The sequence below is a fragment of the Streptomyces sp. NPDC002564 genome (genome assembly GCF_042889645.1).
Classification (GTDB): domain Bacteria; phylum Actinomycetota; class Actinomycetes; order Streptomycetales; family Streptomycetaceae; genus Streptomyces.
Genome location: NZ_JBIARE010000003.1, coordinates 1 through 57,671, shown reverse-complemented (window position 1 = coordinate 57,671; position 57,671 = coordinate 1). Strand labels below are relative to the sequence as shown.

The following is a 57,671-nucleotide window of genomic DNA, read 5'->3' as shown; positions in this document are numbered from 1 at the left end:
GGGCGTACGCCTTCGGCACGGTCAGCCGCAGCACCTGCCCCTTCACCGGGCGTACCGGCGGCAGGACGTCGGCGGGGACGCCGGCCAGCCGCCCGCTGAGGCTGCCCGCCGCGAGCAGGGTCTGCCCCGCGCCGAGCGCGGTGCCGTCCGCGAGGACGACGCCGTGCGCCCGGTCGCCGGAGACCGTCAGGCGCTCCGCCCACGCGCGGTGGAAGGCGACGCCGGCCCGCTCGCAGGCCACCACGAGGGCCGCCGCGAGCCTGCGCGGGTCGACCTGGTGGTCGCCGTCGACCCGCAGCCCGCCGCGCACGCCCGGCGCGAGCATCGGCTCCAGGCGACGGCACTCGCGGCCGCTCAGCCACTCGGACTCGAGCCCCGAACGGCGCTGCAGGGCGTGCAGTTCGCGCAGATGCGCGCGGTCGTCGGAGTCGAGCGCCACGGCGAGGGTGCCGCAGGCGCGATGGCCGAGGTCGTGGCCGCTCGCCCCGGTCAGCTCGGCGACGAAGTCGGGATAGCGGCGGGCGGACGCCAGGTTGAGGCCCAGCAACGTCTCCTCGCCGTAGTGCAGTTCGGTGACGGCGGCCAGCATGCCCGCCGCGACTTGGGCGGCCCCGCCGCCCGGTTCGGGGTCCACGACCGCGACGGAGAGTCCGCGCTGGGCGGCCCGCCAGGCCGAGACCAGGCCGATGATGCCGCCCCCGACGACGAGGACGTCGGTCGTGGCGGCGGATGTCGTCCGTGAATGCATGGGCGTCCAGCCCCTCCCTTCGCCGGCATGACCCGGATCAGGTTCGTACGGTCGGAGGCCGTCCCAGCCTCCCTCTCAGCCCGGTGCGTCCGGGCTCCCGCGAGTGCTCTGCAGCGGCCACCCTAGCCCGTCGCTTCGCGTGGCAGTAGGGGAGCTGTCCGGGTATGAGCAGTGACGGTGTGTCAGAGATCTCCTCGTCCCCATCGGGGACCGCCCCGGCCCGCCGCCCTAGAGTGATCGGGTGAGCGAGCAGCGGAAGCAGACCGGAAAGCCGCCGCAGGCGGAACGGCACGTCGTCATCGTCGGTGCGGGGATGGCCGGGGTGCAGACCGCGGTGGCCCTGCGCGAACAGGGGTTCGCGGGGACGGTCACCCTCGTCGGCGCGGAGCCGCACCAGCCCTACGACAGGCCGCCGCTGTCCAAGGCGGTGCTGCTCGGCAAGGCGGAAGGATCCGCCTTCGACATCGACTTCGCGGCGCTCGGCATCGACCTCGACCTGGGCCGCGAGGTCACCGGAGTGCGCCCCGCCGACCACGAACTGGACACCGCCGCGGGCCCCCTGGCCTACGACGTCCTGGTCCTGGCGACCGGCGCCGAGCCGGTCCGGCTGCCCGGCACCGAGGGCGTGCCCGGCGTCCACCTCCTGCGCACCCTGGACGACGCCGAGCGGCTGCGCCCGGTCCTCGCCGAACAGCGGGACGTGGTGGTCGTGGGGGCGGGCTGGATCGGCGCGGAGTTCGCGACCGCCGCACGGGAGGCGGGCTGTTCCGTCACCGTGGTCGAGGCCGCCGCGCGACCGCTCGCCGGGGCGCTGCCCGAGGAGGTCGCGGCGCCCATGGCCGACTGGTACGCGGACTCCGGGGCGGTGCTGCGCACCCACGCGCGCGTGGAGCGCGTCGAGCCGGGCGCGGTGCTCCTCACCGACGGGAGCAGGCTGCCCGCGGACGCGGTGCTCGTCGGCATCGGGGCGCGGCCCGCGACGGCCTGGCTGACCGGCTCCGGCATCGAGCTCGGCGCCCACCGCGAGGTCGTCACCGACGAGGGCCTGCGCACCTCGGCCCCCGACGTCTACGCGGTCGGCGACTGCTCCTCCTTCCCGTCCGGGCGGTACGGGGAGCGCCTGCTCGTCCACCACTGGGACAACGCCCTCCAGGGCCCGCGCACGGTCGCGGCGAACGTCATCGGCGAGACCCCGGCGGCGTACGACCCCGTGCCCTACTTCTGGTCGGAGCAGTTCGGCCGCTTCGTGCAGTACGCGGGCCATCACGCCGGGGCCGACGCGACGGTGTGGCGCGGCGACCCCACGGGAATGGCCTGGTCGGTGTGCTGGCTGCGGGAGGGCGCGCTGGTCGCGGTCCTCGCGGTGGGCCGGCCCCGGGACCTGGCCCAGGGGCGCAAGCTGATCGAGGCGGGCGCCCGCCTCGATCCGGCCCTGGCGGCGGACGCCTCGGTTCCGCTGAAGAAGGCGTCCCTGTAGCGGGTCGGTGCGGAGGGTGGCCCTCACCGCCCGGCACGGTCCCCCCGGCCGGGGATACGCTGGAGCGCGTGACCGAGATTGACGCAAAGACTGATGCTCTCGTACCCGACTGGCTGCACCTCCCCGACATCGCGGACATGCTCGATGTCGAGGTGACCCGTGTGCGCCAGCTGGTCAAGGAGGGCCAGCTGATCGCCGTGCGCCGGGGTGAGAACCGGGCGCTCCAGGTGCCGGCCGCCTTCATCGACGGCGACAAGGTCGTCAAGGGCCTGGTCGGCACCTTGACGCTCCTGAGGGACGACGGCTTCTCCGACGAGGAGATGCTGGAGTGGCTCTTCACCCCCGACTCGACCCTGCCCGGCACCCCCGCGCAGGCGCTGAGCGAGAATCGCGGCACGGAGGTGAAGCGCCGCGCCCAGGCGCTCGCCGTCTGAGCAGGCGCTCGACCGTCTGAACCGAACGACACCGTCCGGCGTACGGGCGCGCACGCGTGCCCGTACGCCACCGACAACGGGGGGACTTCTCCATGGCTGCCGCTGCCGCCGATCACCGTGACCGGCTCGCCGACGCCCGGCTCTATCTGTGCACGGACGCCCGCAAGCGCCAGGGGGACCTCCCGGAATTCCTCGACGCCGTCCTCGCGGGCGGTGTCGACATCGTGCAGCTGCGCGACAAGGGCATGGAGGCCGGTGAGGAGGTCGAGCACCTCCAGGTCTTCGCGGACGCCGCCCGGCGGCACGGCAAGCTGTTCGCGGTGAACGACCGCGCGGACGTCGCGCACGCCGTCGGCGCCGACGTGCTGCACCTGGGCCAGGGCGACCTGCCGGTCCCCGCGGCCCGCGCCGTCCTCGGCCCCGAGGTGCTGATCGGCCGCTCCACGCACGCCGAGTCCGAGGTCGCGGCGGCCGCCGCCCAGGACGGCGTGGACTACTTCTGCACGGGCCCGTGCTGGCCCACGCCCACCAAGCCGGGCCGGCACGCCCCGGGCCTCGACCTGGTGCGGTACACCGCCTCGCTCGGCACGGACCGCCCCTGGTTCGCCATCGGCGGCATCGACGCGGGCAACCTCGACGAGGTCCTGGCGGCCGGCGCGCGCCGCGTCGTCGTCGTGCGGGCGATCACCGAGGCCGACGACCCGGGCGCCGCGGCGGCGGACCTCGCCAAGCGGCTGCGTACCGCCGTCTGAGCAGGGAGCACGCCGGGGCGGGCGCCGGTCCGGGAGTGTCCGATCCGTGGACAACAAACCGGCAAACCGGCCAATTCTCCGCGGTCTGGTTGGGCGACCGCCACGGCCTGGCTAACCTGCCGGTATGGCCCTAGGCACAGCTTCGACCAGGTCCGACCGTGCGCGCACGGTACGAGACATGCTCGCGACCGGCAAAACGACATTTTCGTTCGAGTTCTCCGCCCCGAAGACCCCGAAGGGCGAGCGGAACCTCTGGAACGCGCTGCGCCGGGTCGAGGCGGTGGCCCCGGACTTCGTCTCCGTGACCTACGGCGCGGGCGGCTCGACGCGCACCGGCACGGTCAAGGAGACCCAGCAGATCGTCGCCGACACGACGCTGACGCCGGTCGCCCACCTGACCGCGGTCGACCACTCCGTGGCCGAGCTGCGCAACATCATCGGGCAGTACGCGGACGCGGGCATCAGGAACATGCTCGCGGTCCGCGGCGACCCGCCCGGCGACCCGCTCGGCGACTGGATCGCGCACCCCGAGGGCCTGACCTACGCCGCCGAACTGGTCGAGCTCATCAAGGAGTCCGGCGACTTCTGCGTGGGCGTCGCCGCCTTCCCCGCGATGCACCCGCGCTCGGCCGACTGGGACTCCGACACCCGGTACTTCATCGACAAGTGCCGGGCCGGCGCGGACTACGCGATCACACAGATGTTCTTCGACCCCGAGGAGTACCTGCGGCTGCGCGACCGCGTCGCGGCGGCGGGCTGCGACACGCCGATCATCCCCGAGATGATGCCGGTCACCAACGTCCGCCAGCTCGACCGACTGCCCCAGCTCAGCAACGCCGTGTTCCCGGCCGAGCTGAAAGAGCGGATCCTCTCGGTCAAAGACGATCCCGCCGCTGTACGCTCCATTGGCATCGAGTTCGCGACGGAGTTCTGCGCGCGGTTGCTGGCCGAAGGTGTGCCGGGACTGCACTTCATCACGCTGAACAACTCCACGGCGACACTGGAGATCTACGAAAATCTGGGCCTGCACCACCAGGCCTGACCCGGTCGTACCCGCACGGGCGGCGGCCGCAGGGGAGAGGGGCGTACATGGGCTGGGCGGTCCTCTACATCGCGTTCGGATGCGTCGCGCTGTGGCTGCTGGGCGAGGTCCTGCTGCAGTACAAGGCGCGGCTGCGCTGGCGGCTGCTCGCGTTCGGCGGCTTCCTCGGGGTGGTCGTCGGCGTGCTGATCCCCTCGGTGTGGATCATCGGTCTCGGCGCGGTCGCCTTCGCGACGGGCCAGACCTACGTGACGCTGTCGTTCCGCCGGGGCTTCTCCACCGGCTGGGCGCTCGGCGGGCAGCCGGGCCTGAGCAAGCGCCGCAAGCAGCCGCGCCGGGACACCGCCGTGCAGGAGCCGACGCTGCAGGTCTCCGACCTGGAGTACGAGCAGGTCCCGCCGCCGCCCGGGCACGACCCCGGGGTCTACGAGCCCGAGCCGATGCCCGACGACACCGGGCAGTACGGCGTGTACGACGAGGCCGCATACGCCCCGCCGTCGGCCGGCGACGCGCACCGCGGCCAGGGCGACGCCTACGGCTACGAGGCCGCGGCCTACGGCGGCTACGACCAGCAGCACTACGGGTACGACGCGACGGGCGGGCAGCAGTACGCCGCGTACTCCGACCCGTACATCGGCACCCAGACCTACGGCGCCCGGCAGGACTACGACGGCTACGGCGACCAGCAGCGGTACGCGCCGTACGGCGGCGCCTACGACGACGGCGGGGCCGGCCGGCCCGGCGAGAGCTACCAGGACACCCCGCCCGGCGGCGTCTGGGTGCCGCACCAGCGCTCCACCGACGAGCAGTACGGGGGCGGCGAGCAGTACGGCGGTGAACTGCCGCCCGAGCAGCCCTACCCGTACCAGGACCAGGGCGGCCACTCCGGCGGGTACGACGGCTCGGGCTACAACGAGCAGCAGTACCGCTACTGACCTGCCGTCGCCGGGTCCGTCGCGGCCCGGCGGATCAGACGGTCACTGGGAGCCGCGGAACTCCGGGCCCTCCACGATCAGTCCCGCGGCCAGCGTGCCCGACATGCCCGCGTGCGGGAGGCCGCCGCCGGGGTGCGCCCAGCCGCCGACCGCGAGCAGCCCCGGCAGCCGGGTGCTGTTCGACGGGTGGAGCAGCAGGCCGTCCGCCGCGGCGAGCGAGGGGGCAGGGACCGCGCCGCCCTCGGCGCCGGTGGCCTCCGCGACGTCGGCCGGGGTGCGGGCCTCGTGCCACAGCAGGCGCTCGCGCAGCCCGGGGAGCACCCCCTCGGCCCGGGAGATCACCCGCTGGACCTCCTGCTCGCCGACCGGCAGGTGCGCGGGCACCGTCACGGTGAGCGTCACCGCCTCGTGCGCGTCGTCCGGCGTCCCCTCCGGGTCGCCGGGGCGGAGCACCGCGAGGGTGGGCGAGGCGGGCAGGCCGGGCCGCTCGCCGAAGACCCGGTCGAGCTCGTCCTGCCTGGCGGCCGAGTGCAGCACCGTCCGCAGCGGGGTGCCCGCGGGGCGTGCGCCGGAGAGCGCCAGGAGCACGGTGAGGCGGCTGGGCATCCCCGAGCGGGCCGGGACGTCACCCCCCGACCGTATGTCCACTCCCGGCAGCATTCCGGCCAGGGCGGTGGGCGCGACGCCCGCGACCACGAAGTCGGCCTCCGCCGCCGTGCCGTCGGCGAGCTCCACGCCCGCCGCGCGGCCGTCCTTCTCGACGATCCGCGTCACCGCGGCGCCGAACACGAATTCGACGCGCCGGGCCAGGCACCGCTCGTACACCGCGCGGGCCAGGGCGCGCAGGCCGCCGCGCACCGACCAGGTGCCGAACGTCTGCTCCAGATAGGGCAGGACGGCGGCGCTCGCCGGGGTGGTGCGCGGGTCCAGGCCGTGCGCCAGGGCGAACTGTTCGAGCAGCGCGACCAGGCGCGGGTCGCCGCCCAGTTCGAGCTCGCCGACCTCGGCGAGGGTGGTGGCGCGGCGCTCGCGGCGCAGCAGGCGCTTGTGCGGCACCGCGGGGTAGGGCTCGCGGTCGGCGAGCACCTGCCAGTTCGGCCACAGGGGCTCTTCCAGGAGGGGGCGCCGGGTGCGGTCCCAGGCCTCCCTGGCCCGGTTCATGAACGCCGCCCAGCGGGCGCCCGCGCCCTCGCCGAGGGCCGCGTCCAGGGCTTCGCCGACGCCCGCGCGCGACGCGTTCGGCAGGTCGGCCGTGCTGCCGTCCGCGAAGACGTGCCGCACGGCGGGCTCCACCTGGGCGAGCTCGACGCACTTCTCCAGGGGCTCCTTGCCCGTCTTGAGGAACAGGTCGCGGTAGACCGCGGGGAGCTGGAGCAGTCCGGGCCCGGTGTCGAAGGCGAAGCCGTCCCGCTCGACGCGGCCGAGCGCGCCGCCGTACGACTCCGTGCGTTCGTACACCACCACCCGGTGGCCCGCGACGGCCAGCCGGGCGGCCGCCGTCATCGCGCCCATCCCGGCGCCGATCACCACAATCCGTGCCATGCCAGGGACTGTATCGGCAGCCACTGACAGCGCCGCCGCGGCCCCGGCCCCGCCGGTGCCTCAGGGCGGGGGCGCCCCGGCGCGGCCCGCGAGGCGCTTCTCCTCGCGGCGCTGTGCCCGGCGGCGCAGGAACCGCCGGATCCGCGAGACGAGGAAGAACAGCAGGAACAGACCGAGCAGCAGGAGCACCGCGGCGATGATCGCGGCGGCCTCCGGGTAGAACATCGCGAAGCTGATCAGACCGCCGACCCCGAGGTCCTCGGCCGTGCTCAGGACGAAGTTGCTGAACGGCTCGGGCGAGGTGTTGACCGCCATCCGCGTCCCGGACTTCACCGCGTGGCTGGCCAGCGCCGTCGATCCGCCCACGGCGCCGGCGGCGAGGTCGGAGAGCGACCCGCTCTGTCCCGCGAGGAGCGCGCCCACCACGGCCCCGGACACCGGCCGGATCACGGTGTGCACGGTGTCCCAGACGGAGTCGACGTAGGGGATCTTGTCGGCGACGGCCTCGCACAGGAAGAGCACCCCGGCGGCGATCAGCACGTCGGGCCGCTGGAGCGCCTCGGGGATCTCGTCGCTGACCCCGGTCGCCCCGAAGACGCCGAGCAGCAGGACCACGGCGTACGCGTTGATCCCGCTGGCCCAGCCGCTGGTGAACACGAGGGGGAGTACGGACACGGACGTGATCGTAACCAGTCGGAGACCCATCGGCCCGGGGATGAGCACGTCCGTCTGAGTATCCGTACCTAGAGGAGGAGATGAGTAGCTGCGCGGATGGGCCCCGACCTGGGAAGACGGAAGAGTGTGGGGCACGGAGAAGGGCGTGGCGCCGGTACCGCCGACACGGGGCGGCGGAACCTCGCGCCGCGCCCTCGACCGCTCCTCCCGCCGCGCGGCGCGAGCGGGACACGGGGGAACGACCGCACGGGGTCGCACGGGGGAACACGAGAAGGGCACCGGTCCGGTGCCGCCTGGGGGGAACAGGCGGCACCGGACCGGTGCCCTTCGTGCGTGCGGGTGCCGCCGTGGGCTACGCGCGCGTGCCGCTGACCCGGCCCTGCAGCAGCCGCGACAGCGCCGCGTGCACGTCGTCGAGCGAGCGCTCCGGCTGGAAGGCCTGCCAGTCCAGGGCGGCCACCAGGACCATGCCGACCAGCGCGGCGGCCGTCAGCGGGATGTCGATCTCCTCGCTGAGCTCACCGCCGGCGACGCCCGCCCGCAGCACGTCCTCGACCACCGCGACGGCCTGCTGGCGGACCACGAGCAGCGTGGACTGCCAGGCCCGGTTGGTCCGCCACAGCTCGGCGACGTACAGCTGGGTGAAGGCCGGGTAGCGGTTGATGAAGACGAGACCGGCCCGGATCATCGCGTCGAGGGCGTCGACCTTGCTGCCCCCGCTGCGGTCCGCCGTGTCGGCGGCCTCTTTCAGGGAGGCGGTGAGCAGGCCGACGCCGTGCCGCAGCAGCTCTTCGAAGAGGACCGACTTGCTCGCGAAGTTGTAGTAGACGGTGCCCTTCGCGACCCCGGCCCGTTCGGCGATCTCGTCGACCGTGGTGGCCGAGAAGCCCTGTTCCGCGATGAGGGTGACGGCGGCCTCGTAGAGCTTCTGCCGGGTGGCTTCGCGGCGGGTGCTGCCTGCACTGCTGTCCATGGTCCTGATTCTCACAGGTCGCGCGGACCGGCCCGCCTTCGCCGTGCTCACAGCGTCAGCTCCGGGTGCAGCCGGTCCAGGGTCCACACCTGCTTGCGGCGCGCGGAGAGCGCGGTGAGGGCGAGCGCGCCCACGGTGAAGGCCGTCAGGACCGCACAGCCCTGCCAGACGGGACCGAGACCGCCGCCGGTGATGAGCCTGCGCAGCGCCTCGACGACGTAACTCATCGGCAGGAAGGGGTGGATCGCGCTGAAGAAGCCGGGGCTCGTCTGGACCGGGTAGGTGCCGCCCGCCGACGTCAGCTGCAGCATCAGCGCGGCGAGGACGAGGATCCGGCCGGCCGCTCCGAAGCGGGCGTTCAGCCACTGCACGATCGCCGCGAAGCACGCCGTCACCAGGCAGAGGAAGCCCACCGTGCCCGCCGCCCTGGCCATCTGCAGGCCGAGTCCCCAGTGCAGGACCGAGAGCAGGGCCGCCGTCTGCAGCACGCCGAGCGCGGCCACCGGGAGCCAGCCCGCGAGCGCGATGCGCCAGGCGGAGGCGCCCGCGGCGAGCGCGCGCCGGTTGAGCGGCTGGATCAGCATGTACGCCACCATCGCGCCCACCCACAGGGACAGCGGGATGAAGTACGGCGCGAAGCCCGTCCCGTAGTTGGGCGCCTTGTGCATCGACTGGGAGGCGAGCTGCACGGGGTCGGCCATGACGTCGGTCCGCTCGTCGCGGTCCTTCTTGTCGTAGTCCGGGATCTTCTTGACGCCGTCGTGCAGCCCGCCGGACAGCTTCGCGGAACCGTCGGCCAGCTTGAACAGGCCGTCCTGGAGGTCGTGCGCGCCCGTCCTCAGCTTGCCGATGCCGGTGTCGAGGTCGTTCGCCCCCGTCTTGGCGGTGCCGAGCCCCGTGTGCAGCTTCTTGGCGCCCTTGGCGACCTTGCCCGCGCCCTTGTCGAGCTCGTTGATCCTGGCGACCGCGTTGTCCAGGTCCTCGTCGAGGTGCGGGGCGCGGTCCGCCAGCGCCTGGGACTTCTTCTGCAGGGTCGCCAGGTGCTTGTCCAGCGCCTTGACGTCGCTGTTCTGGTCCTTGATCACGGCGTTCATGTCGTCCGCGATGGTCGACACGTTCTCCGCGGCCTTCTTGGCCTCCTTGAACTGCGGGCAGAGCGGGTCGGGCACCGGGGCCTTCTCGCACCGCTCCGTGTAGAAGTCGCCGATGATCCGGGAGGAGTCCTTGGCCCCCTCGGCCGCGCCGGGCGCGAGCCTGACCCAGGTGCCGAGGTTGCGGCGCATCGCCTTGGAGGAGTCCGCGACGAGCTGCGCGGTGTCCCCGATGGTCTTGCCGTTGTCCTGCAGGAACGGGCGCACCTGGTCCGCGGTGCCGTTGACCTTGTCGGCCAGCTTCCCGGTGCCCTCCGCGACCCGCTTCGAGCCGTCCTGGAGGGCGCCGGCGCCCCGGTGCAGGCGCTCGACGCCGTCGGCGAGGTCCGCGCTGCCGTCCTTGGCGTCCCCGAGGCCCTTGGCGAGGTCCTTCGAGCCCTTCTTCGCCTTGCCGATGCCGGTGTCCAGCCGGTCGGCGCCGTCGGCCGCCTTCTGGGTCGCCCCGTGGATGTCGGAGAACGAGATGAAGATCTTGTCGAGGAACGACCGGGAGGCCTTCGTGGACGCGGCGGAGCGCACCTCGGAGAAGACCGTCCGCGATATCTGCCCGACGATGTAGTTGTTGGCGTCGTTGGTCCGCACCCGCAGCGCGCCCGTCTCGGGGGAGTCCCCCGAGCTCGACGCGATCCGCTTGCTGAAGTCCGTGGGCATCGTCAGCGACAGGTAGTACGTCCCGTCCTCGACGCCCTTGCGCGCCGCGGTGTCGTCGACCTCGTGCCACTCGAAGGTCTTGCTGTCGCGCAGCCCCTCGACGATGTTGTCGCCCGCCGTGAGCTTCTTGCCCTGCGCGGTGGCTCCCTTGTCGTCGTTGACGAGCGCCACGGGGATGCGGTCCAGACGGCCGTACGGGTCCCAGAAGGACCACAGGTACAGCGCGCCGTAGAGCAGGGGCAGCAGCAGGAGCGCGACGAGCGCGGCGCGCGGCAGCTTCCCCCTGCCGAACCGCCTGAGCTCAAGCGCGGCGAGCTTCGGCGAGCGCATCCGCCGTCTCCTTGTCGTCGTCGGTGCGATCGGCGGTGTGTTCGGCGGTGTGTTCGTCGGTGCGCCGTCCGGCGGGATCGGCGGTGCCGTGCGGGTCGGCCGCGGCGTCCACGGCGTCCGGCGTGGTGTCGGTGCGGACCACGACCGCGCCCTCGGGCGCCTCGCTGCACACCGCCACGACGGTCGTCCCGCGCTCGGTGAGGGACGTCAGCATCGCCCAGGCCTCGGCGCGTTCGGCGGCCGAGAGCTTCAGGTCGGTGTCGTCGACGCCGAGCACGCGGGGCCGGCCGATCAGCGCCAGGGCGACGGAGAGCCGCAGGGCCTCCAGCCGCTCCAGGTCGCGCACCGAGGTCCGCCGCCCCTTGGGCAGCGCCTCCAGGTCGAGGCCCGCGGCGGCCAGCGCGGTGTCGACGCGCAGGCTGGTCTCGGTGCGCCGCTCGCCGCGCGGCCGCAGCAGGCCGCGCAGCGAACCGCCGAACCGCCGCTCCAGGAGCGCCCGTTCGTGCAGATGCTCGGCGACGGTCAGGGCCGGGTCGAGATCGGTGACGCCGGGCACCGGGCCGAGCCCGCTGATCCGGCGGACCGCCGCGAGCTGCCCCGGCAGCCGCAGCCGGCCCACGGACGCGTGGCCCTCGGTGGCGCGCATACGGCCGGTCAGGGCGAGCAGCAGGCAGGTGCGGCCCGAGCCCGACGGCCCCTCCAACGCGATCAGCGACCCGGGCCCGGCGTCGATCCGGATGCCGCGGAACGCCCAGCCCCGCGGCCCCTTGAGCCCGAAGTCCTCGGCGGTGACGGCGGCTCCGCGCACGCCGTCGTTCGGACCGTCCACAGTCCCCCCTGCCCCTCCTTTTGAACTGACTGGTCAGTTCAAAAATAAGCCCGAACCCGCGATCCAGGCAAAGTCGCAGGTCAGAGCCGATTGTCAGTGGCGTGCTCCACGATGTGCACATACGGCCACTGCGCCGTCACACGACGACAGGAGGTTCGTCATGGCCAGCACTTCCGCAGCAGCCGCCCGTCGGCACCGCGCCGTCGGCCCTGCTTCCGCGCTGACCGGCCCGGCGAGCGATGTCCACCCCGTCCTGCGCCGCGCCACGGCCCCGCCGGCCGCACTCGAACTGCTCGCCCAGGCCCACGCCGGCATCGACGAGGCCGCCCGCCTGGACACTCCGAACGAGCGCTATGCCACCGCCCACCTCGCCGCCCTGCGCACCGCCGCCGCCGTGCTGGCCGCGCGCGGCCGCCCCGAGACCACACCGCGCCGCAGGCAGCGCATCCGCAGCGCCTGGGAGGTCCTGCCCGAGATAGCGCCCGAACTGACCGAGTGGAGCGCCCTGTTCGCCTCCGGTGCCGCCCGCAGGGCCCGTGCCGAGGCCGGCATCGAGGGTGCCGCCACCACCCGCGCCGCCGACGACCTGCTGCGCGACGTCGCGATGTTCCTCCGTATCGTCGAGCGGATGCTGGTGCTCCAGCCCGTCCTGCCGCAGCCCCGGCAGGAGTCCGACGACGCGGGCGGGGAGCCGCCGGACGCGGGCTGACCGGCGCGTCCGCGCCTCGGGACGGGTGACCGGGGCACGGTGCGCCAGGCAATAGGGTGGGGGTATTCGCACCCCACGCGCCGAGGAGTCAACTGCCGTGTCGGACCCGATGCGCCCGCCCTCCCACCAGCACGCTCAGCAGGCGTCGCAGCGGTCCGACCCCCCTCGTCCGCGCGCCGCCCTGCGGACCGCCGTGGTCTGGGACGTCCTCAAGGACGCCCTCGACCGCCGCGTCCAGGACGCCGGCCGCGAGGCACGCACCGGGCTCGACGTGCTCGACACCGGAGGCGGCAGCGGCAACTTCGCGGTGCCCGTCGCCCGCCTCGGCCACCGCGTCACCGTCGTCGACCCCAGCCCGAACGCGCTCTTCGCGCTGGAGCGCCGGGCCGCCGAGGCCGGTGTCGAGGACCGGGTGCGCGGTGTCCAGGGCGACGTGCTCGGCCTCTTCGACGTCGTCGAGCGCGGCGGCTTCGACGCGGTCCTGTGCCACGGCGTCCTGGAGTACGTGGACGACCCGGCCCAGGGCGTGCGCCAGGCCGTCGAGGCACTGCGCCCCGCCGGCATCCTCAGCCTGCTCGGCGCGGGCCTGGGCGGCGCGGTGCTCGCGCGCGCCCTCGCCGGACACTTCACGGAGGCGCAGACCGCGCTCACCGACCCGGCGGGCCGCTGGGGCGCGGGCGACCCCGTGCCGCGCCGCTTCACCGCAGAGCAGCTCACCGAGCTGGTCGAGGCCGCGGGCGTGCGGGTCGACGCCGTGCACGGCGTCCGGGTCTTCGCCGACCTGGTCCCCGGCGTCCTGGTGGACACCGAGCCGGGTGCCCTGGAAGCCCTCCTCAAGCTGGAGGCCGCCGCCGCCGAGCTGCCCGCCTTCCACTCCGTGGCGACCCAGCTGCACGTGCTCGGCGAGGCCCGGGGGACCACCGGGGCCTGAGGTGCCGGTGCGGCTGAGCTGCTGATCAGGCGCGCAGCCGCACATGGAGTACGCCACAGGCCCCCCGAACGGGCTATGGGCGCCGTATGATCGAGGCACACCGTTCTGCATGACGGTTCGGCCGCTGGGGAATGCACGCTTCAGCGAGCCGGAGCGGCTGAAGGTCCGGTTTGGCGAAGTTGGCGTAGAGGGGCGGGTTTCACGGGGGCGATTCCCTGCCTATCCTGAAGGGGACCCCCGGTCGCCCCGGCGACTGCACGATGAGGAGGACTCCGTGCCGCTCTCGGAGCACGAGCAGCGCATGCTCGAGCAGATGGAGCGAGCGCTGTACGCCGAAGATCCCAAGTTCGCGACAGCGCTTGAGGGAAGCGGGCTGCGTACGTACACCCGGAAGCGGGTCTACCAAGCGGTCGCGGGCTTCCTGGTGGGTATCGCCCTTCTCATGGCCGGAATGGTCGCCCAGCAGATCTGGATCAGCGTGGTGGGCTTCCTCGTCATGCTGGGCTGCGCGGTGCTCGCCGTCACCGGTTGGCGCAAGGCGCCGAAGCCGGGCGAACAGGCCTCGGGCGCGGCCGCCGCGCCAGGTGGGGCCACGGCCCGTCGGCAGACAAGGCAGCGCCGCTCCGTCATGGACCGCATCGAGCAGCGGTGGCAGCGCCGCCGCGACGAACAGCAGGGCGGTCAGTGAGCGCGTCGGTCCACGACTGACCGAACAAACGTATGCATGTGTGAGGGGTGACCACCCAAGGGGCGGTCACCCCTCAGACGTATCGGTGGAGGGCCAGTAGAGGCGACGGACCGACGCGCTGTGGCTCGGCCCCGGACAACCGGACGGCCCCCGGGGCTCGGCCCCGGACGACTGGATGGCACCGGTGGCTCGGCCCCGGACAACCGGACCGCCCCCGGGGCTCGGCCCCGGACGACTGGATGGCACCGGTGGCTCGGCCCCGGACAACCGGGCCGCCCCGGGGCGCGGCCCCGCACAAACCGGGACCGCCCAGCCCCCGTGGCAGCCCGCTCAGCCCTGCTGCCCGGCCCGCCGCGGCAGCTTCCGCGTCAGTGCCGACCACCGCGCGCCCACCCACGCGCCGCAGCGGGCGCCGAGGGCCGACCAGCGGTCCGAGACCGCCCACACCACCCGCGCGGCCGAACGCGGCGCGAGGAGCACCCGCAGCCGTGCGGCCTGCCCCAGCGGGGCGCCGAGACCGTCCCTGATCCGCCGCACGTCCTCGGCCAGACCCGTCGCGGGCTGCGGGCGCGGGGCGTACAGCACCTGCTCCACCGCGGCCGCCACCCGGTGGACGGCCTCCGCGGGCCCCCCGGTCAGCCGGCCGGCGCGGACGATCCGCGCGGCCGCCTTCCGCGGGGTCTGTGACTCGTCCGGCGCAATGCCGTGGTCCCAGGCCGTATCCGTCACCTCGAGCCATGCGGCCAGCGTCCGCGTGGCCGCGTCCGCCCCGGTCCTGCCGCCCGCGCCCAGCCGGGCCGCCCGCACCCTGGTCCGCCACAGCAGCGGCAGCAGGGGCAGCGCGAGGACGGCCAGCGCCGCGAGCGAGATTCCCGCGATCGTCCCGATGGGCGGTCCCGTACCGCCGGAACCGGTCGCGACCTGCGGGGCCGCGCTCTGGCAGCCGCCCTGCTTGCGCACGTCGGGCGGGCAGGAGTCCGACGCGGAGGGCGCCGTGGACGGCTCGGAGGAGGTCGCGGGCTCCGGGGTGTCCGGGTCGCTCACGCCACCGGAGGGGACGTCGGAGCGGGTGTAGTCGGGCGGGGTGCCGCGGCTGGGCGTCGGCTCGAAGCGGGTCCAGCCCACGCCCTCGAAGTACAGCTCGGGCCAGGCGTGCGCGTCGCGCAGGCCCACCGACATCGTGCCGTCGCCCTGCGCGGTGCCCGGGGTGAAGCCCACCGCGACGCGGGCGGGAATCCCCAGCGTGCGCGCCATGGAGGCCATCGCGAAGGAGAAGTGGACGCAGAAGCCCTCCTTCTGCTTCAGGAACCGCTCGATCGCCGAGGGCCCGCTGCCCGCCCGCACCTGGGTGTTGTAGGTGAAGCCGCCGTCCGAGGCGAAGTAGTCCTGGAGCTTGACCGCCTGCTCGTAGGCGTTCGCGGAGCCCTTGGTGACCTGGCGTGCGGTGTCGGCGACCATCCCGGGCAGGGAGTCCGGCACCTTGGTGAACTCGCGCCGCAGATCGTCGGGCGGGGCGGGCGCGGCCGCGAGCTGCTGCGCGGTGGGCTCCACGACCAGGCTCTTGACCTGGTACATCGAGCCCCGGGTGGTCTGGCCCCGGTCGCCGACGAGGGCGCGCCCCACCGGTTCGAACCGCCAGCGGCCGCCGATCTTCACCTGGCTGGCGGGGAACGGCATGGGCAGCCAGTTCTGCGCGTAGCTGTCGGAGGCCGAGAGGTTCGTCTGGATCTCGGTCCTGCGGACGTCGTCCCGCAGGCCCTCGGGATTCGGCAGCGGCGAGGGCACGTCCTGGATGCGCCGCACGGTCGTCTTCCACGTCGTGCCGTCGAACTTGTCCAGGGAGACGATCCGCAGATACAGGTCGTCGGTGCCCTCGGCGTTCGTGCGGTACGAGATGACCTCGCGGTCGTCCGGCTGGTTCAGGCTGTCCTGGAGCGCGACCAGCGGATTCACCGCGGAGATCGTCCCGCCGTTGCCCGAGCCGTCGCCGCCGGGGCCGCCGGAGCCGTCCAGGAGGCCGCCGTCCAGAGCGGGCAGGGCGAGCGGCACCACCAGGGCGATGCCCAGGGCGACGGCGCCGATGCGCCGCCCGGTGCGGATCGGGGCCAGCGCCCCGCTGTTGCTCTCCAGGCCGCCGGTGACCCGGCCCGGCGCGCGCGCCGCGCCGCCGAACACCCGGCCCCACTGCGAGAGCCGGTCCCGGCCCTCCGCCAGGAGCAGCAGCAGATACCCGGCGGCGGCCAGCAGGAACCACAGCCAGCCCGCGCCGCCCTCGGAGAGCCCGGCGGCGACGGAGTACAGGGCCAGCAGCGGAAGGCCCGCGGGCGCCGCCGTGCGGAAGGTGACCGCCAGCGCGTCCACCGCGAGGCCGATCACCAGGACGCCGCCGACCAGCATCAGCCGGATGCCGTCGCTGAGCGGCGCCGGGATCATGTACTGGCCGACGTCGTTGCCGCCGGCCTCCAGGAGGAGGCCGAAGCGGCGGAACACCTCGGGGCCCGGCACGATCCCCGCGAGCGCCTGCTCGCGGGCGAAGACCAGCGTCAGCAGGAGCAGTGACACCAGCGCCTGCACCGCCACGGTGAGCAGCCGGGCCAGCGGCACCCGCCGGGTGAGCGCGCCCACGCCGCTCTGCAGCACGAGCAGGATCGCCGCCTGCAGGAACCACGTGGCGGGCTCCACGAGGGGCAGCAGCGCGCCGGAAGCCATCAGGGTGGCGGCGGTGGCACATACCGCGAGCCGTGCGCGTCCGCTCATGCCCAACCCCCGGTCGTCGTGCCCGCGGCGGGCGCCGGGCCCGCGCTGGTGCGGGCGTGGTCCGCCTGGCGCCACAGATCCGTCAGACTCGCCCCCGGCGGCACCGCCAGGGCCGTCCAGCCCGCCTCGCGGAGCATCCGCACCCGCTCCTCGCCGGCGGCGGACGGCACCGCGCCCGGGCCCTGCGCCCAGGCCGTGCCGTCGAGGACAAAGGCGACCGCGGAGCCGCTGCGCTGCCGCATCTTGGCGACCACCGCCGCCTGCTCCTCCTCCAGGTCGCCGAGGAAGGCGACGAGGAGCCCCTCATTGCCGCCGCGCAGCACGTCGTAGGCCAGGGAGAGACCGGCGCCGTCCGAGTGGTCGATCACCGCGAGGGTGTCCATCATCAGCCCGGCCGCGTCCGCCGACTCCTGGCTCGCGCCCGCGAAGCCGTCCGACCCCTCGCCCGGCACGGAGGTGCCCGTGTCGGTCAACAGCCGCACCGAGAAGCCCCGTTCGAGCATGTGGACCAGGGCGGACGCGGTGCCCGACACCGCCCACTCGAAGGCCGAGTCCGGGCCCGCGCCCCGGAAGCCGACGCCCCGGGTGTCCAGGAGCACCGTGCAGCGGGCCCGCTGCGGCTGCTCCTCGCGGCGCACCATCAGCTCGCCGTAGCGCGCGGTGGAGCGCCAGTGCACCCGGCGCAGGTCGTCGCCGTGGCGGTAGCCGCGCGGGATGACGTCGTCCTCGCCGGCCAGTGCGAGCGAGCGGTTGCGCCCGTCGCCGTACCCCTTGGCCTCGCCCGTGAGCCGCACCGGGGGCAGCGCCTCCACGCGCGGGATGACCGTCAGGGTGTCGTACGTCGAGAAGGAGCGCGTCAGCTCGCACATCCCGAACGGGTCCGTCAGGCGCAGCTGCAGGGGGCCCAGCGGATAGCGGCCGCGCAGGTCGGAGCGGACCCGGTAGGACACCTCGCGCCGCCCGCCCGCCTCGACGCGGTCCAGCACGAAGCGGGGCCGCGGCCCGAGCACGTAGGGCACCCGGTCCTGGAGCATCAGCAGGCCGGTGGGCAGCCGCGAGACGTTGTCCATGCGCAGGTGGACGCGGGCCTCGGAACCGGCGGGCACGCGCGCGGGGGAGAGCCTGCGGCTGCCCGCGACGCGGTAGCGCGTGCGGAACAGCACGACGGCGCACACCAGCGGCAGCACGGCGAGCAGCAGCCCGACGCGCAGCAGGTCGCTCTGGCCCAGGACGTAGGCGCAGATGGCGGCGGCGACACCGGCCGCCAGGAAGGAACGGCCGCGGGTGGTCAGGCCCGCGAGGGCCGTGCGCAGCCCGCCCTTGTCGTCCTCGGCGGGGTCCGCCGGCGTCCCCCCGGACGCCATCACAGCCTCCGGCTGCCGGGCGGCTGCTGGTTGAAGAAGGTGCCGGTGCCCGGCGGGGTGGCCGCGGGCACCGGGGTGCGCTGCAGGATCTCCTGGACGACGGACTCGGCCGTACGGCGGTTCAACTGGGCCTGTGCGGTGGGCAGCAGGCGGTGCGCGAGGACCGCGACGGCCAGTGCCTGCACGTCGTCCGGCAGGGCGAACTCGCGGCCGCTGAGCGCGGCCGACGCCTTGGCGGCGCGCAGCAGGTGCAGCGTCGCGCGCGGGGACGCGCCGAGTCTGAGGTCGGGGTGGTTGCGGGTGGCGGAGACCAGGTCCACCGCGTACCGCCGCACGGGGTCGGCGACGTGGACCGTGCGCACGGCGTCGATCAGCTTCACGATCTCGTGCGCGTGCGCCACCGGCTGGAGGTCGTCCAGGGGCGAGACGCCGCCGTGGACGTCGAGCATCTGCAGCTCGGCCTCCGGGGCCGGATAGCCGATGGAGACGCGCGCCATGAAGCGGTCGCGCTGCGCCTCGGGCAGCGGGTAGGTGCCCTCCATCTCGACGGGGTTCTGGGTGGCCACCACCATGAAGGGGCTGGGCAGTTCGTAGGTCTGTCCGTCGATGGTGACCTGGCGCTCCTCCATGGACTCCAGGAGCGCGGACTGCGTCTTCGGAGAGGCGCGGTTGATCTCGTCGCCGATCACGATCTGCGCGAAGATCGCACCCGGCTTGAACTCGAAGTCCCTGCGCTGCTGGTCGAAGATGGACACACCGGTGATGTCCGACGGCAGCAGGTCCGGTGTGAACTGGATGCGGCGCACCGAGCAGTCGATGGACCGTGCGAGCGCCTTGGCGAGCATGGTCTTGCCCACGCCCGGCACATCCTCGATGAGCAGGTGCCCCTCCGCCAGGAGCACAGTCAGCGAAAGCCGTACGACCTCTGGCTTGCCCTCGATCACACCCTCGACCGACCTGCGGACACGCTCCGCGGTGGTCGTCAGATCCGTGAGGCTCGCTCGATCTTCATAGGTCGTCACCCGGCCCTCCTCGGCCCTTCCCCCAGCTCTTGAGGAGCAGGGAATACCCCTAATTCCGGGCCGCCACGCAAGTGCGCGACCCGGTGCACCCCGAATTCACGGCCTCACGCGCGAATGCTTCCGCGTGAGGCCACCCCCGCATTGTTGTTGGGCATACCGGGTCGTGTCACTCGCCTGTGGATAACTGGCGCCGATTTGTCGGGTCTTGCGGACCTTTGTCGGTCACGCAGGGTCGATCTCCCGCAGCAGGCCCGTCTTCACGTCGAACACGAATCCGCGGACGTCGTCGGTGTGCAGCAGGAACGGCGAGGTCCGGACGCGCTGCATCGACTGCCGCACGTCCTGGTCGACGTCGCGGAAGGCCTCCACCGCCCAGGACGGACGCTGGCCCACCTCCATCTCCAGGTCGTGCCGGAACTCCTCGGTGAGGGACTCCAGACCGCAGTTGGAGTGGTGGATCAGCACCACGCTGCGGGTGCCGAGCGCGCGCTGGCTGATGGTCAGGGAGCGGATGACGTCGTCCGTGACCACACCGCCCGCGTTGCGGATGGTGTGGCAGTCGCCCAGTTCGAGGCCGAGCGCCTCGTGCAGGTCCAGGCGGGCGTCCATACAGGCGACGACGGCGACGTGCAGGACGGGACGGGCGTCCATGCCGGGGTCGGTGAAGCGGGAGGCGTACGTGCCGTTCGCCGCGACGAGGCGGTCGGTGACCGTACCGACGGCTATGTCGCCGTTCGGCTCGGCGGGGCTGCTGTCCGGGGAGGCTGCGGAAGTCGACATAGACACGACGTTAATGGCCGCCGATCACCCGCACCCGCTGTGAGGAGGGACAAAGAACGTCAAAGACTCTTGTTGTGAGCTAACCCACAGGGGGACGAAGATACGCCCGAACGGGTGACGGTGCCGGATCCACACCCCCGTCGACGACCCGTCCGCGACGCGCAGGCCGGTTGATTGACCGGGCGACACCGTGGACTAAAGTGACGCGAAGCGGGAGACCTGACCTGCTCCCCACCGGACCGCACATCCCGGGGATTCCCCGAATCCCCACCACGTGCGCGGCGCGTACGTACGGCTCGGCCTCCTCCCGCTCCCGGTCGGCTGACGCCACTTCCCCGGCGCCGGCAGTCCCTTCCCCTTCACGGAGCGGGCGGGGACCCGGCGGTGCGTACGCACGCCGCGCCGGACCTGAGAGGGCCCCTTGAGCGACAACAGCCGACACGTCCCGGTGATGCTCCAGCGGTGCCTGGACATGTTGGCCCCCGCGCTCGCCGAGCCGGGCGCCGTCGTCGTCGACTGCACCCTGGGCCTCGGCGGACACAGCGAGGCCCTGCTCGCCACCTTCCCCTCGGCCCGCCTCGTCGCCCTGGACCGCGACAAGGAGGCACTGCGCCTCTCCGGCGAGCGCCTCGCCCCCTTCGGCGACCGCGCCACCCTGGTGCACGCGGTCTACGACGAACTCCCCGAGGTCCTCGAGCGGCTCGGCATCCCGCGCGTCCAGGGCGTCCTCTTCGACCTCGGCGTCTCCTCCATGCAACTGGACGAGGCCGACCGCGGATTCGCGTACGCCCAGGACGCCCCCCTCGACATGCGCATGGACCAGACGACCGGCATCAGCGCGGCCGAGGTCCTCAACACCTACGCGCCCGGCGAGCTGGTCCGCATCCTGCGGGCCTACGGCGAGGAGAAGCAGGCCAAGCGCATCGTCGGCGCCGTCGTGCGCGAGCGCGAGAAGGAGCCGTTCAGCAACAGCGCGCGGCTCGTCGAGCTCATCCGCGACGCGCTGCCGCAGGCCGCCAAGCGCACCGGCGGAAACCCCGCCAAGCGCACCTTCCAGGCGCTGCGCATCGAGGTCAACGGCGAGCTGAGCGTCCTGGAGCGGGCCGTCCCCGCGGCCGTCAAGGCGCTCGCCGTCGGCGGCCGGATCGCCGTCCTGTCGTACCAGTCGCTGGAGGACCGCCTGGTCAAGCAGGTCCTCGCGGCCGGCGCCGCGACGACCGCGCCGGCCGGGCTGCCCGTCGTCCCCGAGCGCTACCAGCCGCGGCTCAAGCTTCTGACCCGCGGTGCCGAACTCCCCACCGAGGAAGAGGTCGCCGAGAACCGCAGGGCGGCCCCGGCCCGACTGCGCGGCGCGCAGCGCGTCCGCGAAGACGTGGGGTGACCTCCCGGAGCGCCCCGGCCCCCGGACCCCGTCCGCCGAGCAGAATTCGCTGATCAGCAGTCCGCGAGGAGGAGCTCCATGAGCAAGAAGCCCGAGCTGCGGGGGAGGGCCGCCCGCCTCGCCCGGCTGCTGCCCCAGGGCCCGAGCCAGGCCGCGCGCACCCCCTTCGTCCTCCTGGTCGTGCTGCTCCTGGGCGGCGGCCTGATCACCCTGCTCATCCTGAACTCCTCGCTCAACGAAGGCTCGTTCCAGCTGAGCGAGCTGAAGAAGGAGACCAAGGAGCTCACCGAGGAGGAGCAGGAGCTCCAGCGCGACGTGGACGGCTACGCCGCGCCCGACGCGCTCCGCAGGCGCGCCGACGAACTCGGCATGGTCCCCGGCGGCGACCCGGCCTTCCTCGACCCCGACGGCACCGTGCGCGGCGTGCCCGGCACCGCCGCCCGCCCCACCGGCCTGCAGAACCCCGCCCCGCGCCCGCAGGAGGTGGCGTCCCCCGCGGCCACCGTCTCCGTCCCGGCCGCGCCCCCCGCCGCGCCCCGGGTCCCCGCCGACCCGGCGGCCACCGGCCAGACCCCCGCCCCACCGGCGCCCACGCAGTCCGTCCCCACGACGACCTCCGGCAGGTGAGCAAGTGTCCGACAGGGAACCCCCGCGGCGCCGGGTACCAGGACCCGCGAGGCCCAGCCGCCCCGCGCGGCCCGGCGCGCCCCGCCGCCCGGCACAGGGCGGCCGCCCCGCCACCCGCCGCCCCGCCGCCCAGGCGAAGGGCAAGACCCGCACGATCCGCCTGGGCAGCCCCCGGCCGCGCCTGCGCATGGTCAGCCTCGGCCTGACGCTGGTCATGCTGGCCTTCGTCGTACGGCTGCTGCAGGTCCAGGCGGTCGACGCCAACGCCTACGCGGCCAAGGCGGAGAAGAACCGCTACTTCACGCACACCCTGGCCGCCGAGCGCGGGCGCATCACCGACCGCGGCGGCGTCGAACTCGCCGCCAGCGTGGACGCGTACGACATCACGGCCGACCCCACGCTGTTCACGCCCAAGGAGATGAAGACCAAGGACGCGCCCGAGCAGGCCGCCGCGCTCCTGGCCCCCATCCTCGACAAGGACGTCGCCGAGCTCACCGAGAAGCTCAAGACGCCCAGGACGCGCTACGTCCTGCTCGCCCGCCGCCAGACCCCCCAGGTGTGGAAGCAGATCAAGGACCTGCGCGGCGCGCTCGCCGAGAAGGCGGGCACCGACCCGAGCTCCCCGAACGTGCTGGCCGGTGTCCTGGCCGACCCGAGCAGCAAGCGGATCTATCCGAACGCCGACCTGGCCGCCGGGATACTGGGCTGGGTCAACGCCGACGGCAAGGGCGGCGGCGGCGTGGAGCAGCAGCTCGACAAGAAGCTCGCGGGCGAGGACGGCAAGATCCGCTACGCCCAGTCCGGCGGCCGCCAGGTGCCGACCGCGGGCTCCACGGAGACCCCCGCCGTGCCCGGCTCCGACGTCGAGCTCACCATCGACCGCGACATCCAGTGGGCCGCGCAGAACGCGATCACCGAGCAGGTCAAGGAGTCCAGGGCCGACCGCGGCTACGTGATGGTGCAGGACACCAGGACCGGCGAGGTCCTCGCGATGGCCAACGCACCCGGCTTTGACCCCAACGACCTCACGCAGGCCAGCGGCGCCGCCCTCGGCAACGCGGCCCTCCAGGACGCCTTCGAGCCCGGCTCCACCGCCAAGGTCATGTCGATGGCCGCCGTCCTGGAGGAGGAGGCGGCCACCCCCGGCACCCATGTGACGGTGCCCAACCGGCTGCACCGCGGCGACCGGCTCTTCCAGGACGACATCGACCACCCGACCTGGCACCTGACGCTCAACGGCGTCCTCGCCAAGTCCTCGAACATCGGCACGATCCTCGCCACCGGCGAGCTGGGCAAGACGCAGAAGGAGGCCAACGAGACCCTCTACCGCTATCTGCGCAAGTTCGGCATCGGCAAGGAGACCGGGCTCGGCTTCCCCGGCGAGACCTCCGGCATCCTCGCGCCCGCCGCCAAGTGGTCCACCTCGCAGCAGTTCACGATCCCCTTCGGCCAGGGCGTCTCCATCAACGCCATGCAGGCCGCCTCGGTCTACTCGACCATCGCCAACGGCGGCGTCCGCATCGAGCCCACCCTGGTGCGCGGCACCAAGGGCGCCGACGGCCGCTTCAAGCCCGCGCCCAAGCCGAAGAAGAGCCGGGTCGTCAGCGACAGGACGGCCCGCACGGTCGCCCGGATGCTGGAGTCCGTCGTCGACGACGAGGAGGGCACCGGCACCAAGGCCCGCATCCCCGGCTACCGGGTCGCGGGCAAGACCGGTACGGCCAACCGGGTCGATCCCGCCACCGGCCGGTACAAGGGCTACACCTCCTCCTTCGCCGGGTTCGCGCCCGCCGACAAGCCGCGCATCACCGTCTACTGCGCGATCCAGAACGCCACCAAGGGCAGCTACTTCGGCGGCCAGATCTGCGGCCCCATCTACAAGGAGGTCATGGAGTTCGCCCTCAAGACGCTCCAAGTCCCGCCCACCGGCAGCGGCCCGGCCCGCCTCCCGGTGACCTTCACGCCCTGAGACCCACCAGGAACAGCCCGTGACAACCATCACGCCCGGCTCGGGGAACCACCCCTCGCCACGCCCCTCACTTCGCTCCGAGAGGGGTAGGCCCGGTACGCTCACCGCCGTGCCACACGCTGATCAGTCCCAAACCACCCAGAAGGGCGTTCCCGTGACCTATCCGGGACCGCCGCGGCCGGCCCAGGTCTCCCCGACCTCGCTGACGGAGCTCGCAGGCCAGCTGGGCGTCGCCGTCGAAGGCGACGCGGAGATCACGGGCATCACCCACGACTCGCGTGCGGTGCGCCCCGGCGACATCTACGCCGCCCTGCCCGGCGCCCGGCTGCACGGCGCCGACTTCGTCGCCCAGGCCGCCGACCTCGGCGCCGCCGCCGTGCTCACCGACCCGACCGGCGCCGAGCGCGCGGCCGGCACCGGCCTGCCCGTCCTGGTCGTCGCCGACCCGCGCGGCAGCATGGGCGAGCTGGCGGCGACGGTCTACGGCCACCCCGGCCGCGACCTGCTCCAGATCGGCATCACCGGCACCTCCGGCAAGACGACGACCGCCTACCTCATCGAGGGCGGGCTCAAGGGCGTCCGGTCGACCGGCCTGATCGGCACGGTCGAGATGCGCATCGGCGACGAGCGCATCAAGTCGGAGCGCACCACCCCCGAAGCCACCGATCTGCAGGCGCTGTTCGCGGTCATGCGCGAGCGCGGCGTCGAAGCGGTCGCCATGGAGGTCTCCAGCCACGCCCTGGTGCTCGGGCGGGTGGACGGCTGCGTCTTCGACGTCGCCGTCTTCAACAACCTCAGCCCGGAGCACATGGAGTTCCACTCCGGCATGGAGGACTACTTCCAGGCCAAGGCGCAGCTGTTCACGCAGCGGCGCTCGCGGCTCGGCGTGGTCAACTTCGACGACGAGTACGGCCGCCGGCTCATCACCGAGTCGGAGGTGCCCGTCACCACCTTCTCCGCCGAGGGCCACCCCGACGCCGACTGGCGTGCCGAGGACGTCGAGGTCGGACCGCTCGACTCGACCTTCGTCGCGGTCGGCCCCAAGGGCGAGCGGATCACCGCCACGTCGCCGCTCGCGGGCCCCTTCAACGTCGCCAACACCCTCGCCGCGATCGTCGCGCTGGCCGTCGCGGGCATCGACCCGCAGCAGGCCGCCGACGGCGTCGCGGCCGTGCCGGGCGTCCCCGGCCGCCTGGAGCGCATCGACGCGGGCCAGCCCTACCTGGCCGTCGTCGACTACGCCCACAAGACGGACGCCGTCGAATCGGTCCTGCGCGCGCTGCGCAAGGTCACCGAGGGCCGGCTGCACATCGTGCTCGGCTGCGGCGGCGACCGGGACAAGACCAAGCGGATGCCGATGGGCGCGGCCGCGGCCCGCCTCGCCGACACCGCGGTCCTCACCTCCGACAACCCCCGTGGCGAGGACCCCCTCGCGATCCTCGCCACGATGCTCGCGGGCGCCGCCGAGGTGCCGGCCCACGAGCGCGGCGACGTCGCCGTCTTCGAGGACCGGGCCGCCGCCATCCGCGCGGCCGTCGTCCGGGCCGAACCGGGCGACACCGTCCTCGTCGCGGGCAAGGGCCACGAGCAGGGACAGGACATCGCCGGGGTGGTGCGTCCCTTCGACGACCGCCAGGTGCTTCGCGAAGCTATCCAGCAAACCCAGGGATGAAGTTGTGATCGCCCTCTCCCTCGCCGAGATCGCCACCGTCGTCGGCGGGCAGACGTACGACATACCGGATCCGGCCGTCCAGGTCACCGGACCCGTCGTCCGGGACTCCCGTGAGGTGGAGCCCGGCAGCCTCTTCGTCGCCTTCGTCGGCGAGCGCGTCGACGGCCACGACTACGCGGCCGACGTGGTCGCCGCGGGCGCGGTCGCCGTGCTCGCCGCGCGCCCCGTCGGGGTGCCCGCCGTCGTCGTCGACGACGTGCAGGCGGCGCTCGGCGCCCTCGCCCGGCACGTCGTGGAGCGGCTCGGCGCCACCCTGGTGGCACTGACCGGATCGGTCGGCAAGACCAGCTCCAAGGACCTGCTCGCCCAGGTGCTGCAGCGCAAGGCGCCCACGGTCTTCACGCCGGGCTCGCTGAACAACGAGATCGGCCTGCCGCTGACCGCGCTCAGCGCCACCGACGAGACGCGCTTCCTCGTCCTGGAGATGGGGGCGCGCGGAATCGGCCACATCCGTTACCTCGCCGGCCTCACCCCGCCGAAGATCGGCCTCGTCCTGAACGTCGGCACCGCCCACATCGGCGAGTTCGGCGGCCGCGAGCAGATCGCGGTAGCGAAGGGCGAGCTCGTGGAGTCGCTGCCGGCGGACGGGGCCGCGGTCCTGAACGCCGACGACCCCCTCGTCCGCGCGATGGCCTCGCGCACGAAGGCGCGGGTGCTCCTGTTCGGCGAATCCGACGATGCCGACGTACGCGCGGAAAATGTCCGGCTCACAGAGAACGGACAGCCTGCTTTTACGCTGCACACACCCTCCGGGTGCAGCGACGTGACCTTGCGGCTGTACGGTGAGCACCACGTGTCGAACGCGCTTGCCGCGGCCGCCGTCGCCCATGAGCTGGGCATGTCCGTGGACGAGATCGCCCTCGCGCTCTCCGAGGCGGGCACGCTGTCCCGCTGGCGGATGGAGGTCACCGAGCGCCCGGACGGCGTGACGGTCGTCAACGACGCCTACAACGCGAACCCCGAGTCCATGCGAGCGGCCCTGCGCGCGCTCGTGGCCATGGGCAAGGGGCGACGTACGTGGGCGGTGCTCGGCCAGATGGCCGAGCTCGGGGACGAGGGGCTCGCCGAGCACGACGCGGTCGGACGCCTTGCCGTCCGGCTCAACGTGAGCAAGCTCGTGGCAGTCGGGGGCAGGGAAGCGTCCTGGCTCCAACTGGGCGCATACAACGAGGGTTCGTGGGGTGAGGAGTCGGTGCACGTGTCCGACGCACAGGCGGCGATCGACCTGCTGCGCAGCGAGCTGCGCGGGGGAGACGTCGTGCTGGTGAAGGCGTCCAGATCGGTCGGTCTCGAGCGGGTCGCCGCGGCGCTGCTCGACGACGCCGCGATGTCTTCCGAGGGGCAGGTCGCCGGCCGATGAGGCAGATCCTCTTCGCGGGTGTGATCGGGCTCTTCCTGACCCTGGTCGGTACCCCGCTGCTGATCAAGCTCCTGGCCCGCAAGGGCTACGGACAGTTCATCCGGGACGACGGCCCGCGCGAGCACCACAGCAAGCGCGGTACGCCGACCATGGGTGGTATCGCCTTCATCCTGGCCACGCTCATCGCGTACTTCCTCACGAAGGTCATCACCGGCACGGAGACCACGCTCTCCGGCCTCCTGGTGCTCTTCCTGATGGCCGGCATGGGCCTCGTCGGCTTCCTCGACGACTACATCAAGATCGTCAAGCAGCGCTCGCTCGGCCTGCGCGCCAAGGCGAAGATGGCGGGCCAGCTGATCGTCGGCATCGGTTTCGCCGTGCTCGCGCTCAACTGGCCGGACAACCGCAACCAGACCCCGGCCTCCACCAAGCTGTCGTTCGTCACGGACTTCGGCTGGTCGATCGGCCCGGTCCTGTTCGTGGTCTGGGCGCTGTTCATGATCCTCGCGATGTCGAACGGCGTGAACCTCACCGACGGTCTGGACGGCCTGGCCACCGGCGCCTCCGTGATGGTCTTCGGCGCCTACACCTTCATCGGCGTCTGGCAGTACCAGGAGTCCTGCGCCAACGCGGTCACCCTGACCAACCCGCAGGCCTGCTTCGAGGTCAGGGACCCGCTGGACCTGGCGGTCGTGGCCTCCGCGCTCATGGGCGCCTGCTTCGGCTTCCTGTGGTGGAACACCTCGCCCGCCAAGATCTTCATGGGCGACACCGGTTCGCTCGCCCTCGGCGGCGCGCTCGCGGGCCTCGCGATCTGCTCCCGCACGGAGCTGCTCCTCGCGCTGCTCGGCGGCCTCTTCGTCCTCATCACCATGTCGGTCGTCATCCAGGTCGGCTCGTTCCGCCTCACCGGCAAGCGCGTCTTCCGGATGGCACCACTGCAGCACCACTTCGAACTCAAGGGGTGGTCCGAGGTCCTCGTGGTGGTCCGCTTCTGGATCATCCAGGGCATGTGCGTGATCGTCGGCCTCGGTCTCTTCTACGCGGGATGGGCAGCCGAAAAGTGACCTCTGTGTCCGACTGGCAGGGCAAGAACATCACCGTCGCCGGCCTCGGCGTGAGCGGCATCAGCGCCGCCCGCGCCCTGGCCGGCCTCGGCGCTCGTGTGACCGTCGTGGACGGCGGCGCGGGCCCGGCCCACCAGGAGCGCGCCGCGTCGCTGGAGGCCGAGGGCGTCGCCGTACGCCTCGGCGACGCCGAGACGCTGCCCGACGGCACCGACCTCGTGGTCACCTCGCCCGGCTGGCCGCCGGCCTCGCCGCTCTTCGCGGCGGCCGCGACGGCGGGCGTGGACGTCGTCGGCGACGTCGAGGTCGCCTGGCGCCTGCGCGGGCCCGACGCGGCCCCCTGGCTCGCCGTCACGGGCACCAACGGCAAGACCACGACCACCCAGATGCTCGCCTCGATCCTGACCGCGGCGGGTCTGCGCACCGCGGCCGTCGGCAACATCGGCACGCCCATCGTCGACGTGGTCCAGGAGGGCGACGACGCCTACGACGTGCTGGCCGTCGAGCTGTCCTCGTACCAGCTGCACTGGGCGCCCTCGCTGCGCGCGCACTCCGCCACGGTCCTGAACCTGGCCCCCGACCACCTCGACTGGCACGGCTCCATGCAGGCGTACGCCGCCGACAAGGGCCGCGTCTACGAGGGCAACCAGGTCGCCTGCGTCTACAACGTCGCCGACCGGGCCACCGAGGACCTGGTCCGCGAGGCCGACGTCGAAGAGGGCTGCCGCGCCATCGGTTTCACGCTGAACGCGCCCGCGCCCTCGCAACTGGGCGTCGTGGACGGCATCCTGGTCGACCGTGCCTTCGTGCCGGACCGCCAGAAGCAGGCCCAGGAGCTCGCGGAGATCTCCGACGTGCAGCCGCCCGCGCCGCACAACATCGCCAACGCGCTGGCCGCCGCGGCCCTCGCGCGCGCCTTCGGCGTGCAGGCCACGGCCGTCCGTGACGGCCTGCGGGCCTTCCGGCCGGACGCCCACCGCATCGAACACGTCGCCGACGTCGAGGGCGTCGCCTACGTGGACGACTCCAAGGCCACCAACACCCACGCCGCCCAGGCGTCGTTGGCGGCGTACGAGTCGATCGTCTGGATCGCGGGCGGCCTCGCCAAGGGCGCCACCTTCGACGAGCTCGTCGAAGGGGCGGCCACGCGGCTGCGCGGGGTCGTCCTGATCGGCGCCGACCGCGGGCTGATCCGTGAAGCCCTCGCGCGACACGCGCCCGAGGTCCCGGTCGTCGACCTCGAACGGACCGACACTGGGGCGATGTCCGAGGCGGTACGCCGGGCGGCGGAGCTGGCCCAGCCGGGGGACACCGTGCTGATGGCTCCGGCCTGTGCGTCGATGGACATGTTCACCAACTACAACAGGCGTGGGGAAGCGTTCGCCGACGCCGTCCGCGAACTCGGCCCCACGCGCGCCTGACCGGGCTCACCGCCCGGCGGGGCGCCGGGCACACCCTTGGGAGGGGAATGTGGCCAGGTCTTCCGTGCGGGTCGCCAGACGACCGGCTCCGGTACGCGCCAGAGGTGCCTCCCACCCTCCGGGCGAGAGCGGGCCCCGGCGGCTGTACACCCGGGTCCGCCGGGCCTGGGACCGGCCGCTGACCGCGTATTACCTGATCCTCGGCAGCAGTCTGCTCATCACCGTGCTCGGCCTGGTGATGGTCTACTCCGCGTCGATGATCCAGGCGCTGCAGCTGGACCTGCCCGCCTCGTACTTCTTCCGCAAGCAGTTCGTGGCGGCCGTGCTCGGCTCGATCCTGCTGCTCGTCGCCATGCGGATGCCGATCAAGCTGCACCGGGCGCTGGCCTACCCGATCCTCGCGGTGACCGTCTTCCTGATGGTCCTCGTGCAGATCCCGGGGATAGGGCGCAGCGTCAACGGCAACCAGAACTGGATCTACCTGGGCGGCCCCTTCCAGCTCCAGCCCAGCGAGTTCGGGAAGCTCGCCCTGGTCCTGTGGGGCGCCGACCTGCTCGCGCGCAAGCACGACAAGCGGCTCCTCACCCAGTGGAAACACATGCTGGTGCCGCTCGTCCCGGTCGCGTTCATGCTGCTCGGACTCATCATGCTCGGCGGCGACATGGGCACGGCGATCATTCTCACCGCGATCCTGTTCGGCCTGCTCTGGCTGGCCGGGGCACCGACCCGGCTGTTCGCCGGCGTGCTCAGCATCGCGGCGCTGCTCGGTGTGATTCTCATCAAGACCAGCCCCAACCGCATGGCGCGACTCGGCTGCATCGGGGCCACCGATCCCGGCCCCGGGGACCAGTGCTGGCAGGCCGTGCACGGCATCTACGCCCTGGCCTCCGGCGGATTCTTCGGTTCCGGTCTCGGCGCGAGTGTGGAAAAATGGGGTCAACTGCCTGAACCGCACACCGACTTCATCTTCGCCATCACGGGAGAGGAACTCGGCCTGGCAGGGACACTGTCGGTGCTCGCCCTCTTCGCGGCTCTAGGCTATGCGGGTATCCGCGTGGCCGGACGCACGGAGGACCCCTTCGTGAGGTATGCCGCGGGAGGCGTGACCACCTGGATCACGGCGCAGGCCGTGATCAACGTCGGTGCGGTGCTCGGTCTGCTGCCGATCGCCGGTGTCCCGCTCCCGCTGTTCTCCTACGGGGGTTCGGCCCTGCTGCCGACCATGTTCGCCATCGGACTCCTGATCGCCTTCGCGCGGTCGGACCCCGCGGCGAAGGCGGCCCTGGCCATGCGGCAACCTCGGGTGAGATGGAACACGATGCGACGGCGCGTCACGACGCGTTCGTCCGGAGAGCGGTGAATTTCGGTGCATGTCGTACTCGCCGGTGGGGGGACCGCCGGCCACATCGAGCCCGCGCTCGCCCTCGCGGACGCCCTGCGGAGGCAGGACCCGACCGTGGGCATCACGGCCCTGGGCACGGAGCGCGGACTCGAGACCCGGCTCGTACCGGAGCGGGGCTACGAACTCGCGCTGATCCCGGCCGTCCCGCTGCCGCGCAAGCCCACTCCTGAGCTGATCACCGTCCCGGGCCGGCTGCGCGGCACCATCAAGGCGGCCGAGCAGATCCTGGAGCGCACCAAGGCGGACTGCGTCGTCGGCTTCGGCGGCTATGTGGCGCTGCCCGGCTATCTGGCCGCCAAGCGGGCCGGTGTGCCGATCGTCGTGCACGAGGCCAACGCGCGCCCCGGCCTGGCCAACAAGATCGGTTCGCGGTACGCCTCCGGGGTGGCCGTCGCCACCCCCGACAGCAAGCTGCGCAACTCCCGCTACATCGGCATCCCGTTGCGGCACACCATCGCCACGCTCGACCGGGCCCGGGTCCGCCCGGAGGCGCGTGCCGCCTTCGGCCTCGACCCCAACCTGCCGACCCTGCTCGTCTCGGGCGGCTCGCAGGGCGCCCGGCGGCTGAACGAGGTCGTCCAGCAGGTCGCCCCGGTGCTCCAGCGCGCCGGAATCCAGATCCTGCACGCGGTCGGTCCGAAGAACGAATTGCCGCAGGTGCAGCAGATGCCGGGGATGCCCCCCTACATCCCGGTACCGTACGTGGACCGGATGGACCTCGCGTACGCCGCGGCCGACATGATGCTCTGCCGCGCGGGCGCGATGACCGTGGCCGAACTCTCCGCCGTCGGGCTCCCCGCCGCCTACGTCCCGCTGCCGATCGGCAACGGCGAACAGCGGCTGAACGCCCAGCCGGTGGTCAAGGCGGGCGGCGGACTGCTGGTCGACGACGCGGAACTGACGCCCGAGTGGGTCCAGGGCAACGTCCTGCCCGTCCTGGCGGATCCGCACCGGCTGTACGAGATGTCCCGCGCCGCCTCGGAGTTCGGCCGCCGGGACGCCGACGAGCTCCTCGTCGGCATGGTGTACGAGGCGATTGCGTCACGCCGTAACGCGTGAGAAGGCAGGGGACCGTGGCCGGACCGACCACCGCCGAACGGCAGCAGCAGAAGTCCGGCCCGCCCCGCCCGCCGCGCCTGCGCCGCGTCGCGCTGCCGCGCTCGCGCACCCTCGTCCTGGTCCTGGTGCTCGCCGTGCTGCTCGCGGCCGGCGGCATCTGGGTCCTCTACGGGTCGCAGTGGTTGCGGCTGGAGCGCGTGAAGACGTCGGGAACCCGCGTCCTGACGCCCTCAGAAGTCCGGGAAGCGGCCGCGGCCCCCGTCGGCTCCCCCCTGATTTCGGTCGACACGGACGCCATCGAGGACCGGCTGCGCTCGGCCTTGCCCCGCATCGATTCGGTGGACGTCGTCCGGTCCTGGCCGCACGGAATCGGACTCAAAGTGACGGAACGTAAGCCCGTTCTCCTCATCGAGAAGGGCGGGAAGTACGTCGAAGTGGACGCCAAGGGCGTGCGATTCGCCACGGTCGAACGCGCACCCAAGGGCGTCCCGAAGCTCGAATTGACGCCGGATCACGAGAGCGGGGCGGCCAGCCTGCGCCGATTCGGCACCGACCGGCTGCTGCGCGAGGCGGTCCGGGTCGCCGGCGACCTGCCCGACGCGGTGGCCGGAGACACCCGGAACGTCAAGGTCCGTTCGTACGACTCCATCACACTGGAGTTGCGTGGCTCACGCACCGTCGACTGGGGGAGCGGCGAGAAGGGTCGCACGAAAGCACGAACGCTCACCGCACTGATGAAAGCGGCCCCCAAGGCACGGCACTTCGATGTGAGCGTCCCCACCGCGCCTGCGTCATCGGGGAGTTGACGCATATCGTCGCAGGCCAGCACCCTGGTTCGGCAGCGCTACGGCTGATCACATAGGGTGAAAAGAAAAACGGGAGGTTCGGCGTGTTCGTTGAACGTGCGCCACTTGTCGACTTAGTGTCCTGTTCGGAAGAGTCCAGGGAACAGACACACTGGTAACCCTAAACTTCAGCGTTAGGGTTCGGGTCGGCGTTCGGACCGTCCCATTCGGCATCAGTCGTCGCGTCGCAACAGAAGCGAAACGGCGACACGTAACTCGAGGCGAGAGGCCTTCGACGTGGCAGCACCGCAGAACTACCTCGCAGTCATCAAAGTCATCGGTGTCGGCGGCGGTGGTGTCAATGCCATCAACCGGATGATCGAGGTCGGTCTCAAGGGCGTCGAGTTCATCGCCATCAACACCGACGCGCAAGCCCTGTTGATGAGCGACGCCGACGTCAAGCTCGACGTCGGCCGTGAACTCACCCGCGGACTCGGCGCCGGCGCCAACCCGGCCGTCGGCCGCAAGGCCGCCGAGGACCACCGCGAGGAGATCGAGGAGGTCCTCAAGGGGGCCGACATGGTCTTCGTCACCGCCGGCGAAGGCGGCGGCACCGGTACCGGCGGCGCACCTGTCGTCGCCAACATCGCGCGTTCGCTCGGCGCCCTCACCATCGGTGTGGTCACCCGGCCGTTCACCTTCGAGGGCCGTCGTCGTGCCAACCAGGCCGAGGACGGCATCGCGGAGCTGCGCGAAGAGGTCGACACCCTCATCGTCATCCCCAACGACCGGCTCCTGTCCATCTCGGACCGCCAGGTCTCCGTCCTCGACGCGTTCAAGTCGGCGGACCAGGTCCTGCTCTCCGGTGTCCAGGGCATCACCGACCTCATCACCACGCCCGGCCTGATCAACCTCGACTTCGCCGACGTCAAGTCGGTCATGTCCGAGGCCGGTTCGGCGCTCATGGGCATCGGCTCGGCCCGCGGCGACGACCGCGCGGTGGCCGCCGCCGAGATGGCGATCTCCTCGCCCCTGCTCGAGGCGTCCATCGACGGCGCGCGCGGCGTGCTGCTCTCCATCTCCGGCGGCTCGGATCTCGGCCTGTTCGAGATCAACGAGGCGGCGCAGCTGGTCAGCGAGGCCGCGCACCCCGAGGCCAACATCATCTTCGGCGCGGTCATCGACGACGCGCTCGGCGACGAGGTCAGGGTCACCGTCATCGCGGCGGGCTTCGACGGCGGACAGCCACCGTCCAAGCGGGACAACGTCCTCGGCTCGGCGTCCGGCTCGGCCAAGCGGGAGGAGCCGGCGACCCCGGCCCGTCCCGCGGAGTCGTCCCGGCCGGCCTTCAGCGGTCTCGGCTCGGTCACCCCGCGCGAGGAGCCCGCGACCCCGGAGCCCGCGGAAGCGGCCCCGGCGAGCGAGTCCCCCTCCGCGCCGACGGCCCCGCCGCAGGTTCCGCCGGCCCGTCCCTACCAGGACAGCCAGGCCGAGGAGCTGGACGTGCCGGACTTCTTGAAGTGATAAGCAAGCACAGCACCGTGAGCGGCGCGCACTTCGCCTTCACCGACAGGTGGGGCGGGGTGAGCGCCGTTCCGTACGAAGAGCTCAACCTCGGCGGCGCGGTCGGCGACGACCCCGGGGCCGTGCGGCGCAACCGCACGCTGGCCGCCACGTCCCTGGGCGTCGCCCCGGACCGGGTCGTCTGGATGAACCAGGTGCACGGCCGCGAGGTCGCGGTGGTCGAAGGCCCCTGGGAACCCGGCACCGAGATCCCGGCCGTCGACGCCCTGGTGACCGCCCGCGGGGGCCTCGCCCTCGCGGTCCTCACCGCGGACTGCACGCCGGTCCTGCTCGCCGACCCGGTCGCCGGGGTGGCGGCCGCCGCCCACGCGGGCCGCCCCGGCATGGTGGCGGGCGTCGTCCCCGCCGCCGTCGAGGCGATGGTGGCGCTGGGCGCGGAGCCCGGCCGCATCGTCGCCCGCACCGGACCCGCGGTCTGCGGGAACTGCTACGAAGTGCCCGAGGCGATGCGCGCCGAGGTCGCCGCCGTCGAACCCGCGGCGTACGCCGAGACGAGCTGGGGCACGCCGGCCGTCGACGTGAGCGCGGGCGTGCACGCCCAACTGGAGCGGCTCGGGGTGTGCGACCGGGAGCAGTCGCCGGTGTGCACCCTGGAATCCGGTGACCACTTCTCGTACCGCCGCGACCGGACCACCGGTCGTCTCGCGGGCTATGTCTGGCTGGACTGATAGGGCATGACGGAGCGTAAGACGCAACTCGCCGCAAACCTCGCGAAGGTCGAGGAGCGCATCGCCGCGGCGTGCGCCGCGGCCGGCCGCAAACGCGAGGAAGTGACCCTGATCGTGGTCACGAAGACCTACCCGGCCAGTGACGTGCGGTTCCTCTCCGAACTCGGGGTGCGGCACGTCGCGGAGAACCGGGACCAGGACGCGGCGCCGAAGGCGGCGCAGTGCGCGGACCTTCCCCTCACCTGGCACTTCGTCGGCCAGTTGCAGACCAACAAGGTCCGTTCCGTGCTCGGTTATGCCGGTCTGGTGCAGTCCGTGGACCGCCCCAAGCTGGTCACGGCCCTGTCGGCGGGCGCGCAGCGCGCGGAGCGCGAGGTCGGCTGCCTGATCCAGGTCGCGCTGGACGCCGGGGAGAACGGCCGGGGCGAGCGCGGCGGCGTGGGTCCCGGCGGAATCGAAGAGTTGGCCGACCTCGTGGCCGGGGCGCCGGGGCTGCGGCTCGACGGTCTGATGACCGTCGCCCCGCTCACCGGTCCGTACGCGGGGCGGCAACAGGCGGCGTTCGAGCGGTTGGTGGAATTCTCAACCCTCCTGCGCGCGGCTCATCCTGCTGCGAACATGGTGTCGGCAGGGATGAGTGCGGACCTCGAGGAGGCCGTGGCGGCCGGAGCGACACATGTGCGCGTCGGTACGGCGGTACTCGGAGTCCGACCCGGGCTCGGGTAACGTCGCCAAGAAGTCGGACCACAGCAGAAAATATGGTCATTCTCGCTGTTGGGCGGGGATACCTCGTGGATCGCGGGCAGTTGGTGACGACAGCCGATCCACCACAGAGCGGAGGACTCAGAGCATGGCCGGCGCGATGCGCAAGATGGCGGTCTACCTCGGCCTCGTGGAGGACGATGGGTACGACGGTCCGGGGTTCGACCCCGATGACGAGTTCGAACCCGAGCCGGAGCCCGAGCGCGACCGCAGGAGGCACGAACCGCCGCATCAGTCCCACCAGTCACAACGGGACGAATCGGTACGAGTGGTGCAGCCGCCCGCCCAGCGTGAGCCGGCGGCCCATTCCGCTTCGCTAGCCGCGGAATCCGGACGTCCGGCGCGAATCGCCCCCGTGGCATCTATCACACCCGAACGTCAGAGCCTGGAGAAGAACGCACCGGTGATCATGCCCAAGGTCGTGTCCGAGCGGGAGCCCTACCGCATCACCACATTGCACCCCCGGACCTACAACGAGGCCCGTACCATCGGGGAACACTTCCGTGAGGGCACTCCGGTGATCATGAATCTGACCGAGATGGACGACACGGACGCGAAGCGACTTGTCGACTTTGCCGCCGGTCTGGTCTTCGGTCTGCATGGCAGCATTGAGCGAGTGACGCAGAAGGTGTTCCTGTTGTCGCCTGCTAACGTCGATGTAACGGCGGAGGACAAGGCTCGCATCGCAGAGGGCGGGTTCTTCAACCAGAGCTGAGACGTAAGTTGCAGTAGTAGCCGTAGACGCAGTACCGGAACGACGAAGACACGAGTAACAGGGGAGAGGGAACCGCGGACATGAGCGTGGTCTTGCAGGTGCTTTACATCGCGCTGATGTGCTTCCTCATCGTGTTGATCTTCCGGTTGGTCATGGACTACGTCTTCCAGTTCGCCCGCTCATGGCAACCCGGCAAGGCGATGGTGGTCGTTCTGGAGGCCACCTACACTGTCACTGATCCACCGCTCAAGCTTCTGCGGCGGTTCATTCCGCCGCTGCGTCTCGGGGGCGTGGCGCTCGACCTGTCCTTCTTCGTACTGATGATCATCGTCTACATCCTGATCACCGTCGTGAGCGGCTTGTGAACGATACGGTCTTGCCGAATGCCGACGACTACGTTGAGGTGAAGAGATGCCGTTGACCCCCGAGGACGTGCGGAACAAGCAGTTCACGACCGTCCGCCTCCGAGAAGGCTATGACGAGGACGAGGTCGATGCCTTCCTCGATGAGGTCGAAGCCGAACTGACCCGCCTGCTCCGCGAGAACGAGGACCTGCGCGCCAAGCTGGCCGCGGCCACCCGTGCCGCCGCGCAGAACCAGCAGCAGGGTGGTATGCGCAAGGGCCCCGACGGGCCCCAGGACCAGCGCGGTCCCGGCGCCCCCGTGCCTGCCGCAATATCGGGTCCGCAGCCGGTCCCGCCGCAGCAGCAGCAGATGGGCGGCCCCATGGGCGGCCCGCCGCAGCTGCCGGGCGGTGCGCCGCAGCTGCCCGCAGGCCCCAGCGGCCACGGCCCGCAGGGCGGTCCGCAGGGTCCCGGCCCGATGGGCCAGGGTCCGATGGGCGGCCCGATGGGTGGCCCCATGGGCGGCGGTCCCATGGGTGGCCCGCAGATGCCGCAGCCCGGTCAGGGCCCCGGTGGCGACAGCGCCGCCCGTGTGCTCTCGCTCGCGCAGCAGACCGCCGACCAGGCGATCGCGGAGGCCCGTTCCGAGGCCAACAAGATCGTCGGCGAGGCCCGTTCGCGCGCCGAGGGCCTGGAGCGTGACGCCCGTGCCAAGGCCGACGCCCTGGAGCGGGACGCGCAGGAGAAGCACCGCGTCGCGATGGGCTCCCTGGAGTCCGCCCGCGCCACGCTGGAGCGCAAGGTCGAGGACCTGCGCGGCTTCGAGCGCGAGTACCGCACGCGTCTGAAGTCCTACCTGGAGTCGCAGCTGCGCCAGCTGGAGACCCAGGCCGACGACTCGCTGGCCCCGCCGCGCACGCCGGCCACCGCCTCGCTGCCGCCGTCCCCGGCGCCGTCGATGGCTCCGGCCGGTGCGGGTGCCCCGTCCTACGGCGGCAACCAGTCGATGGGCGGCAACAACCAGCCCGCCGGCGGCCCGTCCTACGGCGGCCAGCAGCAGATGTCGCCGGCGATGACCCAGCCGATGGCGCCGGTGCGGCCGCAGGGTCCCGCGCCGATGCAGCAGGCTCCGTCGCCGATGCGTGGCTTCCTCATCGACGAGGACGACAACTGACGGGCGTGACCACGCCATAGGCGTCGGCAGCGTTCAGGGCCGGGCCCCCAGGGATTCTCTGGGGGCCCGGCCCTTTTGTGCGCGGTGCGTCCGGTGGGGGCGCGGGAGCGGTTCGCGGGCCCGGGGGCCCAGGGGGCGCGGGGGCGCGGGCGGCCGGTACGGCGAAGGCCCGGCCCCGCCGGAGCGGCGGGACCGGGCCTTCGTGCGGGTGCTTACGCCTCGGTCCTGGCCTTGCGCAGGCGGAACGTCAGCCCCAGGGAGTCGTCGGTGAACGGCTGCCCGAAGGAGTCGTCGGCCTCGCCCTGGGCGAAGTCCGTGGCGAGGACCTCGTCCGCGATGAGCTCGGCGTGCTCGGCCAGGGCGGTGACGGCCGCCGGGTCCGTGGACGCCCAGCGCAGCGCGATCCGGTCCGCGACGTCCAGGCCGCTGTTCTTGCGGGCCTCCTGGATCAGGCGGATCGCGTCACGGGCCAGGCCCGCGCGGCGCAGCTCCTCGGTGATCTCCAGGTCGAGGGCGACCGTGGCGCCGGACTCGGACGCCACCGACCAGCCCTCGCGCGGGGTCTCCGTGATGATGACCTCGTCCGGGGCCAGCGTCACCGTCTCGCCGTCGACCTCGACCGAGGCCGTGCCCTCGCGCAGGGCGAGGGACAGCGCGGCCGCGTCCGCCTCGGCGACGGCCTTGGCGACCGCCTGGACGCCCTTGCCGAACCGCTTGCCGAGCGCCCGGAAGTTCGCCTTGGCGGTGGTGTCGACCAGGGAACCGCCGACGTCGGAGAGCGACGCCAGCGAGGAGACGTTGAGCTCCTCGGTGATCTGGGCGTGCAGCTCCGGGTTGAGCGAGTCGAAGCCGGTGGCCGCGATCAGCGCGCGCGAGAGCGGCTGACGGGTCTTGACGCCCGACTCCGCGCGCGTGGCGCGGCCGAGCTCGACGAGGCGGCGCACGAGCACCATCTGCTGGGAGAGCTCCGGGTCGATCGCGGAGAGGTCCGCCTCGGGCCAGGACGACAGGTGCACCGACTCCGGGGCGCCCGGGGTGACCGGCACGACCAGGTCCTGCCAGACACGCTCCGTGATGAACGGCGTCAGCGGGGCCAGCAGGCGCGTGATCGTCTCGACGACCTCGTGCAGGGTGCGCAGCGCCGCCTTGTCGCCCTGCCAGAAGCGGCGGCGGGAGCGGCGGACGTACCAGTTCGAGAGGTTGTCCACGAAGACGGACAGGAGCTTGCCCGCGCGCTGGGTGTCGTAGCTGTCCAGGGCCTGGGTGACCTGGTCGGTGAGCGCGTGCAGCTCGCTGAGCAGCCAGCGGTCCAGGAGCGGGCGGTCGGCGGGCGCCGGGTCGGCCTCGCTCGGGGCCCACTGCGACGTACGGGCGTACAGCGCCTGGAAGGCCACCGTGTTCCAGTACGTGAGGAGGGTCTTGCGGACCACTTCCTGGATGGTGCCGTGGCCCACCCGGCGGGCCGCCCACGGCGAGCCGCCGGCCGCCATGAACCAGCGGACGGCGTCGGCGCCGTGCTGGTCCATGAGCGGGATGGGATCCAGGGTGTTGCCCAGGTGCTTGGACATCTTGCGGCCGTCCTCGGCGAGGATGTGGCCGAGGCACACGACGTTCTCGTAGGAGGACTTGTCGAAGACCAGGGTGCCGACGGCCATCAGCGTGTAGAACCAGCCGCGGGTCTGGTCGATGGCCTCCGAGATGAACTGCGCCGGGTAGCGGCTCTCGAAGAGCTCCTTGTTCTTGTACGGGTAGCCCCACTGCGCGAACGGCATCGACCCCGAGTCGTACCAGGCGTCGATGACCTCGGGCACGCGCGTGGCGGTGCTCTCGCACTGCGGGCACGGGAAGGTGATCTCGTCGATGAACGGGCGGTGCGGGTCGAGCTCCGACTGGTCGGTGCCGGTCAGGTCGGAGAGCTCCGCGCGCGAGCCGACGCAGGTGAGGTGGTCCTCCTCGCAGCGCCAGATGGGCAGCGGGGTGCCCCAGTAGCGGTTGCGGGACAGCGCCCAGTCGACGTTGTTGGTCAGCCAGTCGCCGAAGCGGCCGTGCTTGACCGAGTCGGGAAACCAGTTGGTCTTCTCGTTCTCCTGGAGGAGGCGGTCCTTGATGGCCGTGGTGCGGATGTACCAGGACGGCTGCGCGTAGTAGAGGAGCGCGGTGTGGCAGCGCCAGCAGTGCGGGTAGCTGTGCTCGTACGCGATGTGGCGGAAGAGCAGGCCGCGGTCGTCCAGGTCCTTGGTGAGCGTCTCGTCGGCCTTCTTGAAGAAGACGCCGCCCACGAGCGGGACGTCCTCCTCGAAGGTGCCGTCCGGGCGGACCGGGTTCACGACCGGCAGGCCGTACGCGCGGCAGACCTTGAGGTCGTCCTCACCGAAGGCGGGGGACTGGTGGACCAGACCGGTGCCGTCCTCGGTGGTGACGTACTCGGCGTTGACGACGTAGTGCGCCGGAGCCGGGAACTCCACGAGGTCGAAGGGACGTTGGTAGGTCCAGCGCTCCATCTCGGCGCCGGTGAAGGTCTCGCCGGTCGTCTCCCATCCCTCGCCGAGTGCCTTCTCGACGAGCGGCTGGGCCACGACCAGCTTCTCGGGATGCTCCGAGCCCTTCGTCGCGACGACATAGGTCACGTCGGGGTGCGCGGCGACGGCGGTGTTGGAGACGAGGGTCCAGGGGGTCGTCGTCCAGACGAGGAGGGCGGCCTGGCCCGCGAGAGGACCGGAGGTGAGGGGGAAACGGACGTAGACGGACGGGTCGACGACCGTCTCGTAGCCCTGCGCCAGCTCGTGGTCGGACAGGCCCGTGCCGCAGCGCGGGCACCAGGGGGCGACGCGGTGGTCCTGGGTGAGCAGGTCCTTGTTGAAGATCTCCTTCAGGGACCACCAGACCGAGTCCACGTACTCGGGGTTCATCGTGCGGTACGCGTCGTCCAGGTCGACCCAGTACCCCATGCGAGTCGTCAGATCGGCGAAGGCGTCGGTGTGCCGGGTGACGGACTCACGGCACTTGGCGTTGAACGCCGCGATGCCGTACGCCTCGATGTCCTTCTTGCCGCTGAACCCGAGCTCCTTCTCGACGGCGAGCTCGACGGGCAGGCCGTGGCAGTCCCAGCCGGCCTTGCGGGCCACGTGGTAGCCCCGCATGGTGCGGAAGCGCGGGAAGACGTCCTTGAAGACGCGGGCCTCGATGTGGTGGGCGCCCGGCATGCCGTTGGCCGTCGGCGGTCCTTCGTAGAACACCCACTCGGGGCGGCCCTCGGACTGCTCGAGGCTCTTGGCGAAGATCTTCTGCTGGTCCCAGAAGTCGAGCACGGCGTGCTCGAGGGCGGGCAGGTCGACCTGGGCGGGCACCTGGCGGTACTGCGGCGGCGTCATCAACGAGCTCCTCCAACGGATGTGCAGCCTTCCGTCGGAGGGACGAGAGCCCTGTGCGCCTGCTGCGGCGCGCTCCCGCGGTACCACCCTCCTTGGCCCTCCGGAACGACGCTCGTGCCGGTGAGCCCCCTCATTGGGGTCGCGAGGCCGGGTCTACTGGCGTCGGCACTGCGGCCTCGGCGTTCTTCCGGCGGCTCCGGGGTGATCTTCACGTCGCGCAGGCCCCCGGGCTCACACCGTCCCCGGGTCGCTCATGGCTGCTCACGCCGCTACTCGTCCCCATCCACGCTTCTCGCTGCCGCCCAGTGTACGGCGCCCGGAGAGGGGCGGCCGACCGGTTTTCCGGGGGCCCCGGGGCGGGTGGGGCGGCGGGCGTGGACTGACCCGAATGGCGACATGGGGGCCGAGCGGTTCCCGGCGCGCTCCGGGCGGCGGATTACCGGCCAGGGAGTTGGGCACAACGCTTGCAGACTCGCCGCGCGGCACCCGTGGGGCGGGCGGATCGGGCGGCGTGCCCCGTTGCCGCGGGCCTGGAGTCGATTTATCGTCCCAGCACGATTCGCGAGCAAGATCACAATATGTGAAGGGGCCGCGGCCATGGTGGCGAAGAAGACCGCCGTACAGCAGTCGGCGTCCGGCAGATCCACAGGCGCGGCCGCGGGGACGGCCAAGGATGTGAGCGGCAAGAAGAGCACGCACGGGGCGGCCGGTCCCGCCCGGGCCGCCGCGGCCGCGCGGGCGGCCGGTGGGGTATCCCCGGGCGAGGAGGCGGAGCCGACGGCGCCCAGGGCGGCGGCCAGGAAGACCGCGGCGAAGAAGGCGGCCGCCGAGAAGACCGCCGCGAAGAAGACGGCGAAGAAGACGGCGAAGAAGGCCACCGGGACGGCGCCGCCCGGGCCGACGGAGTCCGGAGCGGCCGAGTCCGGACCGGCCGAGTCCGGGTCGACGCAGACCCCGGCGACGCCCGCGGGGAAGACCGCGGCGGCGAAGAGCACCGCCACGAAGAGCACCGCCAAGAAGACCGGCACCAAGAAGGCCGCCGCCAAGACCACCGCCAAGAAGACGGCGGCCAAGAAGAGCGCCGCCGAAGCGGTGGACCACGGGACCGACACCACCGCCGAGAGCGCCGTCACCCCCGGGGACGCCGCCGGGGAGGCCGCTCCGGCCGAGAAGGCGGCCACCGGGAAGAGCACCGCGCACAAGAGCACCGCGCACCAAAGCACGGCCAAGAAGAGCACCGCCAAGAAGACGGCCGCGTCCGCGGCCGAGGACGCGGCCGAGGCCGCGGAGACGACGGGAGCCACGACGGTGGTTGCGAAGAAGACTCCGGGCACGGCGACAGCGGCGAAGAAGCCGACGGCGGTGCCCAAGGCACGCGGCGGCGCGGCGGAGCCCGGCGAGCTCGCCGTCCGGCCCGGCGAGGACCCCTGGACCCCGGCGGAGGTCGCCGAGGCGCGCGCGGAGCTGCAGAGCGAGGCTCTGCGGCTGAGCAGCGAGATCTCCTCCTCCGAAGAGGCCCTCGCGGGGCTGATGCGGGACTCCGGCGACGGTGCGGGCGACGACGACGCGGACACTGGCACGAAGAACATCACGCGGGAGCACGAGATGGCGCTGGCCGCCAACGCCCGCGAGATGCTCGAGCAGACCGAGCGGGCCCTGGAACGCCTCGACGCGGGCACCTACGGCCTCTGCGAGAACTGCGGCAATCCGATCGGCAAGGCACGCATGCAGGCCTTCCCGCGCGCGACCCTGTGCGTGGAGTGCAAGCAGAAGCAGGAACGGCGCTCCTGAGCGCGGCCTGCGCTCCGGTACCCGCACGCCTGTGCCGTACCCTCGTCCCCAGTCAGGTACCTAGGTTGAGGGACTCACGTGGCAGAGGCGGAGCGCATCATCGGTACGCCGGACATCCCTGAGGCGGCCGGGGACGGGTCGGAGCACTCCGGTCCGGACTCCGGGCAGGCGGCGGCGGACACGTCCGGCGGGGCCACGGCGGACACGTCCGGTGACGCCGCGGACGGGGCCGGGCGGCCGGCCAGGGGCAGGCGCAAGATCGCCGTGCTGTTCACGGTGGCCGTCGTCGCGTACGCCCTCGACCTGATCAGCAAGATGATCGTGGTCGCGAAGCTGGAGCACCACGAGCCGATCGAGCTGATCGGCGACTGGCTGCGCCTGTCGGCCATCCGCAACGCGGGCGCCGCCTTCGGCTTCGGCGAGGCCTTCACGATCATCTTCACGTGCATCGCGGCCGCGGTCATCGTGGTGATCGCCCGGCTCGCCCGCAAGCTGTACAGCCTGCCCTGGGCGATCGCGCTCGGCCTGCTGCTCGGCGGCGCGCTGGGCAACCTCACCGACCGCCTGTTCCGCTCGCCGGGCGTCTTCGAGGGCGCCGTGGTCGACTTCATCGCCCCCAAGGGCTTCGCGGTCTTCAACCTCGCGGACTCGGCGATCGTCTGCGGCGGCATCCTGATCGTGCTGCTGTCCTTCCGCGGCCTGGACCCGGACGGCACCGTCCACAAGGACTGAGCGGTCCGGGCGGGAACCTGTGGTGCGGGAGTGTCGGCGCACTCCTGCATACTCAATGGGTGAGCACGTTTCCCGAGATCCGTACCCTGCCCGTGCCGGACGGCCTGGAGGGCGAGCGCGTCGACGCCGCCATCTCGCGCATGTTCGGGTTCTCCCGTACGAAGGCCGCCGAGCTTGCCGCGGCGGGGAAGGTCGCGGTCGACGGCTCGGTGGTCGGCAAGTCCGAGCGGGTGCACGGCGGCGCCTGGCTGGAAGTGGAGATGCCGCAGGCGCCCGCTCCGGTGCAGATCGTCGCCGAGCCCGTCGAGGGCATGGAGATCGTCCATGACGACGACGACATCGTCGTGATCGTCAAGCCCGTCGGCGTGGCCGCGCACCCCAGCCCCGGCTGGACCGGCACGACCGTGATCGGCGGCCTCGCCGCCGCCGGATACCGCATCTCGACCTCCGGCGCCGCCGAGCGCCAGGGCATCGTGCACCGCCTGGACGTGGGCACCTCCGGCCTGATGGTCGTCGCCAAGTCCGAGCGGGCGTACACCTCCCTGAAGCGCCAGTTCAAGGAGCGCACGGTCGACAAGCGCTACAACGCGCTGGTGCAGGGCCACCCCGACCCGATGAGCGGCACCATCGACGCCCCCATCGGCCGCCACCCCCACCACGACTACAAGTGGGCGGTCACGGCCGAGGGCAAGCCCTCCGTGACGCACTACGACCTCATCGAGGCGTTCCGGGCGGCCTCGCTGCTCGACATCAAGCTGGAGACCGGACGCACCCACCAGATCCGCGTCCACATGTCCGCCCACCGCCACCCCTGCGTCGGCGACCTGACATACGGCGCGGACCCGACCCTCGCCAAGCGCCTGGGCCTGACCCGCCAGTGGCTGCACGCCGTCCGGCTCGGCTTCGAGCACCCGGGCGACGGGCAGTGGGCGGAGTTCGCGAGCGAGTACCCCGACGACCTCCAGCAGGCGCTGGACCGGGTGCGGGCGGAGAGCTCGTGACGGTGGTGACCGTCCGGACCGCCGAGGACGCGGACGACCTGGCCGCCTGCTTCGCCGTCCGCAAGGACGTCTTCGTGGCCGAGCAGCAGGTGCCCGAGGACCTGGAGTACGACGCGTACGACGCCACGGCGCTGCACGTCCTCGCCGTGCGCGCGGACGGCGTGCCGCTGGGCACCGGCCGGCTCCTGACCGGCGCCGCCGCGGCCGCGAAGAACGGCGGGGACGCCTCGGTGGGCGCCCTGGGCCGCCTCGCGGTGGCCCAGGCGGCCCGCGGGCTCGGGGTGGGGGCCGCGCTGGTCCGCGCCATCGAGGACGCGGCACGCACGCGTGGCCTGACCGCCGTCGACCTGCACGCGCAGACCCACGCCCTGGGGTTCTACGAGCGCCTCGGCTACGAGGCGTACGGACCGGAATTCCCCGACGCGGGCATCCCGCACCGCGCGATGCGCAAGTCGCTGGCCGGCTGACCCGCCCCCGCCGCGAGCCGCCGCCGAGGGGCATTGGTCCGGTTGGCGACGAATGCGTGGCAGGGTTGAGGTCTTGATCGTCCAAGACTCGACCGCCCGGAGTGCACATCGTGGATCAACTGGCGCTGGTGCTCATCTTGCTGCTCGGTGCCGTGGTCACCGTGCCACTGGGAGACCGGCTCGGGCTGCCCGCGCCGGTCCTGATGACGCTGGCGGGGATCGGCATGGCCCTGCTGCCGTTCGTGCCCAACGTCGAGATCCCACCGGACTACATCCTTCCGCTGGTGCTTCCGCCGCTGCTCTACGCCTCCGTGCAGCGCACCTCCTGGCGGCAGTTCACGGCGAACGTGCGGCCCATCTTCCTGCTCGCCGTGGCCCTGGTGTTCGTGACGACGGCGGCGGTCGCCGCGGTCGCCAACGCCGTCGTGCCGGGGCTGCCGATCGCCGCCGCGGTGGCCCTGGGGGCGCTCGTCGCGCCGCCCGACCCGGTCGCCGCGACGGCGGTCGCGGGCTCGCTCGGGCTGCCGCGCAGGCTCGTGTCGATCCTGGAGGGCGAGGGGCTCTTCAACGACGTCACGGCGATCGTGCTCTACCACGTGGCCATCGCCGCGGCCATGAGCGGAACGTTCTCCCTGCCGTCCGCCGTGGGCCTGCTCGTCCTGTCGGGCGTGGTCGCCGTCATCGTCGGCCTCGTGCTCGGCTGGCTCACCAACAAGCTCATGGGGCTGCTCGGTGATGCCACCCTGCAGACCGGCCTGACCCTGCTGGTGCCGTTCGTCAGCTACGTGCTGGCCGAGGAACTGCTCGGCTCCGGCGTGCTCGCCGTGCTCACCACCGCGCTCTACCTCGCGGAGAACGCGGTCGACGCCGACGACGTGCTCGGCCGGATCACCGGTCAGACCTTCTGGCAGATCGTCGACACCCTGGTCACCGGCATCGCCTTCGGGCTCATCGGTCTGGAGCTGCACAACGTCTTCGGCATCGCCAAGGGCCACCAGTGGCAGATGTTCGGCTGGGGCGCGGCGATCGTCGCCGTCGTCGTCGGCGTGCGGCTGCTCTGGCTGCTGCCCGCGAGCTGGCTGGCCAAGCGGCTGCACAAGCGGCGCGACGTGGACGAGGAGATCCCCACCAGCGTGCGCGAGACCGTCGTCATGTGGTGGTCGGGGATGCGCGGGGTGGCCTCCGTCGCGCTGGCGCTCGCCGTGCCGCTCAAGACGGACGACGGCTCTCCGTTCCCGGGCCGCGACGAGATCATCTTCATCGCGTTCTGCGTCATCATGGCGACCCTCGTCGTCCAGGGCCTGACGCTGCCCTGGCTGGTGAAGAAGCTCGGGGTGCGCGCCGACGCCGACGCCGAGCGGGAGCTGGAGCGCACGCTGGCGCTGCGCGCCGCCAAGGCCGCCAAGCGGCGCCTCAAGGAGATCGAGGAGGTCGAGGAGCTCCCCGAGGACGTCGCCGAGCGGCTGCAGCGCGGCGCGATGGACATCGGGGCCCGGATCAGCCCCGACCTGCTCGACGACGAGCGGCGCGAGCGGTACGCGAAGCGCGTGGACCGCTTCAAGGCGTTCCAGCGCATCCAGCGCGAGATGATGTCGGCCGCCCGCCACGAGGTGCTCGCCGCGCGCAGCGAGGCCGGCGCGGACCCGGAGATCGTCGACCGGATCCTGCACCACCTCGACGTCCGCAGCCTGCGCTGAGCGGCGGCCCGCGGCGGTCCGTCAGCCGGGGCCCGTCCACCGCGGTCCGTCAGCCGCGGCCGGTGCGCGGCATCTCCTTGGAGAAGGACGGCGGGCGGTGGCCGTTCTGCGACGGCTCCGCCCAGGCCGTGGTGACCCGCGGCAGCGCGTAGGCGTGGTGCTCGGTCAGCCACTGGATCAGCTGCTCGCGCACGGTCACGCGCACCGTCCAGATGTCGTCGGCGTCCTTGGCGGTGACCAGGGCGCGCACCTGCATGGTCGTCGGCGTGGTGTCGGTGACCGCCAGGCCCCAGTCCCTGCCGTCCCAGGCCGCGCAGTCCCGCAGGATCTCCTTGAGCTTGTCGCGCATCTGGTGCACCGGAGCCGAGTGGTCCAGGTGGAAGAAGACCGTGCCGGTCATCTGCGCGCCGCCGCGCGACCAGTTCTCGAAGGGCTTCGAGGTGAAGTACGAGACGGGCATGGTGATCCGGCGCTCGTCCCAGGTGCGCACGGCGAGGAAGGTCAGGGTGATCTCCTCGACCGTGCCCCACTCGCCGTCCACGACGACGGTGTCCCCGATGCGCACCATGTCGCCGAAGGCGATCTGCAGGCCCGCGAAGAGGTTGCCGAGGGTGGACTGGGCGGCCACACCGGCGACGATGCCGATGATGCCGGCCGAGGCGAGCAGGGAGGTGCCCGCCGCCTTCATCGCGGGGAAGGTCAGCAGCATCGCGCCGACGGCCACGGTCCCGACGACGGCCGAGACCACGCGCTGGATGAGCGTCACCTGCGTCCGCACCCGGCGGACGCGTGCGGGGTCGCGGTGGGCCGCGGCGTAGCGGGCGTAGGACGACTCGACGATCGCGGCGGAGATGCGGATGATCAGCCAGGCCGCGGAGCCGAGCAGAACGAGGGTCAGGGTCTGCCCGACGACCGCGGAGTACCTGCGGGTGAGATCGGCCTCGTGGTACGAGCCGCGCAGCAGGGCGGCGCACAGCACCAGGTGGAGCGGTATGCGGCACCGGCGCAGCAGCCCCCACAGCGGGGTCTCGTGGTGCCGTTCGTCGGTGCGGCGCAGCAGTACGTCGGCCAGCCAGCCCACGGCCAGCGTGAGCACGACCGAGCCGCCGATCACGATCAACGGGCGCAGTACGTTCTCCATGGACCCGAGGGTAGGGGTACCCCTGTGGTGCCCCGGAGGGCAGGTCCGGTCACGAATGGCACGATGTCTCCATGAACATCGTGCTTTTCCATTCGACGTACGGCCTGCGGCCCGCGGTGCACGCGGCGGCCGACCGGCTGCGTGCCGCCGGGCACGAGGTGTGGACCCCCGACCTCTTCGAGGGCCGCGTCTTCGACGACGTCGAGGAAGGCAGGGCCTTTCAGAACGAGCTCGGCAAGGACGAGATCCTGAAGCGGGCCATCCTCGCCGCCGCGCCCTACTCGGAGCGCGGCCTGGTGTACGCCGGATTCGCGCTCGGCGCCGCGACCGCGCAGACCCTCGCCCTCGGCGACGAGAAGGCCCGCGGCCTGCTGCTCCTGCACGGCACCTCCGACCTCGCCGAGAACGCGTCGGTGGACGACCTTCCGGTGCAGCTCCACGTCGCCGAACCCGACCCGTTCGAGTCCGACGACTGGCTGAGCGCCTGGTACCTGCAGATGGGCCGGGCGGGCGCCGACGTGGAGATCTACCGCTACGCGGGCGCCGGGCACCTCTACACCGACCCGGACCTCGACGACTACGACGCCGAGGCGGCCGGGGCGACGTGGCGCACGGCGCTGGGGTTCCTGGACACGCTCTGATTCCTACGAGCGCACGGGGGCGTACACCCGCTCCACCTTCTGAGTGCCGTCGAGCGTGCGGTAGGAGCGGGCCCAGGACGAGGTCGCCGCGGGGTCCCGCCGGTCGGAGATCACGTAGTAGTCCATCTGGGAACGCTCGGCGGTGACGTCGAGGACGCCGTAGCCGTGCGAGTCCATGTCCAGCCACTTCACGTGGCGGTTGGCGGCCTTGAGGGCGGCGGCGGCCACCAGGGAGACGGTGTGCGGGGCGACGTGCAGCATGTCGTCGATGTTGTCCGAGCTCACCGAGGTGACCACGAACTCCGTGGCGGCGGAGGCCGAGAGCGGGTAGGTGGCCGCCTTGACCGGCACGTCGTTCGCCCAGGCCATGTGGATGTCGCCGGTCAGGAAGACGGTGTTGCGGATCTTCCCCTCGCGCAGGTGGGCGATGAGCTCCTTGCGGTCGTCCGTGTAGCCGTCCCACTGGTCGGCGTTGATGGCGAGGCCCTCCGTGGGCAGGCCGAGCAGCTTCGCCAGCGGTTCGAGCAGATGGGCCGGCAGGGAGCCGAAGGCCACCGGCGAGATCATCACCGAGGTGCCCACCAGCTTCCAGGCCGCGTCGGATGCGGCCAGGCCCGCCTTGAGCCAGTCGAGCTGGGCGCGGCCGGTGATCGTGCGGTCCGGGTCGTCGACGTCGCCGCTGCCGAATCCGGCCTGCTCGGAGCGGAAGGAGCGCAGGTCGAGCAGGTGCAGGTCGGCCAGCTTGCCGTAGCGCACCCGGCGGTAGACGGTGCCTGCGGTCGAGGGGCGCACCGGCATCCACTCGAAGTAGGCCTGCTTGGCCGCCGCCATGCGGGCCGCCCAGTCGCCCTCGGTGCCCGCGGTGTGGTTCACCGCGCCGCCCGACCAGGCGTTGTCGGCGAACTCGTGGTCGTCCCAGATCGCGACGACCGGGTGGGCCGCGTGCATCGCCTGCGCGTCGGGGTCGGTCTTGTGGACGCCGTGCCGGGTGCGGTAGTCGGCGAGCGTGGTGATCTCGTGCCGCGGCTCGTGGGGGCGTACGACGTACTCGGCGGCGGGGTACTCGCCGCTGCGGTACTCGTAGATGTAGTCGCCCAGGTGCAGGACCGCGTCGAGGTCGGTGCGGGCCGCGAGGTGGCGGTAGGGGGAGAAGTGGCCCGCCTCCCAGTTGGCGCAGGACACCACGCCGAAGCGGACCCCGGCGGCGGACGCGTCGTGCGCGGGGGTGGTGCGGGTCCGTCCCACGGGGGAGCGGACGTCGCCCACGGAGAAGCGGAAGTAATAGGTGGTCGCCTGGTGCAGGCCCCTTACGTCGGCCTTGACGGTGTGGTCGGCGGCCGCCCGCGCGGTGGTGCTGCCGCTCCCGACGACCCGGGCGAAGCCCTTGTCCTCGGCGACCTCCCAGCGCACCTCGGTGTCGGGCCCGGCGCCGGAGCCCGGCACGGCGTCGGGCGTGGGCGTCACGCGGGTCCACAGCAGGACGCCGTCGGGGAGCGGGTCCCCGGAGGCGACGCCGTGGTGGAAGGCCGGCCCGGCGGCGGCGTGCGCGGGCGGCACGGCGAACGGGGCGAGGGCGGCGGTGGCGGCGGCGGCCTTGACGACGGTGCGGCGGCGCGGCGTCAGGGCCGCGGCGGAAGCGGCGGATATCTCCGCGGGAAATCGACTGGTCACGGCCGATCACCATACTGATCGGTAACAGCAAAGAGCGGGCGAACTCCATGAGTTCGCCCGCTCTTTCACGGGAGGCCGTGTCGGCGTGCGCCGTGGTGCGTCACTTCGACCGGTTACGTCCGGATCAGGCCTTCAGGGCCTTGTCGATCGCGTTCTTGTAGTCCTCGACCGTGCTGGGCGCGTTCTTCGAACCCGGGCCGGTCAGCTGCTTGCCGTCCATGACGAAGGAGGGCGTGCCCTCGACGCCGTCCTTGTTGTCGTCGAACTTCTTCGACATCTCCAGGGCCCACCGGTCGTAGGTCCCGTCCTTGATGTCCTTCGCGAAGGTCTTGCTCTTCTTGAGCTCGGGCACCTGGTCCGCGATCTTCTGCAGGTAGGCGTCGTCCTTGAACTTGTCGTCCTGCTCCGAGGGGTGGTTCTTCGCGGAGAAGAGCGCCTTCTTGTACTCCATGAAGGCGTCGTCGCTCACGTTGAGGGCGGCGCCGAGCGCGCTGAGCGCGTTGCGGGAGCCCTCACCCGGCAGGTTGCGGTCCAGGAAGGTGGCGCCGATGAACTCGATCTTGTACTTGCCGTCCTTCAGGTCCTTCTCGACCGTCGGGCCGACCGTCTGCTCGAACGAGGCGCAGATCGGGCACCGCGGGTCCTCGTAGACCTTGAGGGTCTTCTTCGCGGACTCCTTGCCGAGGACGACCGTGGTGCCGTCGGTGCCCGAGGTGTTCGCCGGCTTGACCAGCTTGGCGTCCTTGGCCTCTTCCCAGTAACCGGGCTTGTTGGACTGCATGACGGCGTAGCCCACGCCGCCGGCTATCGCGAGGACGCCGACGATCGAGACGCCGACGATGATGCCGCGCTTGCGCTTCTCGCGCCGGCGCTCGGCCTCCTGCTGGGCGCGGATGCGCTCGCGGGCGGCGGACTTGGCGGCCTGGCTGTTGCGCTTGCTCATGATCTTTTTCTCCGTGTGGGTGAACTGCGTGGGGTGCTGTGCTCAGGCGGGAGAGGCCGAGCACGGCGGTCCACGCCGCCCCACGAAGTGCACGAGCAGCCGCGTGCGCGCCGCCGGGACCCGGCGCTCGGGGCGCGGCAGGCGGCGGACGGGCCGGGGGCAGGTGGTGAGCGCGGCGACCGCGATCAGCAGGGGCCGGAAGGTGGCCGCGGCGACCGCGCGCAGCAGCTGGGCCAGCGCCTGCTCGCCGCGCCGCAGCCAGGCGGCCGCGAGGAGGCCCACGCCCACGTGCGCCGCGAGGAGCAGCCAGGCGGCGCCCGGATCCGCGTCGGCGAGCAGGGCGGCGGCGCCGCCGTGGCCGTCGGCGGTCATCCGGGCCAGCGGCGTGCCCAGGGGCGCCCCGCCGCACAGCACGTCGAGGCCGACGGCGCGCAGCGGGCCCGCGATCGGGCCGCCCGCCTCGCCGTAACAGACGTGCTGGCCCGCGGTGAACACCGTGTCGGCGGCCAGCTCCAGGGGGATCAGCAGGGTCGCGATCCGCCCGTAGCCCCGCTCGCGGCCCGCCGTCGCGTAGGCGATGACGAAGACGGCGGCGGCGATCGCCGCGACGGTGGTGAGCGGCAGGGGGGCCCGGGACAGCAGCACGTGCGACGCGGCGGAGAGCGTCACGACGAGCGCCGTGAACAGTGCCGCGCGCACGGCTCTGAGCTGAGTCCCGGATATGTCCATCGCCGAGGAGTGTGCCATGGGTACCTGTGCGAGGTCCCTCAAGGGTGCCTATGAGTTCCGCTTCAGGGCCTCGGTGGCCTCACAGCCCCGGGATCCGGCCGTTGCGGAAGAGGTCGACGAAGATCTGGTGGTCGGCTCGGGCGCGGGCGCCGTAGGTGTGGGCGAAGTCCACGAGCAGGTCGGCGAAGCCCGACTCGTCGGCCGCGATCGCCGCGTCGATGGCGCGCTCGGTGGAGAAGGGCACCAGGTCCGAGTGGCCGCTCTCGTCGTCCGCGGCGGCGTGCATGGTGGCCGTGGCGCGGCCCAGGTCGGCGACGACGGAGGAGATCTCGTCCAGGTCGTCGATGTCGGACCAGTCCAGGTCCACGGCGTACGGCGAGACCTCGGCGACGAGCTGGCCCGCGCCGTCCAGCTCGGTCCAGCCCAGCCACGGGTCGGCGTGCGCCTGCAGGGCGCGCTGGGAGATGACCGTGCGGTGGCCCTCGTGCTGGAAGTAGCCCCGGACGGCCGGGTCCGTGATGTGCCGGGAGACGGCCGGGGTCTGCGCCTGCTTGAGGTAGATCACGACGTCGTTCTCCAGGGCGTCGCTGTTGCCCTCCAGGAGGATGTTGTACGAGGGCAGGCCCGCGGAGCCGATGCCGATGCCGCGCCGGCCCACGACGTCCTTGACGCGGTAGGAGTCGGGGCGGGTGAGCGAGGACTCCGGGAGCGTCTCCAGATAGCCGTCGAACGCGGCGAGGACCTTGTAGCGCGTGGCCGCGTCGAGCTCGATGGAGCCGCCGCCCGGCGCGAAGCGGCGCTCGAAGTCGCGGATCTCGGTCATCGAGTCGAGCAGCCCGAAGCGGGTCAGCGAGCGGGCGTCGCGCAGCGCGTCCAGGAGGGGGCCCTGGGCGGTGTCCAGGGTGAAGGGCGGCACCTCGTCGCTCTTGGCGCCCGTCGACAGGTCGTGGATCCGCTCGCGGTAGGCCGCGGCGAAGGTGCGCACCAGCTCGGTGATCTGCTCGTCGGCCAGCGCCTTCGTGTAGCCGATCAGGGCGACCGAGGCGGCGAAGCGCTTCAGGTCCCAGGTGAAGGGGCCCACGTACGCCTCGTCGAAGTCGTTCACGTTGAAGATCAGGCGGCCCTGGGCGTCCATGTAGGTGCCGAAGTTCTCCGCGTGCAGGTCGCCGTGGATCCACACCCGGCCGGTGCGGTCGTCCAGGTACGGTCCGCCGTGCTGCTCGCGCTCCAGGTCCGCGTAGAACAGGCAGGCCGTGCCGCGGTAGAACGCGAAGGCGGAGGAGGCCATCTTCCGGAACTTCACCCGGAACGCGGCGGGGTCCGCGGCGAGCAGCTCGCCGAACGCGGTGTCGAAGACGGCGAGGATCTGCTCGCCGCGCTGCTCAGCAGTGGGCTGCGGTTCCGACATCGCTGGGTGCCTCCTGGTACAGGGTGGTGCGTGACGTGAGGGGCGGCGGGTCCGTCCCTGTGGAGGGGCCGATTCCGGCCCCCGTGGGACAGGTCTTCCGCCCCTTCCAACGCTCGACCGTACCCCCGAGTGCCCGTCGTCTGTCAGTCCCGCGGATTAGACTTCCACGCTGTCCCCCCAGACTGTCCGCAGCCTGTTCCCCCGCGTTCTCCGGAGGCCTTCCGCCGTGACCAAGCCGCCCTTCACGCACCTGCACGTGCACACGCAGTACTCCCTGCTCGACGGTGCCGCGCGGCTCAAGGACATGTTCGACGCGGCCAACGAGATGGGCATGACGCACATCGCGATGTCCGACCACGGCAACCTGCACGGGGCGTACGACTTCTTCCACTCGGCGCAGAAGGCGGGGGTCACGCCGATCATCGGCATCGAGGCGTACGTCGCCCCCGAGTCGCGGCGGAACAAGCGCAAGATCCAGTGGGGCCAGCCGCACCAGAAGCGCGACGACGTGTCCGGTTCGGGTGGTTACACGCACAAGACGATCTGGGCGGCGAACCAGCAGGGCCTGCACAACCTCTTCCGGCTCTCCTCCGACGCGTACGCGGAGGGCTGGCTGCAGAAGTGGCCCCGCATGGACAAGGAGACCATCTCCCAGTGGTCGGAGGGCCTGATCGCGTCCACCGGCTGCCCCTCCGGCGAGCTGCAGACCCGGCTGCGCCTCGGCCAGTTCGACGAGGCGCTGAAGGCCGCCTCCGAGTACCAGGACATCTTCGGCAAGGACCGGTACTTCCTGGAGCTGATGGACCACGGCATCGAGATCGAGCGCCGGGTCCGCGACGGCCTCCTGGAGATCGGCAAGAAGCTCGGCATCCCGCCCCTGGTGACGAACGACTCGCACTACACGTACGCGCACGAGTCCGTCGCCCACGACGCCCTGCTCTGCATCCAGACCGGCAAGAACCTCTCGGACCCGGACCGCTTCCGCTTCGACGGCACCGGCTACTACCTGAAGTCCACGGACGAGATGTACGCCATCGACTCCTCGGACGCCTGGCAGGAGGGCTGCCGCAACACGCTCCTGGTGGCCGAGCAGATCGACACGACCGGCATGTTCGAGAAGCGCGACCTCATGCCGAAGTTCGACATCCCGGACGGCTTCACCGAGGTCACCTGGTTCCAGGAGGAGGTCCGGGTCGGCATGGAGCGCCGCTACCCGGGCGGTGTCCCCGAGGACCGGCAGAAGCAGGCCGAGTACGAGATGGACATCATCATCCAGATGGGGTTCCCGGGGTACTTCCTCGTGGTCGCCGACTTCATCATGTGGGCCAAGAACAACGGCATCGCGGTCGGCCCCGGCCGAGGCTCCGCGGCCGGTTCGATCGTCGCGTACGCCATGGGCATCACCGACCTCGACCCGATCACGCACGGACTGATCTTCGAGCGGTTCCTCAACCCCGAGCGCGTCTCCATGCCCGATGTCGACATCGACTTCGACGAGCGCAGGCGCGTCGAAGTGATCAGGTACGTGACGGAGAAGTACGGCGCCGACAAGGTCGCCATGATCGGCACCTACGGCAAGATCAAGGCGAAGAACGCCATCAAGGACTCCGCGCGCGTGCTCGGCTACCCGTACGCGATGGGCGACCGCCTCACCAAGGCCATGCCCGCCGACGTCCTGGGCAAGGGCATCGACCTGTCCGGCATCACCGACCCCAAGCACCCGCGCTACAGCGAGGCGGGCGAGATCCGGGGGATGTACGAGAACGAACCGGACGTGAAGAAGGTCATCGACACCGCCAAGGGCGTCGAGGGCCTGGTCCGGCAGATGGGTGTGCACGCGGCCGGCGTGATCATGTCCAGCGAGCCGATCGTCGACCACGCGCCGCTCTGGACGCGGCACACCGACGGCGTGACCATCACGCAGTGGGACTACCCCCAGTGCGAGTCGCTCGGCCTGCTCAAGATGGACTTCCTGGGCCTGCGCAACCTCACCATCATGGACGACGCCGTCAAGATGGTGCGGGCCGGCAAGGGCATCGACCTGGAGATGCTCTCCCTCGAACTGGACGACCCGAAGACCTTCGAACTGCTCTGCCGCGGTGACACGCTCGGCGTCTTCCAGTTCGACGGCGGGCCGATGCGCTCGCTGCTGCGCCAGATGCAGCCCGACAACTTCGAGGACATTTCCGCCGTCTCGGCCCTGTACCGGCCGGGCCCGATGGGCATGAACTCGCACACGAACTACGCCGAGCGCAAGAACGGCCGCCAGGAGATCACGCCGATCCACCCGGAGCTCGAAGAGCCCCTGAAGGAGACGCTCGGCCTGACCTACGGCCTCATCGTGTACCAGGAGCAGGTGCAGAAGGCCGCGCAGATCATCGCGGGCTACTCGCTCGGCGAGGCCGACATCCTGCGCCGCGTGATGGGCAAGAAGAAGCCCGAGGAGCTAGCGAAGAACTTCGTCCTCTTCCAGGAGGGCGCGAAGAAGAACGGCTACTCGGACGCGGCGATCCAGGCTCTGTGGGACGTCCTGGTCCCCTTCGCCGGCTACGCGTTCAACAAGGCGCACTCCTCCGCGTACGGCCTGGTCACCTACTGGACCGCCTACCTGAAGGCGAACTACCCGGCCGAGTACATGGCCGCGCTGCTGACCTCGGTCAAGGACGACAAGGACAAGTCGGCCGTCTACCTGAACGAGTGCCGGCGCATGGGCATCAAGGTGCTCCCGCCGAACGTGAACGAGTCCGTGCACAACTTCGCCGCCCAGGGCGACGACGTGATCCTCTTCGGCCTGGAGGCCGTCCGCAACGTCGGTACGAACGTGGTCGAGTCGATCATCCGCTCGCGCAAGGCGAAGGGGAAGTTCCTCTCCTTCCCCGACTACCTCGACAAGGTCGAGGCGACCGCCTGCAACAAGCGCACCACCGAATCGCTCATCAAGGCGGGCGCGTTCGACACCATGAACCACACCCGCAAGGGCCTGACCGCGCAGTACGAACCGATGATCGACAACGTGGTCGCGGTCAAGCGCAAGGAGGCCGAGGGCCAGTTCGACCTCTTCGGCGGGATGGGCGAGGAGTCCGGCGGCGACGAGCCGGGCTTCGGACTCGACGTGGAGTTCTCCGAGGACGAGTGGGAGAAGACGTATCTGCTCGCCCAGGAGCGCGAGATGCTCGGTCTGTACGTCTCCGACCACCCGCTATTCGGCCTGGAGCACGTGCTGTCCGACAAGGCGGACGCGGGCATCGGGCAGCTGACCGGCGGCGACTTCTCCGACGGCTCGGTCGTCACCATCGGCGGCATCATCTCCGGCCTGCAGCGCAAGATGACCAAGCAGGGCAACGCCTGGGCGATCGCCACCGTCGAGGACCTCGCGGGCTCCATCGAGTGCATGTTCTTCCCGGCGACCTACCAGCTGGTGTCGACCCAACTCGTCGAGGACGCCGTGGTGTTCGTCAAGGGGCGCCTGGACAAGCGCGAGGACGTGCCGCGTCTGGTCGCGATGGAGATGCAGGTCCCCGACCTGTCGAACGCGGGCACCAACGCGCCCGTGATCATCACCATCCCGACGGTCAAGGTGTCCCCGCCGATGATCACCCGGCTCGGCGAGGTGCTCAGCCACCACCGCGGCAACAGCGAGGTGCGGATCAAGCTCCAGGGGGCGCAGAAGACCACCGTGCTGCGGCTCGACCGGCACCGGGTGAAGCCCGATCCGGCGCTCTTCGGCGACCTGAAGGTGCTGCTCGGCCCGTCCTGCCTGGCGGGCTGATCACTCCCTTACTTATCCAAAGCGGACATGCGGGGGAGTAAGATGCATAGTGCATCTAGTTCTTCTCGCGTGTGAGGGTTGAGTGCCGTGAATGGTGCCGCTGTCGACAAGGCCGTTTTTCTGATGCGTGAGGCGCACCAGTCCCCGGAGGTGGCGCGCCGGTCGCTCGGGGCCTACTTCCCGCGGATGGAGTTCACGGACCGGGTGCGGCACGTGCGCGCCGCGTACGCGGTGATCCAGGGCGGCCGCAGGGTCGTCCGGCCGCGCCTGTCCGAGCTGGAGAAGCCGAGTTCGTTCATGGTCGCCCACGAGCGGCACGGCTTCACCGACTGATCCACGCCATGAGGGGGGGGGGCGGGCCGGGCCCCGGGGGGGGGGGGGGGGGGGGCGGGGGGGGGCGGCGGGGGGGGCGGGGGGGGGGGGGGGGGGGGGGGGCCGCAGACACCGGGGGCCCGGGCGCGGCCCAGCAC

Annotated in this window: 48 protein-coding genes and 1 riboswitch (1 of these 49 running past the window's edge); of the genes, 32 read left to right on the top strand and 16 right to left on the bottom strand. The window is 71.9% G+C overall.

Annotated elements, in window-relative coordinates:
• Window positions 1–748 carry the 5' portion of a glycine oxidase ThiO gene (gene thiO / locus ACFYXE_RS11815; RefSeq protein WP_389311533.1) on the bottom strand. Its footprint begins 473 nt before the window's first position, so only the first 748 of its 1,221 coding nucleotides appear in the window; the start codon lies at window positions 746–748; the stop codon falls past the left edge of the window.
• Window positions 746–859, bottom strand: a riboswitch (TPP riboswitch). Its footprint overlaps the gene before it by 3 nt.
• Before the next feature lie 202 nt (window positions 860–1,061).
• Between thiO and ACFYXE_RS11810 the strand changes: the two genes are divergently transcribed.
• The 5 genes from ACFYXE_RS11810 (at window position 1,062) to ACFYXE_RS11790 (ending at window position 5,388) form a co-directional block, all read left to right on the top strand.
• A complete protein-coding gene (locus ACFYXE_RS11810; protein ID WP_389312528.1) occupies window positions 1,062–2,225 on the top strand; it encodes an NAD(P)/FAD-dependent oxidoreductase in 1,164 nt (387 codons plus the stop codon).
• Between the two features lie 68 nt (window positions 2,226–2,293).
• Window positions 2,294–2,659 carry an Rv2175c family DNA-binding protein gene (locus tag ACFYXE_RS11805; RefSeq protein WP_361176027.1) on the top strand — a complete coding sequence of 122 codons (366 nt, stop codon included), beginning with the start codon at window positions 2,294–2,296 and terminating at the stop codon, window positions 2,657–2,659.
• Between the two features lie 92 nt (window positions 2,660–2,751).
• Window positions 2,752–3,411 (top strand): thiamine phosphate synthase, encoded by a 660-nt coding sequence (thiE, locus tag ACFYXE_RS11800; RefSeq protein ID WP_389311531.1) that lies wholly within the window; start codon window positions 2,752–2,754, stop codon window positions 3,409–3,411.
• 124 nt (window positions 3,412–3,535) lie between these two features.
• Window positions 3,536–4,453 carry a methylenetetrahydrofolate reductase [NAD(P)H] gene (gene metF, locus ACFYXE_RS11795; RefSeq protein ID WP_389311529.1) on the top strand — a complete coding sequence of 306 codons (918 nt, stop codon included), beginning with the start codon at window positions 3,536–3,538 and terminating at the stop codon, window positions 4,451–4,453.
• A gap of 47 nt (window positions 4,454–4,500) precedes the next feature.
• Window positions 4,501–5,388, top strand: a complete 888-nt coding sequence (locus ACFYXE_RS11790) for a hypothetical protein (RefSeq protein ID WP_389311527.1) — start codon at window positions 4,501–4,503, stop codon at window positions 5,386–5,388.
• Window positions 5,389–5,430: 42 nt separating this feature from the next.
• On the opposite strand, the gene ACFYXE_RS11785 is transcribed toward ACFYXE_RS11790, so the two are convergent.
• The 5 genes from ACFYXE_RS11785 to ACFYXE_RS11765 form a co-directional block, all read right to left on the bottom strand.
• Window positions 5,431–6,930 (bottom strand): phytoene desaturase family protein, encoded by a 1,500-nt coding sequence (locus ACFYXE_RS11785; protein ID WP_389311525.1) that lies wholly within the window; start codon window positions 6,928–6,930, stop codon window positions 5,431–5,433.
• 60 nt (window positions 6,931–6,990) lie between these two features.
• Complete coding sequence (locus ACFYXE_RS11780) at window positions 6,991–7,605, bottom strand: DUF4126 domain-containing protein (RefSeq protein WP_361176042.1); 615 nt, start codon at window positions 7,603–7,605, stop codon at window positions 6,991–6,993.
• Window positions 7,606–7,957: 352 nt separating this feature from the next.
• Window positions 7,958–8,578: a TetR/AcrR family transcriptional regulator gene (locus ACFYXE_RS11775; protein ID WP_361181203.1), complete on the bottom strand. Its 621-nt coding sequence runs from the start codon at window positions 8,576–8,578 to the stop codon at window positions 7,958–7,960.
• Between the two features lie 47 nt (window positions 8,579–8,625).
• Complete coding sequence (locus ACFYXE_RS11770; protein WP_389311522.1) at window positions 8,626–10,710, bottom strand: YhgE/Pip family protein; 2,085 nt, start codon at window positions 10,708–10,710, stop codon at window positions 8,626–8,628.
• Entirely contained in the window at window positions 10,682–11,539 is an 858-nt protein-coding gene (locus ACFYXE_RS11765; protein WP_389311519.1) for an ATP-binding cassette domain-containing protein, read from the bottom strand. Before ACFYXE_RS11765 ends, ACFYXE_RS11770 begins: the two co-directional genes overlap by 29 nt.
• Window positions 11,540–11,699: 160 nt before the next feature.
• Between ACFYXE_RS11765 and ACFYXE_RS11760 the strand changes: the two genes are divergently transcribed.
• The 3 genes from ACFYXE_RS11760 (at window position 11,700) to ACFYXE_RS11750 (ending at window position 13,867) form a co-directional block, all read left to right on the top strand.
• Window positions 11,700–12,248 carry an SAV_6107 family HEPN domain-containing protein gene (locus tag ACFYXE_RS11760; protein WP_389311517.1) on the top strand — a complete coding sequence of 183 codons (549 nt, stop codon included), beginning with the start codon at window positions 11,700–11,702 and terminating at the stop codon, window positions 12,246–12,248.
• 109 nt (window positions 12,249–12,357) lie between these two features.
• The gene (locus tag ACFYXE_RS11755; protein ID WP_361181204.1) at window positions 12,358–13,179 is read left to right on the top strand and encodes a methyltransferase; all 822 of its coding nucleotides are present in this window, start codon (window positions 12,358–12,360) and stop codon (window positions 13,177–13,179) included.
• 274 nt (window positions 13,180–13,453) lie between these two features.
• Window positions 13,454–13,867: a DUF3040 domain-containing protein gene (locus tag ACFYXE_RS11750; protein WP_361181199.1), complete on the top strand. Its 414-nt coding sequence runs from the start codon at window positions 13,454–13,456 to the stop codon at window positions 13,865–13,867.
• A 330-nt stretch (window positions 13,868–14,197) separates the two neighbouring features.
• Here ACFYXE_RS11750 and ACFYXE_RS11745 read toward each other — a convergent pair whose 3' ends face one another.
• The 4 genes from ACFYXE_RS11745 to ACFYXE_RS11730 all read right to left on the bottom strand — a co-directional run bounded on the left by ACFYXE_RS11745 (window position 14,198) and on the right by ACFYXE_RS11730 (window position 19,790).
• Window positions 14,198–16,624, bottom strand: coding sequence for a DUF3488 and DUF4129 domain-containing transglutaminase family protein (locus tag ACFYXE_RS11745; RefSeq protein WP_389311515.1), 2,427 nt, complete (start codon window positions 16,622–16,624; stop codon window positions 14,198–14,200).
• On the bottom strand, window positions 16,621–17,988 hold the full coding sequence (locus ACFYXE_RS11740) for a DUF58 domain-containing protein (protein WP_389311513.1): 1,368 nt from the start codon (window positions 17,986–17,988) through the stop codon (window positions 16,621–16,623). Before ACFYXE_RS11740 ends, ACFYXE_RS11745 begins: the two co-directional genes overlap by 4 nt.
• A complete protein-coding gene (locus tag ACFYXE_RS11735; protein ID WP_361173026.1) occupies window positions 17,988–19,010 on the bottom strand; it encodes a MoxR family ATPase in 1,023 nt (340 codons plus the stop codon). Before ACFYXE_RS11735 ends, ACFYXE_RS11740 begins: the two co-directional genes overlap by 1 nt.
• Window positions 19,011–19,232: 222 nt before the next feature.
• A complete protein-coding gene (locus tag ACFYXE_RS11730; RefSeq protein ID WP_361173028.1) occupies window positions 19,233–19,790 on the bottom strand; it encodes a carbonic anhydrase in 558 nt (185 codons plus the stop codon).
• A gap of 421 nt (window positions 19,791–20,211) precedes the next feature.
• Here ACFYXE_RS11730 and rsmH point away from each other — a divergent pair, with 421 nt between their 5' ends.
• The 16 genes from rsmH (at window position 20,212) to ACFYXE_RS11650 (ending at window position 37,840) form a co-directional block, all read left to right on the top strand.
• The gene (rsmH, locus tag ACFYXE_RS11725) at window positions 20,212–21,171 is read left to right on the top strand and encodes a 16S rRNA (cytosine(1402)-N(4))-methyltransferase RsmH (RefSeq protein ID WP_361173031.1); all 960 of its coding nucleotides are present in this window, start codon (window positions 20,212–20,214) and stop codon (window positions 21,169–21,171) included.
• Window positions 21,172–21,249: 78 nt separating this feature from the next.
• Window positions 21,250–21,798: a hypothetical protein gene (locus ACFYXE_RS11720; RefSeq protein WP_389311510.1), complete on the top strand. Its 549-nt coding sequence runs from the start codon at window positions 21,250–21,252 to the stop codon at window positions 21,796–21,798.
• Between the two features lie 4 nt (window positions 21,799–21,802).
• Window positions 21,803–23,767 carry a penicillin-binding transpeptidase domain-containing protein gene (locus ACFYXE_RS11715; protein ID WP_389311508.1) on the top strand — a complete coding sequence of 655 codons (1,965 nt, stop codon included), beginning with the start codon at window positions 21,803–21,805 and terminating at the stop codon, window positions 23,765–23,767.
• 19 nt (window positions 23,768–23,786) lie between these two features.
• Window positions 23,787–25,439, top strand: coding sequence for a UDP-N-acetylmuramoyl-L-alanyl-D-glutamate--2,6-diaminopimelate ligase (locus ACFYXE_RS11710; protein WP_361173040.1), 1,653 nt, complete (start codon window positions 23,787–23,789; stop codon window positions 25,437–25,439).
• A gap of 4 nt (window positions 25,440–25,443) precedes the next feature.
• Entirely contained in the window at window positions 25,444–26,859 is a 1,416-nt protein-coding gene (gene murF, locus ACFYXE_RS11705) for a UDP-N-acetylmuramoyl-tripeptide--D-alanyl-D-alanine ligase (protein WP_361173043.1), read from the top strand.
• Window positions 26,856–27,926 (top strand): phospho-N-acetylmuramoyl-pentapeptide-transferase, encoded by a 1,071-nt coding sequence (mraY, locus tag ACFYXE_RS11700; RefSeq protein ID WP_361173045.1) that lies wholly within the window; start codon window positions 26,856–26,858, stop codon window positions 27,924–27,926. The genes murF and mraY overlap by 4 nt, the downstream gene beginning before the upstream one ends.
• Window positions 27,908–29,347, top strand: a complete 1,440-nt coding sequence (gene murD / locus ACFYXE_RS11695; RefSeq protein ID WP_389311505.1) for a UDP-N-acetylmuramoyl-L-alanine--D-glutamate ligase — start codon at window positions 27,908–27,910, stop codon at window positions 29,345–29,347. Before mraY ends, murD begins: the two co-directional genes overlap by 19 nt.
• Before the next feature lie 49 nt (window positions 29,348–29,396).
• A complete protein-coding gene (gene ftsW / locus ACFYXE_RS11690; RefSeq protein WP_389311503.1) occupies window positions 29,397–30,707 on the top strand; it encodes a putative lipid II flippase FtsW in 1,311 nt (436 codons plus the stop codon).
• Between the two features lie 6 nt (window positions 30,708–30,713).
• Window positions 30,714–31,808, top strand: coding sequence for an undecaprenyldiphospho-muramoylpentapeptide beta-N-acetylglucosaminyltransferase (gene murG / locus ACFYXE_RS11685; RefSeq protein WP_361173054.1), 1,095 nt, complete (start codon window positions 30,714–30,716; stop codon window positions 31,806–31,808).
• Window positions 31,809–31,822: 14 nt separating this feature from the next.
• Window positions 31,823–32,614 (top strand): cell division protein FtsQ/DivIB, encoded by a 792-nt coding sequence (locus ACFYXE_RS11680; protein WP_389311500.1) that lies wholly within the window; start codon window positions 31,823–31,825, stop codon window positions 32,612–32,614.
• Window positions 32,615–32,890: 276 nt separating this feature from the next.
• On the top strand, window positions 32,891–34,117 hold the full coding sequence (gene ftsZ / locus ACFYXE_RS11675; RefSeq protein WP_361173059.1) for a cell division protein FtsZ: 1,227 nt from the start codon (window positions 32,891–32,893) through the stop codon (window positions 34,115–34,117).
• Between the two features lie 17 nt (window positions 34,118–34,134).
• Entirely contained in the window at window positions 34,135–34,845 is a 711-nt protein-coding gene (gene pgeF / locus ACFYXE_RS11670; RefSeq protein WP_389311498.1) for a peptidoglycan editing factor PgeF, read from the top strand.
• Window positions 34,846–34,851: 6 nt separating this feature from the next.
• Complete coding sequence (locus tag ACFYXE_RS11665) at window positions 34,852–35,571, top strand: YggS family pyridoxal phosphate-dependent enzyme (protein WP_361173065.1); 720 nt, start codon at window positions 34,852–34,854, stop codon at window positions 35,569–35,571.
• 124 nt (window positions 35,572–35,695) lie between these two features.
• On the top strand, window positions 35,696–36,322 hold the full coding sequence (locus tag ACFYXE_RS11660) for a cell division protein SepF (RefSeq protein WP_389311495.1): 627 nt from the start codon (window positions 35,696–35,698) through the stop codon (window positions 36,320–36,322).
• Between the two features lie 80 nt (window positions 36,323–36,402).
• Window positions 36,403–36,687 (top strand): YggT family protein, encoded by a 285-nt coding sequence (locus ACFYXE_RS11655; RefSeq protein ID WP_249590439.1) that lies wholly within the window; start codon window positions 36,403–36,405, stop codon window positions 36,685–36,687.
• A 46-nt stretch (window positions 36,688–36,733) separates the two neighbouring features.
• A complete protein-coding gene (locus ACFYXE_RS11650; protein ID WP_389311492.1) occupies window positions 36,734–37,840 on the top strand; it encodes a DivIVA domain-containing protein in 1,107 nt (368 codons plus the stop codon).
• 212 nt (window positions 37,841–38,052) lie between these two features.
• On the opposite strand, the gene ileS is transcribed toward ACFYXE_RS11650, so the two are convergent.
• Complete coding sequence (gene ileS, locus ACFYXE_RS11645) at window positions 38,053–41,211, bottom strand: isoleucine--tRNA ligase (protein ID WP_361173072.1); 3,159 nt, start codon at window positions 41,209–41,211, stop codon at window positions 38,053–38,055.
• A gap of 597 nt (window positions 41,212–41,808) precedes the next feature.
• Between ileS and ACFYXE_RS11640 the strand changes: the two genes are divergently transcribed.
• The 5 genes from ACFYXE_RS11640 (at window position 41,809) to ACFYXE_RS11620 (ending at window position 46,899) form a co-directional block, all read left to right on the top strand.
• The gene (locus ACFYXE_RS11640) at window positions 41,809–43,002 is read left to right on the top strand and encodes a TraR/DksA family transcriptional regulator (protein WP_389311489.1); all 1,194 of its coding nucleotides are present in this window, start codon (window positions 41,809–41,811) and stop codon (window positions 43,000–43,002) included.
• A 78-nt stretch (window positions 43,003–43,080) separates the two neighbouring features.
• Entirely contained in the window at window positions 43,081–43,734 is a 654-nt protein-coding gene (gene lspA / locus ACFYXE_RS11635) for a signal peptidase II (protein WP_389311487.1), read from the top strand.
• A gap of 59 nt (window positions 43,735–43,793) precedes the next feature.
• Window positions 43,794–44,735 carry an RluA family pseudouridine synthase gene (locus ACFYXE_RS11630; protein WP_361173081.1) on the top strand — a complete coding sequence of 314 codons (942 nt, stop codon included), beginning with the start codon at window positions 43,794–43,796 and terminating at the stop codon, window positions 44,733–44,735.
• On the top strand, window positions 44,732–45,202 hold the full coding sequence (locus ACFYXE_RS11625) for a GNAT family N-acetyltransferase (protein WP_389311485.1): 471 nt from the start codon (window positions 44,732–44,734) through the stop codon (window positions 45,200–45,202). The genes ACFYXE_RS11630 and ACFYXE_RS11625 overlap by 4 nt, the downstream gene beginning before the upstream one ends.
• Before the next feature lie 110 nt (window positions 45,203–45,312).
• Complete coding sequence (locus tag ACFYXE_RS11620) at window positions 45,313–46,899, top strand: Na+/H+ antiporter (RefSeq protein WP_389311483.1); 1,587 nt, start codon at window positions 45,313–45,315, stop codon at window positions 46,897–46,899.
• 49 nt (window positions 46,900–46,948) lie between these two features.
• Here ACFYXE_RS11620 and ACFYXE_RS11615 read toward each other — a convergent pair whose 3' ends face one another.
• The gene (locus ACFYXE_RS11615) at window positions 46,949–48,040 is read right to left on the bottom strand and encodes a mechanosensitive ion channel family protein (protein WP_389311481.1); all 1,092 of its coding nucleotides are present in this window, start codon (window positions 48,038–48,040) and stop codon (window positions 46,949–46,951) included.
• 71 nt (window positions 48,041–48,111) lie between these two features.
• On the opposite strand from ACFYXE_RS11615, the gene ACFYXE_RS11610 reads away from it, so the two are divergent.
• The gene (locus tag ACFYXE_RS11610; protein ID WP_361173093.1) at window positions 48,112–48,681 is read left to right on the top strand and encodes a dienelactone hydrolase family protein; all 570 of its coding nucleotides are present in this window, start codon (window positions 48,112–48,114) and stop codon (window positions 48,679–48,681) included.
• A gap of 3 nt (window positions 48,682–48,684) precedes the next feature.
• On the opposite strand, the gene ACFYXE_RS11605 is transcribed toward ACFYXE_RS11610, so the two are convergent.
• The 4 genes from ACFYXE_RS11605 to ACFYXE_RS11590 all read right to left on the bottom strand — a co-directional run bounded on the left by ACFYXE_RS11605 (window position 48,685) and on the right by ACFYXE_RS11590 (window position 53,432).
• Window positions 48,685–50,352 carry an alkaline phosphatase D family protein gene (locus ACFYXE_RS11605; protein ID WP_389311478.1) on the bottom strand — a complete coding sequence of 556 codons (1,668 nt, stop codon included), beginning with the start codon at window positions 50,350–50,352 and terminating at the stop codon, window positions 48,685–48,687.
• 124 nt (window positions 50,353–50,476) lie between these two features.
• A complete protein-coding gene (locus ACFYXE_RS11600) occupies window positions 50,477–51,295 on the bottom strand; it encodes a thioredoxin domain-containing protein (RefSeq protein ID WP_389311476.1) in 819 nt (272 codons plus the stop codon).
• A 42-nt stretch (window positions 51,296–51,337) separates the two neighbouring features.
• Complete coding sequence (locus ACFYXE_RS11595) at window positions 51,338–52,024, bottom strand: hypothetical protein (protein WP_389311474.1); 687 nt, start codon at window positions 52,022–52,024, stop codon at window positions 51,338–51,340.
• A gap of 79 nt (window positions 52,025–52,103) precedes the next feature.
• The gene (locus ACFYXE_RS11590) at window positions 52,104–53,432 is read right to left on the bottom strand and encodes a DUF2252 domain-containing protein (protein WP_389311472.1); all 1,329 of its coding nucleotides are present in this window, start codon (window positions 53,430–53,432) and stop codon (window positions 52,104–52,106) included.
• Window positions 53,433–53,658: 226 nt separating this feature from the next.
• On the opposite strand from ACFYXE_RS11590, the gene dnaE reads away from it, so the two are divergent.
• Both dnaE and ACFYXE_RS11580 read left to right on the top strand, forming a co-directional pair.
• Window positions 53,659–57,201: a DNA polymerase III subunit alpha gene (dnaE, locus tag ACFYXE_RS11585; RefSeq protein ID WP_361173107.1), complete on the top strand. Its 3,543-nt coding sequence runs from the start codon at window positions 53,659–53,661 to the stop codon at window positions 57,199–57,201.
• 87 nt (window positions 57,202–57,288) lie between these two features.
• The gene (locus ACFYXE_RS11580) at window positions 57,289–57,534 is read left to right on the top strand and encodes a hypothetical protein (protein WP_361173110.1); all 246 of its coding nucleotides are present in this window, start codon (window positions 57,289–57,291) and stop codon (window positions 57,532–57,534) included.
• Window positions 57,535–57,671: the final 137 nt, after the last annotated feature.

What these genes read in the sequence shown, in the direction of transcription:
- ACFYXE_RS11810 (WP_389312528.1), top strand. Translation starts at nt 1,062, where the DNA reads ATGGCCGGGGTGCAGACCGCGGTGGCCCTGCGCGAACAGGGGTTCGCG.
- thiE (WP_389311531.1), top strand. Translation starts at nt 2,752, where the DNA reads ATGGCTGCCGCTGCCGCCGATCACCGTGACCGGCTCGCCGACGCCCGG.
- metF (WP_389311529.1), top strand. Translation starts at nt 3,536, where the DNA reads ATGGCCCTAGGCACAGCTTCGACCAGGTCCGACCGTGCGCGCACGGTA.
- ACFYXE_RS11790 (WP_389311527.1), top strand. Translation starts at nt 4,501, where the DNA reads ATGGGCTGGGCGGTCCTCTACATCGCGTTCGGATGCGTCGCGCTGTGG.
- ACFYXE_RS11785 (WP_389311525.1), bottom strand. Translation starts at nt 6,930, where the DNA reads ATGGCACGGATTGTGGTGATCGGCGCCGGGATGGGCGCGATGACGGCG.
- ACFYXE_RS11775 (WP_361181203.1), bottom strand. Translation starts at nt 8,578, where the DNA reads ATGGACAGCAGTGCAGGCAGCACCCGCCGCGAAGCCACCCGGCAGAAG.
- ACFYXE_RS11770 (WP_389311522.1), bottom strand. Translation starts at nt 10,710, where the DNA reads ATGCGCTCGCCGAAGCTCGCCGCGCTTGAGCTCAGGCGGTTCGGCAGG.
- ACFYXE_RS11760 (WP_389311517.1), top strand. Translation starts at nt 11,700, where the DNA reads ATGGCCAGCACTTCCGCAGCAGCCGCCCGTCGGCACCGCGCCGTCGGC.
- ACFYXE_RS11755 (WP_361181204.1), top strand. Translation starts at nt 12,358, where the DNA reads ATGCGCCCGCCCTCCCACCAGCACGCTCAGCAGGCGTCGCAGCGGTCC.
- ACFYXE_RS11745 (WP_389311515.1), bottom strand. Translation starts at nt 16,624, where the DNA reads ATGAGCGGACGCGCACGGCTCGCGGTATGTGCCACCGCCGCCACCCTG.
- ACFYXE_RS11740 (WP_389311513.1), bottom strand. Translation starts at nt 17,988, where the DNA reads ATGGCGTCCGGGGGGACGCCGGCGGACCCCGCCGAGGACGACAAGGGC.
- ACFYXE_RS11730 (WP_361173028.1), bottom strand. Translation starts at nt 19,790, where the DNA reads ATGTCGACTTCCGCAGCCTCCCCGGACAGCAGCCCCGCCGAGCCGAAC.
- ACFYXE_RS11720 (WP_389311510.1), top strand. Translation starts at nt 21,250, where the DNA reads ATGAGCAAGAAGCCCGAGCTGCGGGGGAGGGCCGCCCGCCTCGCCCGG.
- mraY (WP_361173045.1), top strand. Translation starts at nt 26,856, where the DNA reads ATGAGGCAGATCCTCTTCGCGGGTGTGATCGGGCTCTTCCTGACCCTG.
- murD (WP_389311505.1), top strand. Translation starts at nt 27,908, where the DNA reads ATGGGCAGCCGAAAAGTGACCTCTGTGTCCGACTGGCAGGGCAAGAAC.
- ACFYXE_RS11665 (WP_361173065.1), top strand. Translation starts at nt 34,852, where the DNA reads ATGACGGAGCGTAAGACGCAACTCGCCGCAAACCTCGCGAAGGTCGAG.
- ACFYXE_RS11660 (WP_389311495.1), top strand. Translation starts at nt 35,696, where the DNA reads ATGGCCGGCGCGATGCGCAAGATGGCGGTCTACCTCGGCCTCGTGGAG.
- ACFYXE_RS11655 (WP_249590439.1), top strand. Translation starts at nt 36,403, where the DNA reads ATGAGCGTGGTCTTGCAGGTGCTTTACATCGCGCTGATGTGCTTCCTC.
- ACFYXE_RS11650 (WP_389311492.1), top strand. Translation starts at nt 36,734, where the DNA reads ATGCCGTTGACCCCCGAGGACGTGCGGAACAAGCAGTTCACGACCGTC.
- ileS (WP_361173072.1), bottom strand. Translation starts at nt 41,211, where the DNA reads ATGACGCCGCCGCAGTACCGCCAGGTGCCCGCCCAGGTCGACCTGCCC.
- ACFYXE_RS11640 (WP_389311489.1), top strand. Translation starts at nt 41,809, where the DNA reads ATGGTGGCGAAGAAGACCGCCGTACAGCAGTCGGCGTCCGGCAGATCC.
- ACFYXE_RS11615 (WP_389311481.1), bottom strand. Translation starts at nt 48,040, where the DNA reads ATGGAGAACGTACTGCGCCCGTTGATCGTGATCGGCGGCTCGGTCGTG.
- ACFYXE_RS11610 (WP_361173093.1), top strand. Translation starts at nt 48,112, where the DNA reads ATGAACATCGTGCTTTTCCATTCGACGTACGGCCTGCGGCCCGCGGTG.
- ACFYXE_RS11600 (WP_389311476.1), bottom strand. Translation starts at nt 51,295, where the DNA reads ATGAGCAAGCGCAACAGCCAGGCCGCCAAGTCCGCCGCCCGCGAGCGC.
- ACFYXE_RS11595 (WP_389311474.1), bottom strand. Translation starts at nt 52,024, where the DNA reads ATGGACATATCCGGGACTCAGCTCAGAGCCGTGCGCGCGGCACTGTTC.
- ACFYXE_RS11590 (WP_389311472.1), bottom strand. Translation starts at nt 53,432, where the DNA reads ATGTCGGAACCGCAGCCCACTGCTGAGCAGCGCGGCGAGCAGATCCTC.